52 protein-coding genes and 2 pseudogenes (1 of these 54 cut by a window edge) are annotated in these 57,142 nt (G+C 64.9%); 43 read left to right on the top strand and 11 right to left on the bottom strand.

Annotation, left to right across the window (positions count from 1 at the left end; genetic code table 11):
- Window positions 1-411, top strand: a pseudogene (locus CN673_RS16465) (hypothetical protein); the annotation flags it as partial.
- The gene (locus CN673_RS16470; protein ID WP_099867498.1) at window positions 411-1,535 is read left to right on the top strand and encodes a sensor histidine kinase; all 1,125 of its coding nucleotides are present in this window, start codon (window positions 411-413) and stop codon (window positions 1,533-1,535) included. The pseudogene CN673_RS16465 and the gene CN673_RS16470, both read left to right, overlap by 1 nt.
- Window positions 1,536-1,547: 12 nt before the next feature.
- Here CN673_RS16470 and CN673_RS16475 read toward each other — a convergent pair whose 3' ends face one another.
- Window positions 1,548-2,360 (bottom strand): DUF2189 domain-containing protein, encoded by an 813-nt coding sequence (locus CN673_RS16475; protein ID WP_099867499.1) that lies wholly within the window; start codon window positions 2,358-2,360, stop codon window positions 1,548-1,550.
- A 621-nt stretch (window positions 2,361-2,981) separates the two neighbouring features.
- Here CN673_RS16475 and repA point away from each other — a divergent pair.
- From repA to CN673_RS16525, 9 genes are all read left to right on the top strand, one after another.
- A complete protein-coding gene (gene repA, locus CN673_RS16485; RefSeq protein WP_099867501.1) occupies window positions 2,982-4,235 on the top strand; it encodes a plasmid partitioning protein RepA in 1,254 nt (417 codons plus the stop codon).
- Complete coding sequence (repB, locus tag CN673_RS16490; protein ID WP_099867502.1) at window positions 4,232-5,323, top strand: plasmid partitioning protein RepB; 1,092 nt, start codon at window positions 4,232-4,234, stop codon at window positions 5,321-5,323. Before repA ends, repB begins: the two co-directional genes overlap by 4 nt.
- Before the next feature lie 194 nt (window positions 5,324-5,517).
- Window positions 5,518-6,852 carry a plasmid replication protein RepC gene (gene repC / locus CN673_RS16495; RefSeq protein WP_099867503.1) on the top strand — a complete coding sequence of 445 codons (1,335 nt, stop codon included), beginning with the start codon at window positions 5,518-5,520 and terminating at the stop codon, window positions 6,850-6,852.
- A 188-nt stretch (window positions 6,853-7,040) separates the two neighbouring features.
- Window positions 7,041-7,283, top strand: coding sequence for a WGR domain-containing protein (locus tag CN673_RS16500; protein ID WP_099867663.1), 243 nt, complete (start codon window positions 7,041-7,043; stop codon window positions 7,281-7,283).
- Between the two features lie 109 nt (window positions 7,284-7,392).
- Window positions 7,393-8,226, top strand: coding sequence for an endonuclease/exonuclease/phosphatase family protein (locus CN673_RS16505; protein ID WP_245409963.1), 834 nt, complete (start codon window positions 7,393-7,395; stop codon window positions 8,224-8,226).
- Window positions 8,211-9,761, top strand: a complete 1,551-nt coding sequence (locus CN673_RS16510) for a phospholipase D family protein (protein WP_099867504.1) — start codon at window positions 8,211-8,213, stop codon at window positions 9,759-9,761. Before CN673_RS16505 ends, CN673_RS16510 begins: the two co-directional genes overlap by 16 nt.
- A 66-nt stretch (window positions 9,762-9,827) precedes the next feature.
- Complete coding sequence (locus CN673_RS16515) at window positions 9,828-10,928, top strand: RHE_PE00001 family protein (RefSeq protein WP_099867505.1); 1,101 nt, start codon at window positions 9,828-9,830, stop codon at window positions 10,926-10,928.
- Between the two features lie 106 nt (window positions 10,929-11,034).
- Entirely contained in the window at window positions 11,035-11,502 is a 468-nt protein-coding gene (locus tag CN673_RS16520; protein ID WP_157928927.1) for a hypothetical protein, read from the top strand.
- A gap of 103 nt (window positions 11,503-11,605) precedes the next feature.
- On the top strand, window positions 11,606-12,556 hold the full coding sequence (locus CN673_RS16525) for a sugar-binding transcriptional regulator (protein ID WP_099867507.1): 951 nt from the start codon (window positions 11,606-11,608) through the stop codon (window positions 12,554-12,556).
- Between the two features lie 11 nt (window positions 12,557-12,567).
- Here the strand turns inward: CN673_RS16525 and CN673_RS21585 are convergent.
- A pseudogene (locus tag CN673_RS21585) lies at window positions 12,568-12,723 on the bottom strand (DUF4214 domain-containing protein); the annotation flags it as partial.
- A 273-nt stretch (window positions 12,724-12,996) separates the two neighbouring features.
- Here CN673_RS21585 and CN673_RS16530 point away from each other — a divergent pair.
- The 8 genes from CN673_RS16530 (at window position 12,997) to CN673_RS16565 (ending at window position 21,880) form a co-directional block, all read left to right on the top strand.
- Window positions 12,997-14,319 carry an ABC transporter substrate-binding protein gene (locus CN673_RS16530; protein ID WP_099867508.1) on the top strand — a complete coding sequence of 441 codons (1,323 nt, stop codon included), beginning with the start codon at window positions 12,997-12,999 and terminating at the stop codon, window positions 14,317-14,319.
- 207 nt (window positions 14,320-14,526) lie between these two features.
- A complete protein-coding gene (locus CN673_RS16535; RefSeq protein WP_099867509.1) occupies window positions 14,527-15,399 on the top strand; it encodes a carbohydrate ABC transporter permease in 873 nt (290 codons plus the stop codon).
- 13 nt (window positions 15,400-15,412) lie between these two features.
- Window positions 15,413-16,243: a carbohydrate ABC transporter permease gene (locus CN673_RS16540; protein ID WP_099867510.1), complete on the top strand. Its 831-nt coding sequence runs from the start codon at window positions 15,413-15,415 to the stop codon at window positions 16,241-16,243.
- A gap of 10 nt (window positions 16,244-16,253) precedes the next feature.
- Window positions 16,254-17,255 carry an ABC transporter ATP-binding protein gene (locus tag CN673_RS16545; RefSeq protein WP_099867511.1) on the top strand — a complete coding sequence of 334 codons (1,002 nt, stop codon included), beginning with the start codon at window positions 16,254-16,256 and terminating at the stop codon, window positions 17,253-17,255.
- Window positions 17,252-18,025, top strand: coding sequence for an L-iditol 2-dehydrogenase (locus CN673_RS16550; RefSeq protein WP_099867512.1), 774 nt, complete (start codon window positions 17,252-17,254; stop codon window positions 18,023-18,025). The genes CN673_RS16545 and CN673_RS16550 overlap by 4 nt, the downstream gene beginning before the upstream one ends.
- A gap of 38 nt (window positions 18,026-18,063) precedes the next feature.
- The gene (locus CN673_RS16555) at window positions 18,064-19,548 is read left to right on the top strand and encodes a mannitol dehydrogenase family protein (RefSeq protein ID WP_099867513.1); all 1,485 of its coding nucleotides are present in this window, start codon (window positions 18,064-18,066) and stop codon (window positions 19,546-19,548) included.
- Between the two features lie 26 nt (window positions 19,549-19,574).
- Window positions 19,575-20,258, top strand: a complete 684-nt coding sequence (locus CN673_RS16560; RefSeq protein WP_099867514.1) for an HAD family hydrolase — start codon at window positions 19,575-19,577, stop codon at window positions 20,256-20,258.
- Window positions 20,255-21,880 (top strand): FGGY-family carbohydrate kinase, encoded by a 1,626-nt coding sequence (locus tag CN673_RS16565; protein WP_198586028.1) that lies wholly within the window; start codon window positions 20,255-20,257, stop codon window positions 21,878-21,880. The genes CN673_RS16560 and CN673_RS16565 overlap by 4 nt, the downstream gene beginning before the upstream one ends.
- Before the next feature lie 21 nt (window positions 21,881-21,901).
- Here the strand turns inward: CN673_RS16565 and CN673_RS16570 are convergent, their stop codons facing one another.
- From CN673_RS16570 to CN673_RS16585, 4 genes are all read right to left on the bottom strand, one after another.
- A complete protein-coding gene (locus CN673_RS16570) occupies window positions 21,902-22,642 on the bottom strand; it encodes an ABC transporter ATP-binding protein (RefSeq protein WP_099867667.1) in 741 nt (246 codons plus the stop codon).
- Window positions 22,611-23,360 carry an ABC transporter permease gene (locus CN673_RS16575; RefSeq protein WP_370853064.1) on the bottom strand — a complete coding sequence of 250 codons (750 nt, stop codon included), beginning with the start codon at window positions 23,358-23,360 and terminating at the stop codon, window positions 22,611-22,613. The genes CN673_RS16570 and CN673_RS16575 overlap by 32 nt, the downstream gene beginning before the upstream one ends.
- Window positions 23,361-23,364: 4 nt before the next feature.
- The gene (locus tag CN673_RS16580) at window positions 23,365-24,348 is read right to left on the bottom strand and encodes an ABC transporter substrate-binding protein (protein ID WP_099867515.1); all 984 of its coding nucleotides are present in this window, start codon (window positions 24,346-24,348) and stop codon (window positions 23,365-23,367) included.
- A 127-nt stretch (window positions 24,349-24,475) separates the two neighbouring features.
- Entirely contained in the window at window positions 24,476-25,033 is a 558-nt protein-coding gene (locus CN673_RS16585) for a GFA family protein (RefSeq protein WP_157928928.1), read from the bottom strand.
- 413 nt (window positions 25,034-25,446) lie between these two features.
- On the opposite strand from CN673_RS16585, the gene CN673_RS16590 reads away from it, so the two are divergent.
- The 6 genes from CN673_RS16590 to CN673_RS16615 all read left to right on the top strand — a co-directional run bounded on the left by CN673_RS16590 (window position 25,447) and on the right by CN673_RS16615 (window position 31,823).
- Window positions 25,447-27,315: a methanol/ethanol family PQQ-dependent dehydrogenase gene (locus CN673_RS16590; protein WP_099867668.1), complete on the top strand. Its 1,869-nt coding sequence runs from the start codon at window positions 25,447-25,449 to the stop codon at window positions 27,313-27,315.
- Between the two features lie 139 nt (window positions 27,316-27,454).
- Window positions 27,455-27,937, top strand: a complete 483-nt coding sequence (locus CN673_RS16595) for a c-type cytochrome (protein WP_114149045.1) — start codon at window positions 27,455-27,457, stop codon at window positions 27,935-27,937.
- 19 nt (window positions 27,938-27,956) lie between these two features.
- Window positions 27,957-29,444, top strand: a complete 1,488-nt coding sequence (locus tag CN673_RS16600) for a quinoprotein dehydrogenase-associated putative ABC transporter substrate-binding protein (RefSeq protein ID WP_099867517.1) — start codon at window positions 27,957-27,959, stop codon at window positions 29,442-29,444.
- Window positions 29,408-30,472, top strand: coding sequence for a quinoprotein relay system zinc metallohydrolase 2 (locus tag CN673_RS16605; protein WP_099867518.1), 1,065 nt, complete (start codon window positions 29,408-29,410; stop codon window positions 30,470-30,472). The genes CN673_RS16600 and CN673_RS16605 overlap by 37 nt, the downstream gene beginning before the upstream one ends.
- On the top strand, window positions 30,469-31,299 hold the full coding sequence (locus tag CN673_RS16610; RefSeq protein WP_099867519.1) for a quinoprotein dehydrogenase-associated SoxYZ-like carrier: 831 nt from the start codon (window positions 30,469-30,471) through the stop codon (window positions 31,297-31,299). The genes CN673_RS16605 and CN673_RS16610 overlap by 4 nt, the downstream gene beginning before the upstream one ends.
- A complete protein-coding gene (locus CN673_RS16615) occupies window positions 31,296-31,823 on the top strand; it encodes a DUF3280 domain-containing protein (RefSeq protein ID WP_245409965.1) in 528 nt (175 codons plus the stop codon). The genes CN673_RS16610 and CN673_RS16615 overlap by 4 nt, the downstream gene beginning before the upstream one ends.
- Here the strand turns inward: CN673_RS16615 and fghA are convergent, their stop codons facing one another.
- Window positions 31,824-32,792, bottom strand: coding sequence for an S-formylglutathione hydrolase (gene fghA, locus CN673_RS16620; protein WP_099867520.1), 969 nt, complete (start codon window positions 32,790-32,792; stop codon window positions 31,824-31,826).
- A gap of 323 nt (window positions 32,793-33,115) precedes the next feature.
- Between fghA and CN673_RS16625 the strand changes: the two genes are divergently transcribed.
- The 8 genes from CN673_RS16625 to CN673_RS16655 are packed head-to-tail and all read left to right on the top strand — an operon-like array spanning window position 33,116 to window position 40,738.
- Window positions 33,116-34,297 carry a lanthanide ABC transporter ABC transporter substrate-binding protein PedA1 gene (locus CN673_RS16625; protein WP_157928929.1) on the top strand — a complete coding sequence of 394 codons (1,182 nt, stop codon included), beginning with the start codon at window positions 33,116-33,118 and terminating at the stop codon, window positions 34,295-34,297.
- A gap of 51 nt (window positions 34,298-34,348) precedes the next feature.
- Window positions 34,349-35,329, top strand: a complete 981-nt coding sequence (locus CN673_RS16630) for a PQQ-dependent catabolism-associated beta-propeller protein (protein WP_370853065.1) — start codon at window positions 34,349-34,351, stop codon at window positions 35,327-35,329.
- A 49-nt stretch (window positions 35,330-35,378) separates the two neighbouring features.
- Window positions 35,379-36,077 (top strand): hypothetical protein, encoded by a 699-nt coding sequence (locus CN673_RS16635; RefSeq protein WP_099867522.1) that lies wholly within the window; start codon window positions 35,379-35,381, stop codon window positions 36,075-36,077.
- Window positions 36,074-36,787, top strand: coding sequence for a hypothetical protein (locus CN673_RS16640; RefSeq protein WP_099867523.1), 714 nt, complete (start codon window positions 36,074-36,076; stop codon window positions 36,785-36,787). The genes CN673_RS16635 and CN673_RS16640 overlap by 4 nt, the downstream gene beginning before the upstream one ends.
- A complete protein-coding gene (locus CN673_RS16645) occupies window positions 36,784-37,137 on the top strand; it encodes a hypothetical protein (RefSeq protein WP_099867524.1) in 354 nt (117 codons plus the stop codon). Before CN673_RS16640 ends, CN673_RS16645 begins: the two co-directional genes overlap by 4 nt.
- A 9-nt stretch (window positions 37,138-37,146) precedes the next feature.
- Window positions 37,147-37,287, top strand: a complete 141-nt coding sequence (locus tag CN673_RS20940; RefSeq protein ID WP_157928930.1) for a hypothetical protein — start codon at window positions 37,147-37,149, stop codon at window positions 37,285-37,287.
- Window positions 37,278-38,447: an FIST N-terminal domain-containing protein gene (locus CN673_RS16650; protein WP_099867525.1), complete on the top strand. Its 1,170-nt coding sequence runs from the start codon at window positions 37,278-37,280 to the stop codon at window positions 38,445-38,447. The genes CN673_RS20940 and CN673_RS16650 overlap by 10 nt, the downstream gene beginning before the upstream one ends.
- Window positions 38,444-40,738, top strand: a complete 2,295-nt coding sequence (locus tag CN673_RS16655) for a hybrid sensor histidine kinase/response regulator (protein WP_099867526.1) — start codon at window positions 38,444-38,446, stop codon at window positions 40,736-40,738. The genes CN673_RS16650 and CN673_RS16655 overlap by 4 nt, the downstream gene beginning before the upstream one ends.
- Here CN673_RS16655 and CN673_RS16660 read toward each other — a convergent pair.
- On the bottom strand, window positions 40,728-41,378 hold the full coding sequence (locus CN673_RS16660; protein ID WP_157928931.1) for a response regulator transcription factor: 651 nt from the start codon (window positions 41,376-41,378) through the stop codon (window positions 40,728-40,730). The genes CN673_RS16655 and CN673_RS16660 overlap by 11 nt on opposite strands.
- A gap of 482 nt (window positions 41,379-41,860) precedes the next feature.
- On the opposite strand from CN673_RS16660, the gene CN673_RS16665 reads away from it, so the two are divergent.
- The 3 genes from CN673_RS16665 (at window position 41,861) to CN673_RS16675 (ending at window position 46,327) form a co-directional block, all read left to right on the top strand.
- A complete protein-coding gene (locus tag CN673_RS16665) occupies window positions 41,861-44,071 on the top strand; it encodes a TRAP transporter permease (RefSeq protein WP_099867528.1) in 2,211 nt (736 codons plus the stop codon).
- A gap of 63 nt (window positions 44,072-44,134) precedes the next feature.
- Complete coding sequence (locus CN673_RS16670; RefSeq protein WP_099867529.1) at window positions 44,135-45,211, top strand: tartrate dehydrogenase; 1,077 nt, start codon at window positions 44,135-44,137, stop codon at window positions 45,209-45,211.
- 36 nt (window positions 45,212-45,247) lie between these two features.
- Entirely contained in the window at window positions 45,248-46,327 is a 1,080-nt protein-coding gene (locus tag CN673_RS16675) for a tartrate dehydrogenase (protein ID WP_099867530.1), read from the top strand.
- A 134-nt stretch (window positions 46,328-46,461) separates the two neighbouring features.
- Here the strand turns inward: CN673_RS16675 and CN673_RS16680 are convergent, their stop codons facing one another.
- Window positions 46,462-47,442: a TAXI family TRAP transporter solute-binding subunit gene (locus tag CN673_RS16680; RefSeq protein ID WP_099867531.1), complete on the bottom strand. Its 981-nt coding sequence runs from the start codon at window positions 47,440-47,442 to the stop codon at window positions 46,462-46,464.
- Window positions 47,443-47,731: 289 nt separating this feature from the next.
- Between CN673_RS16680 and CN673_RS16685 the strand changes: the two genes are divergently transcribed.
- Complete coding sequence (locus tag CN673_RS16685) at window positions 47,732-48,661, top strand: LysR family transcriptional regulator (protein WP_099867532.1); 930 nt, start codon at window positions 47,732-47,734, stop codon at window positions 48,659-48,661.
- A 134-nt stretch (window positions 48,662-48,795) separates the two neighbouring features.
- On the top strand, window positions 48,796-49,719 hold the full coding sequence (locus CN673_RS16690) for an AEC family transporter (protein ID WP_099867533.1): 924 nt from the start codon (window positions 48,796-48,798) through the stop codon (window positions 49,717-49,719).
- Window positions 49,720-49,723: 4 nt separating this feature from the next.
- Here the strand turns inward: CN673_RS16690 and aptA are convergent, their stop codons facing one another.
- Entirely contained in the window at window positions 49,724-51,061 is a 1,338-nt protein-coding gene (aptA, locus tag CN673_RS16695; protein ID WP_198586039.1) for an omega-aminotransferase AptA, read from the bottom strand.
- A gap of 160 nt (window positions 51,062-51,221) precedes the next feature.
- On the opposite strand from aptA, the gene pdxR reads away from it, so the two are divergent.
- The 4 genes from pdxR (at window position 51,222) to CN673_RS16715 (ending at window position 55,662) form a co-directional block, all read left to right on the top strand.
- Window positions 51,222-52,691: a MocR-like pyridoxine biosynthesis transcription factor PdxR gene (pdxR, locus tag CN673_RS16700; protein WP_099867534.1), complete on the top strand. Its 1,470-nt coding sequence runs from the start codon at window positions 51,222-51,224 to the stop codon at window positions 52,689-52,691.
- Between the two features lie 243 nt (window positions 52,692-52,934).
- Window positions 52,935-53,909: a taurine ABC transporter substrate-binding protein gene (locus tag CN673_RS16705; RefSeq protein ID WP_099867535.1), complete on the top strand. Its 975-nt coding sequence runs from the start codon at window positions 52,935-52,937 to the stop codon at window positions 53,907-53,909.
- 74 nt (window positions 53,910-53,983) lie between these two features.
- Window positions 53,984-54,799, top strand: coding sequence for a taurine ABC transporter ATP-binding protein (locus CN673_RS16710; RefSeq protein WP_099867673.1), 816 nt, complete (start codon window positions 53,984-53,986; stop codon window positions 54,797-54,799).
- Window positions 54,796-55,662, top strand: a complete 867-nt coding sequence (locus CN673_RS16715; RefSeq protein WP_099867536.1) for an ABC transporter permease — start codon at window positions 54,796-54,798, stop codon at window positions 55,660-55,662. The genes CN673_RS16710 and CN673_RS16715 overlap by 4 nt, the downstream gene beginning before the upstream one ends.
- Before the next feature lie 43 nt (window positions 55,663-55,705).
- Here CN673_RS16715 and CN673_RS16720 read toward each other — a convergent pair whose 3' ends face one another.
- Window positions 55,706-56,584 (bottom strand): LysR family transcriptional regulator, encoded by an 879-nt coding sequence (locus CN673_RS16720; RefSeq protein WP_099867537.1) that lies wholly within the window; start codon window positions 56,582-56,584, stop codon window positions 55,706-55,708.
- 129 nt (window positions 56,585-56,713) lie between these two features.
- On the opposite strand from CN673_RS16720, the gene CN673_RS16725 reads away from it, so the two are divergent.
- Window positions 56,714-57,142, top strand: partial view of a Bug family tripartite tricarboxylate transporter substrate binding protein gene (locus CN673_RS16725; RefSeq protein ID WP_099867538.1) — the beginning only. 573 nt of this gene lie beyond the right edge of the window; the window shows 429 of its 1,002 coding nt (coding positions 1-429); it begins with the start codon at window positions 56,714-56,716; its stop codon lies beyond the right edge, outside the window.

Genomic DNA, 57,142 nt, shown 5'->3' on the forward strand with positions numbered 1-57,142 from the left:
CTGAAGCCGGAAAGCGACACGCTCGAGGCTGCCGAACTGGCGGTCTCCGACGCATTGGCCGGCGAGCGCGGCGCGGCTGTCCTGATCGTCGATGTCGGCCCGGCAGGCACGCCGTTGCGGGCCCTTGGCCTCGGCAACATCAAGGGCGAGATCGTCACGGCGAGCGAGCGGCGCGGCATTCCCTCGGCGCCTGGCATTTCGGGCTCCTCGACACGGCGCCCTCAGCCGACTGTCCACGACTGGCCGACGGGCGCGACGCTGGTGCTGTCGACGGACGGGCTGAAAAGCACCGTTCGCCAGCCCGAGCCCCCTGCCCTTTACCACCGCAGCGCGCTGACGATCGCCGCCGCCATCTATGAACGACGCCGCCGGGACACGGACGACTGTGGCATACTGGTGGTGAAGGCGTGATGGCCGGCGCGATCGTCACCTCGATCCGCATCGAGAACGACACCGACGTCGCCTATGTGCGCCGCACCGCACGCATCGTATCGAAAAGCGCCGGCACCAAACCACGCGACCAGGCACGATTCGCGACCGCCGTGTCGGAAATCGCCCGAAACGCGCTGCAATACGCGAAGAACGGCGTCGCCGAGTTCTCCTTCGCTTTCGATGAGCGCACGATCGACCTCGTCGCAAAGGTGTCCGACGACGGGCCTGGCATCGAGCGCATCCCCGACGAGGAAGACGACATCGTCCGCCACAGGCCGGGCCTCGGCATTGCCGGCTCGCGCAAGCTCGTCGACGCCTTCGACATCAAGAGCGGGCGGGGCGGAACCGTGGCAACGCTCAAGGTGCATCTGGGCGCCGGCGCCAGGGAGCAACTCGACGTTTACCTGGAGCGCGCCAAGGAGGCGCTCGGCCTGTCGGCGCAGTTCAGCCCTATGGAGGAACTTGCCGAGCAGAACCGCGCGCTGCGCGAGGCCTTCGCGCAGCAGGAATTCCTGATGCGTGAATTGCACCACCGGACCAAGAACAACCTGGCGCTGATCGGCTCGCTGGCGACGATCCAGGCACGCAAGGTGCAAAGCCAGGAAGCGCGCGACGAGCTCGAAAAACTCGCCCATCGCATTCGCGCATTCTCCTCGGCACATACCTATCTGCACCGTGCCGAGGACGTGACCAAGATCGAGCTCAAGGATCACCTCGACCAGCTGATCGGCATGCTGTCCGATGCCTTCAACAAGGAGAATGTCGCGATTGTCAGCGATGTCGAGGGCGCATTGGTCGAATCGGAGACGGCGCTCGATCTCGGCCTGATCGTCAACGAACTCATCACCAACGCGGCCAAGCATGCCCATCGCGGTGCGGGCCAGCACTCGACCGTCACCGTGCGCACGCGCACGCAGGGACGCAAGCTCCTGCTGTCCGTCTTTGACGACGGCCCCGGCCTGCCAAATGCAGAAGAAGTGCTGCGCAACTCCAATTCGCTGGGCTGGCGCGTCATCGAATCGAGTGCACGCAAACAGAAGGCCTCGGTCCTGATCGACGGCAGCAACGGGCTGCGCGTCGATTTCGAACTCGATATCGCCTGAAGTCAGACCGTTCTATCGGTAGCGCGCCTCGATCGGATCGGCAACGACGCGGCGATAAAGATGCCAGGTCGCGTGCCCGAGAATCGGCATGACGACGGCAAGACCCGCGAAGAACAGCGAAGCGCCAAGCGCCAGACCGCCCGCCACGATAAGACCCCAAAGGAGCATCGGGCCGGGATTGGCCATGACCGCGCGCGCCGACGTCGCCACGGCGGCATAGGCGCCGACATCGCGGTCGATCATCAGCGGAAAGGCGATGACCGTCGTGGAAAGCGCGACGAGCGCGAAGGCCAGGCCGACGAGATTGCCGGCGACGATCAGCGTCCAGCCCGCCTGTGTGGTGAACACCGCGCCGAGGAACGCGCCGATCGTTTCCGGCGTGAAACCGCCGAACGTCCAGCGATAGATCGCTTCCGCGCTATAGATCCACGCGATGAACAGGAAGACCAGCATGGCGCCGACGGTCAGGATCGATGGGATTGCGGGTGAGCGCAGCACTGCGAGTGCATCGCGCAGCGAGGCATCCTCCCCCGCCTCGCGCCGGCGGCTGATTTCATAAAGGCCGATGGCCGCAAAGGGGCCGATGAGCGCAAAACCCGCCATCAGCGGGAAGACCAGTTGAAATGCGTTCTCCCCCGACGTCGCCGCCATCAGGACGACGCCAACGACGGGGTAGATCATGCAAAGAAAGATGTAGTGGGACGGTTTGTGGCGGAAATCGTCGAGGCCGCGCCTGAGCGCCGCCAGAACGTCGGATGTGTCGATGTGTCGGATCACGGGGACGATGGGCGTCTCGCGAGAGCCGGCGAAAACATGAAAGGCCATGGTCGGATCCTCCCAGAATGATTCGCGATCAAGCGGGACCTTGGGCGGCCGAGTGGTGAAATAAGGACACCGCGGCCCTGACCCTGCCTGAAATCAGATCATAGCCGATCGACTCGGTCTTGTCGCGAGGCGACTCGCGCGGCAGTCTGGATGCCATCTGGCAGATGGCGCACCGCTGCCTGGCGGCGGGCCAGCATGCAAGGCGGGGACGGAAAGTGGATCATGTCCAGCTGGGTATCCGGCGAGCACCGGAGATTGCGGCGGCCAAATCACTGATTCAGATGGAAAAATATCCGCGAAGTGTCGTTTTCTTGGTTTTCGTGGCGTGTTTCTTCCGGCCCGAATATTCCCGTTAGGGTTTCGTTAACTAAAAATAGCTTGACCCAAGGCGGTTGTTCACCGACCGTATTTACGCGCCAAGCCCGGTATTGGGCGCTTGCGGCGTAACAGACGGGGAAACGTGTAGAGGTGGGGTTTGTCGATTTCCACGGCAAGCGTGTGTAGCCGGATTGGCGTCAGCGCCGAATCGGCGCAGATTATGGCACGGATCGGCGGGCGGCCCCTGTTCAGGGCGCTCGGCCAGAGGGAGCATTTGGGGTGACAGCTGCACTCGGCACATCGATGGGATCGCACGAGGCGACGGTGGCGGCGGACGAGACGATCGCAGCGGATGCCGCGCTGCTGTCGGAGCAGTTGCGCGCGCTGCGTGACCGGCTGTTTCCGCCAACCGCGCAGAAGACGCTGCGCACCTTTTCGTCGGGCGAAGCGGCTCGGCTGATCGGCGTGTCGGATGGGTATCTGCGTCAGCTCTCCATAGCCGGCGAAGGACCGCAGCCCGAAACGGGCGCTGGTGGCCGGCGCTTCTATTCGCTCGGCGATATCAACGAACTGCGCCGCCATCTGGCCAGCCAGGCGCGTGCCAAGGGCAACACGGCCAAGGCGCGGTCTTACGTGAAATGGCGCGAGCCTGACGACGAGCATCTGCAGGTCATCGCCGTGACCAATTTCAAGGGCGGCTCGGGCAAGACGACTACAAGCACCCACCTTGCCCAGCATCTGGCGCTGTCGGGCTACCGGGTGCTGGCCGTCGATCTCGACCCGCAGGCTTCCATGTCGGCGCTGTTCGGCTACCAGCCGGAAGTCGACCTCACGGGCAACGATACGCTCTACGGCGCCATCCGCTACGATGACGATCGCCGCGCGCTGACTGACATCATCCGCCCGACCTATTTCGACGGGCTCGATCTCGTGCCCGGCAATCTCGAACTGCACGAATTCGAGCATACCACGCCGCGCATGCTGGCATCGGGCGCCGGACGCGGCGCGGGCGGGCTCGACGATTATTTCTTTGCCCGCGTCCAGGCCGCGCTCGCGACCGTTGCGGACCGATACGATGTCGTTGTCATCGATTGCCCGCCGCAACTGGGCTTTCTCACGCTGTCGGCACTCTGCGCCGCGACGTCGGTCATCGTCACCGTGCATCCGCAGATGCTGGACGTCGCCTCGATGAGCCAGTTTCTCTATATGACGTCCGACCTGCTGTCGGTCGTCCGCGAGGCGGGCGGCACGCTGAATTTCGATTTCCTGCGCTATCTGATCACCCGCTACGAGCCCAATGACGGGCCGCAAACGCAGATCGCCGGCTTCCTTCGCGCCCAGTTCGGAGAACGGGTTCTGACGGCGCCCATGGTCAAATCGACCGCCGTGTCCGACGCAGGGCTGACCAAGCAGACGCTTTATGAGGTTGGTCGGGACAATTTCACGCGGGCCACCTACGACCGTGCCATGGAATCGCTCGGTGCGGTGAATGCCGAGATCGAAGGCCTCATTCTCGATGCCTGGGGCCGGCGCAGCGCCGCGGGGGGCCAGCCATGAGCTCCAAGCGCAAGGATCATCTGAAAGCAATCTTCGGCGGCGAGAGGGCTGCCCCGAAATCTCCTTTGCCGGCAAAGGAAAGCGAGACGTCCGCACCGCAGCGCGCGCCCGAAACCAAGTCGGCCGAGCCGCCGCGAGCCGCCTCCGGTGCGGTCAAGGCAATGGGGTTGCAGCTCTCATCGGTATCGCGCGAGCTCGATGCTGCGCGTGCGCTGAAGGAGAGCCTGTCGAGCGGCGACCGGGTGGTCGACGTCGATCCCGCCATCATCGATCCATCGATCGTGCGTGATCGACTGAGCCAGGACGAGGATGGCGACGAGACTTTCGCGGACCTTGTCGAGAGCATGCGGGAAAACGGCCAGCAGGTGCCCGTTCTCCTGCGCCCGCATCCCGACAAGGCCGGCCGCTACCAGGTGGCCTATGGGCATCGCAGGGTCAGTGCGGCCAGGCGGCTGGAGCGACCCGTCCGCGCCGTCGTGCGTGATCTGGAAGATCATGAACTGGTCATGGCTCAGGGCAAGGAGAACACCGAGCGGCGCAACCTGTCCTTCATCGAGCGCGCCTTTTTTGCCCAGACGCTTATCCATCGCGGTTTCGATCGCGGCGTGGTCCAACAGGCGCTGTCGCTGCACAAGACGGAGATGACACGCTTCCTGCAGGTTGCTGCTTTGGTGCCGCCCATGGTCATTCGCGCCATTGGCCCGGCGCCGAAGGCCGGCCGGCCGCGCTGGCTTGAACTGGCAGAGATCTTTCAGAAGCGTCCGGCGGCGATGGAGATCGCCATCGACGAGATCAATGCGGAGGCCTTCAAGGCAGCCTCATCGGATGAGCGCTTCAAGCGGCTGCACACCCGGCTCGGTAAACGGCAGTTGCAGAGGGCGAAGGCCGAGCGCGATGCTGCAACGCAGCATTTCAGACGCGGCGACGGCCAGGTCGTTGCCAGCGTGCCGCCTGGCAAGCGCAAGCGAATCGAATTCGACGAGACGCGCCTTCCCGGTCTGGCCGATTATGTCGCGTCCGCGCTACCGGATCTCATCGCGCGCTACGAGGCGCGTTCGCAAGAGGAAAGCGATGACGACGCGGTCTGACCGTAGGTCGACGCGCTGCATCTGAACAGGACGAGAAGAGGAAGACCGCAAGAAAAAAGGCCCCCAGAACGTTGCCATTCCGGAAGCCCCTTTCGATGTAGCAATCTGAAAGAATCACTTCCGCACATTAAAGTCAAGCGTCGGCACCGTTCCGGTGAACCCTTTTTCTTGCCTTCAAGAGAGGGTGGACACACATGACCGACCGTTTTGCGACCTCGCCATTCGGCGGGCGGGCGATGACGCGCGCGCAATTCATAATCAACGAACAGGTGCGCAAGGCCCGTCAGGCGCTAATGGCCCGGCGCGGCGAAGACGAGACCTCCGCGCCGGACGATTCCGCCGAAGGTGTCGACAAATGGCGGCTCATTCGCGCGCTGAGCGAAGGGCGGGCCCATTTCGCCCTCTCCGACCGCACGATTGCGGTCCTGGATGCGCTGACGAGTTTCCATCCGGAACGCATGCTCGATCCGGCCGGCCCTTTGGTCGTCTTCCCCTCCAATGCGGAATTGTCGATACGCGCTCGTGGCATGGCGCCGGCGACGCTCAGGCGTCACCTCGCCGCGCTCGTCAGCGCCGGGCTCGTGCTGCGGCGTGACAGCGCCAACGGCAAGCGCTATGCGCGGCGCGACGACACGGGCTCGATCGAGCAGGCCTTCGGCTTCGATCTCGCGCCGCTGGCGCTGAGAGCCGCGGAAATCGAAGAAGCCGCCGCGGCCCAGCGCCAACTGTCGGCGGCGATCCGCACCGTGCGAGGCGAAATCACGATTCATCTGCGCGACATTGCCAAGACGCTGGAAGCTGCTGAGGCAGAGAGACGGCCGATCGACTGGACCGGTCTGCGGGACCGTCTGGAGGCGCTCTCTGGGCGCCTGGCGCGCAATCTCGATCTTCCAACGCTGTCACGTCGCCTCGACGGTCTTGCGAAGCTGAGGGACGAGGTGGAGAGCGCCTATCTTTCGTCTCTTGGAGACCGGGAACTCGACCACAAAGAACAAGAAATGAGCGCCAATGACTCACGGAATGAGCGCCATATTCAGAATTCAAACACAGACTCCCATTCTGAATCCTTCCAGGAAAAAGAAAGAAGCGGTTGGCCGACTGCCCTGGAGACAAAATCGGCGGTGCAGACCGGGCGGCCATCGGCCGAAAGAGCGAAGGCGCGGCATGAGGCGGTTGGCGTCACATCGTCTGGTCCGCGGCAAGGGCCGGCGGTGCCGCTCGAAACGGTGCTGCAACGCTGTCCGCAGATGCGCGACTACGCGCCGGGCGGTCTGGCGGGCTGGCCGGACATGATGCGGGCGGCCGATACGGTGCGTTCCATGCTTGGCATCTCGCCAGACGCTTGGCGCAAGGCGCGGGACGAGATGGGCGAAGCCAATGCCGCGATCGCAATCGCCGCGATGCTGGAGCGTGCCGAGGCGATCCGCTCTCCGGGCGGCTATCTCAGGACGCTGACAGAACGGGCCAGCGCCGGGAAGTTCTCCGTGAAGCCGATGCTGGCGGCACTGGCAAGTGCGAAACATGCGTAATCATGGCCGCCCTGCCTGCTTTGCTCAGGCTTCGGCCTCCTGGTTGACAGCTGTCAACTGCAATGAAAACTGCGCCGAGTTGACAGCTGTCAACGCATCGCATGCATCAGCGCCAGGAATCCTTCGGCTGGGATCGATTCACGATCGTCGTTGGACGCGGCGATCCGGCCAGGTCAATGGTGGCGGTCATGACGAACCGCCCTCCCCTCGCCCACCTGCACCGCTGCGATGGCGCCCGCAACATGGCGCGCTTCTACCGGCTGCACCTCGAAAGGACGCTGTTCGGAGAATGGGCGCTCGTGCGAACCTTCGGGCGGATCGGCACGCGCGGCCGGTCATTGGCCCTCGTCTTTCCGACCCGTGCTGCTGCGCTCCTCGCATTCGAACGCCAAAGAGCCGCCAAATTGAAGCGAGGCTACGGTCCGGCCTGAATACGCGCATTGCACCAGGGATCAAAACCGGCCGACATGTGTTAACGAACCAACGCACCCTCGCCTGTCCGTGTTCGCATATGCTGGCGGTCGGTGTATAGAATGACGCATGCCATCGCTCGGATTCATGCTGCACAAAAGCCCGACCCTGCCAGCCTCCATCATCTCCGCCCTCCAGAAGGAACCGCGGCGCTATGCCCATGAGCGCGGCCATGACGGGCACGCGACGGTGGCCTCCTACAATGTCCACAAATGCGTCGGCGTCGACGGCCTGTTCGATCCGGATCGGGTCGCCGCGGTGATTGCTGAGATCGATGCGGACATTCTTGCCTTGCAGGAGGCCGATGCCCGGTTCGGCCGCCGCGCCGGTTTGCTCGATCTTGGCAGCCTCGAAGCGGCAAGCGATCTCGTGCCCGTGCATCAACCCGAGAGCCAGAGCCACGGCTGGCACGGCAATGTTCTTCTCGTCCGCGAAGGCCTCATCCAGGATGTGCGGCGGATCGCCCTGCCCGGCGTCGAGCCCCGTGGCGCGCTGCTCGCCGATCTTGAGATCAAGGGTGTGCGCCTGCGCGTCATTGCGGCCCATCTCGGGCTGCTGCGACGCTCGCGGTCGAGGCAGACAGAATTGCTGCTCGACCTGGCGCGTTCGAAGGATCATCCCACCTTGCTGATGGGCGACCTCAATGAATGGCGCGTGCGCCGTCGCTCTTCGCTCGTTCCGCTGCTGCCGCATTTTGGCCCGCTGCATGCGCCGCTGCCGAGTTTCCCCTCGCGCATGCCGATCCTCGCGCTCGACCGGATCCTGGCCAGTCCGCAGCAACTGATCGCCAGCATCGAGGTGCACAATACGCCGCTGGCGCGTCTTGCCTCCGATCACCTGCCGATCAAGGCGCGGCTCGACCTGACGGATTGCGACGGCTTCGACGCATGCGGCTCGTCCTGATCCTCGCGCTGGCGAGCGTCGGTCTCGCCTTTCTCAGCGTGCTGGCCGTCTATGTCTACGGCATGGTGGCACGGCGTTCGCCCGGCGAACCCTCCCATGCGCTGCCGACCGACGGCGGCAAGGATACGCCGCTGGACGAACTGGTCGACGGGCTGGAGACGCCGGATCCGGACGATACGGGCATGCTGCTGATTGCGGACAATCTGGATGCCTTCGCGGCCCGGGTCCTTTCGGCGCGCAATGCCGGGCGCAGCCTCGATCTGATCTACTATCTCTGGCACGACGATCTGACCGGCGGTCTGCTGGCGCAGGAGGTGATCGCCGCCGCCGATCGCGGCGTGCGCGTACGCCTGCTGCTGGACGATATAAACACCCGCGGCGCCGATCCGCTCTACTTCGCCCTCGACGTGCACGAGAACATCGAGGTGCGCCTTTTCAATCCGATGCGCGAGCGGGGAGGGGGCCTACGCCGGGGCATCGAGATGCTGCTTCGCCTGATGTCGATCAATCGCCGGATGCACAACAAGGCGTGGATCGCGGACGGCCGGCTGGCGATCGTCGGTGGACGCAATGTCGGCGACGAATATTTCGACGCGGCAACCACCAACTTCCGCGATCTCGATCTGTTGCTGCTCGGTGCCGCCGTGCCCGAGGCCGAACAGATATTCGATGCCTTCTGGAATTGCGGCGGCAGCGTGCCCGCCGATGCGCTGATCCGCCGTCCGAAGAATTTGGATCGTGTGAGAAATCGTTTGAGGCGGCTCGGTTCCGGCGAGAAGGCAACACCCTATCTGGGGCGCGTGCGCCGCCGGGTCTCGGTATCGCGGCTTCTTGACGATGCGGGACGGCTGCATTGGTCGCATGACGTCAGGGTGGTCACCGATCCGCCGCAGAAGGCCAATGGAGAGCTGGACGGGCGCTGGCTGACCAGCGATCTCGTTCCGGCCCTCGATGGAGGGACGAAAACGCTGCGCATCATCTCTCCCTATTTCATTCCCGGCGCCGAAGGCCTTTCCTGGCTTGCCGGCATGGCGCAGCGGGGCATCGACATTCAGGTGCTGACGAATTCCCTTGCCGCGACCGACGTTGCAGCGGTGCACGGCGCCTACGCGCCCTATCGACCGGACCTCCTGAAGGCCGGGATCAGGCTATTCGAACTCCAGCCCTTTGCCGCGCGCAAGGGCATATCGGCGTTCGGCTCCAGAGGCGCCAGCCTGCACACCAAAGCTTTCATGGTCGACGGCAGGAAGGGGTTCATCGGCTCCTTCAATTTCGATCCCCGTTCCGTCTCTCTCAACACCGAGATGGGCGTTCTGTTCGAAAGCCCCGGCCTTGTGACCGAACTCGATGAAATTTTCGAGACGGAGACCGCGGCCGATGCAAGCTTTACGGTTAAGATCGCCGGGGACGGCCTTGCCTGGGAGGGCGAGGTGCGAGGCGTGGCGCGCAGCTATCGTCAGGAGCCGGAGGCGGGCACGGCACGCCGGCTGCTGGCCTTCATCGTCGGATGGTTGCCGATCGAGTCGCAATTATAGACATTCGAGTGACCCAAGCGAACGGCGCTCTAGCTTGAGTATGCGCTGCATGCTATCGATTAATCAATGGTTTACCATATCCTCGATTTTGACCTGCAACGCCTCGTATTGCCGCTCGCGCAGGCGACGGCCGAGCTGGCTCGCCTGGATGAGCGGGTGGCGCGCTCGCCTGTGCGGGAAGGATGGCTGGCGCGCAACGACTTCGCCGATGCTGTCGCGGCGCTCTGGGTCATGGGCGATCTGGTTCACCTGGAAGATCTCGTCCTGCACGACCAGCGCATGGACAATCGCGCGCCGAGCCAGGAGCTGACGCGCGCCGCCGGCGTGCTGAGGGCGCGGCGCCGCATTGCCGGCCAGCCGCCCGACTGGGCCCTGAGCGCCGCCGGCCTAGCACATCTTCGAAACCGCTCTCCTGTCGTCCCGGTGCGCAGCGCGGATGGCGAAATCCCGCCTGCGGAAGGGGAGGGGAGCGGCAAGTCTCCTCGCCTTGACGGTGCAGACGGCGCCCTTTCGGCAGCGATCGCCGCGATGGATGCCACGCTGGCCCGTTCGGCCGCAACGCTCGTCGCGTCGTCACCAGACCGGCGCGGGCGCGATACGCTGGTCTACGATCTCGACTGGAACGAGGACGCCCGGCTTAAGGACTGGTGCCAGATCGTCGCCGCGACGACTGCCTTGCCGCCGGTGCTGCGCGCTGCGCTGCTCATTGATGTATGGCGCGAGATCGAGGTTCTCCAGCATGGCGGATGGCTGGGTCCGCTGCTGGTGGCGGCGTTGTTGCGCCAGGCCGGAGCGGTCACAGCGCATCTTCCCGCCTTGCATTGCGGCTTGCGGGCCGTCGAGCGCGAGAAGCGCACGGCGAAGGTGCGCACGGAAAGACTGGGCGCGCTGCTTGCTGCCATCGCCGAAATGGCTCGTCTCGGGATGAAGGAACACGATCGTCTCGTTCTGGCAGACACCACCATGCGGCGACGGCTCAAGGGGCGGCGGGCATCCTCGCGCCTGCCGCAGTTGATTGCGCTCGTCCTCGCCCATCCCGTGGTTTCTGCGCCGATGGTGGAAAAGGCGCTCGGCGTCACCCAGCAGGGTGCCCACACGCTGATCGCCGCACTCGGCCTGCGCGAAGTGACGGGGAGGGGCCGGTTCCGCGCCTGGGGCATTCTTTAGGGCGGCGGGCTGCTTGAGGGTCTTTGGTCCGGCCGCGGCCGATCGTTGCAACCCATGATGTCCATGCCCGTTAAGTGAGTGGGGCGAGATGGAAGGGAGACTGACGATGCGACATCGCACCATGCTTGCAGCGCTCATCCTGACCGGCGGGCTGGCCGTGCCGGCGCTCGCGCAGGATGAGGGCGCTGACGCTGGAGCCGAAACCGAAACGGACTGCGGACCACAGGGAACGCCTGACGCCATCTCGGCGCAATCATGGTCGATCGACCTCTTCGATGCCGACAGCACCGAAGGCGCCGGCTTCGACCTGACGATCGAACTTCAGAACGAGCTGGACGCGGGCTTGAGCGAGATCGAAGCGCGCTATTTCATTCGCGATGCCGATGGCGGCCTCGTCACCAGCTTCCAGGTGGAGCCCGAAGCGATGCCGGGTGCCGGCGAGACGTTCGAGACGTTCAACAGTTTCCGCGACACCGCCGCCAGCGAGATCAACGATCCGGAAAGCGACATCGCCACCATTCTCGTTTGCACCAGTCAGGTCGTCTACGAGGATGGAAGCGAGGAGACGTTCTGAGCGGCCGCGTTTGGCCGTTGCCCTTGCCATTGGGCGCGTCTACGATAATCGCTTGGGTGGGCGGACGGCGTGTCCGTGCCGAAAGGTGATTGCGCAGGACTGAATGACGACCAATTCGAGCCGCCTGGATGACGCGGCGCGTGCCGGCTGGCTCTACTACGTCGCCGGCAACACGCAGGATCAGATCGCGCGCAAGCTCAACGTCTCGCGTCAGTCGGCGCAAAGGCTGGTCTCGCTGGCGGTATCAGAGGGTCTCGTCAAGGTTCGCATCGACCATCCGATCGCCCATTGCCTGGAATTGGCAAGCCGGCTGAAGAGCCGCTATGGACTGGACCTTGTCGAAGTCGTTCCGAGCGATCCAGGGTCCTCGTCAACGACCGTCGGCGTTGCCGAAGCCGCCGCCGCGCAGATCGAGCAGCGGCTGAGCGGCCAGGACCCGATCATCATGGCCATCGGGACCGGGCGAACGCTGAAGGCGGCCATCGAGAAGCTGCCCTCGATGGAATGCCCGCAGCACAAGGTTGTCTCGCTCACCGGCAACATCGCCCCGGACGGCTCCGCCGCCTTCTACAACGTCGTCTTCACCATGGCCGACAAGGTCAAGTCACGCTCCTTCCCGATGCCGCTTCCGGTCATCGCCTCCTCGCAGGAGGAGCGCGCGTTGCTGCACCAGCAGCCGATGATCCAGGCGACGCTGGCGCTTTCCGCCAAGGCCGACGTCACCTTCGTCGGGATCGGCGATCTCGGGCCCAACGCGCCATTGTTCGTCGATGGCTTCATCAGCCGTGACGAACTGGCGGCATTGAACGAGGCGGGGGCGGTCGCCGAGATCGTCGGCTGGGCGATCGACGCCGGAGGCAAGACGCTCGAAGGCATCACCAACGATCGCGTCGCCTCCTCGCCCATCCCCTCGCGCAAGAGCGGGCTGGTGGTCGGCATCGCGAAGGGGCCGGCCAAACTGCCCGGCATCGCCGCGGCGCTCGCCGGCGGGCTGATCAACGGTCTGATCACCGACGAGGAGACCGCCTCTGCGCTGATCGGCCAGGGTCAGTAGCTCGGGCGCGCTCAGGCAATGATCCATTCCGACCCGTGGATCGTCCTGGCCATGTCGTCGACATAGCTGGTGGCCGCCACATTCTCCTGGCTCGTCGCAAACGCGATCAAAAGATTGGGGCGCGAAGTCTGGCCGCTGGAAACGGCGCCGACCCAATAGTCGATTCGCGCTTTTCCTCCTGATCGCCGCGACGCGTGGCGTTACGGGCTTGCCACGCACAAGTCCTCCGAAAGCGGTAGGTCACCTGCGAATAGGGGCGTTGGCGGGCGTCAGTGCCTGGTCTCGACAGTCCCACGCATCATGGTCTCTGTCCCGTACTTGCTGCACTGCAGCGACGAATGGGCGTTGACAAATTCCACAGGCTGATGAGTAATTGCCCATGAGATAGGCATTTGCTCAATCTGCAGGGCCGTCACTCACGCTCATCAGGGAGGAATTTCATGAGGTATCGCTCACTGCTTCTCGGCGCCTGCGCGTCGCTTGTCGCTGCATCCGGCGCCAGCGCCCAGGATGCGACGACGCTGACCATTGCGACGGTCAACAACGGCGACATGATTCGCATGCAGGGTCTGACCGAGGATTTCACCGAACAGCATCCCGACATCCAGCTGGAATGGGTCACGCTGGAAGAGAACGTCTTGCGCCAGCGCGTGACGACCGACATCGCGACCGGCGGCGGTCAGTACGACGTCATGACGATCGGCACGTATGAAGTTCCGATCTGGGCCGAGAACGAATGGCTGCTGCCGCTCGACGGCCTTGGCGAGGACTATGACGAAGAGGATCTGATCCCGGCGATCCGCGAGGCGCTGTCGATGGACGGCACGCTCTACGCCGCTCCGTTTTATGCCGAAAGCGCAATGACGCTCTACCGCACCGACCTTTTCGAAGAGGCGGGGCTGGAGATGCCGGAAGCCCCGACATGGGACTTCATCGCCGAGGCCGCGCAGACGATCTCGGAAGCCAATGAGGACGTCTATGGCATCTGCCTGCGCGGCAAGCCGGGCTGGGGCGAGAACATGGCGTTTCTCGGCGCGATGGCGCGGTCCTACGGTGCCAACTACTTCAATGCCGACTGGCAGCCGCAATTCGACAGCGAAGGCTGGACGACGGCGGTCAACCAGTATGTCGAACTGATGACCAATTACGGCCCTCCCGGCGCAGCCTCGAACGGCTTCAACGAGAACCTGTCGCTGTTCAACCAGGGCCGCTGCGCCATGTGGATGGACGCGACGGTCGCGGCCTCCTTCGTCTCCAACCCCGACGAGAGCCAGGTCGCCGACAGCGTCGGCTACGCGCCGTTCCCCTGCGGTATCGAGGACTGCCCGAACAGCGGCGCCAACTGGCTGTGGGCGTGGTCGCTCGCCGTACCGGCAAGCTCGCAGAAGGCGGAAGCCGCGCAGACCTTCATTTCCTGGGCGACATCGAAGGGCTATCTCGATCTCGTCGCGGAAAAGGAAGGCTGGGCCAACGTGCCGCCCGGAACGCGCACCTCGCTCTACGAAAACGAGGAATATCTGGCCGAGGCTCCGTTCGCAGAGCAGACCCTGCAGGCTATCCAGAACGCCGATCCGTCATCGGGCGAAGACAAGCCCTATGTCGGCCTGCAATTCGCCGCGATACCGGAGTTCCAGGGTCTTGGCACATCCGTCGGCCAGCAGATGGCAGCCGCCGTCTCCGGCAACATGACGGCCGAACAGGCCCTCCAGGCCGCGCAGCAGACCGCGGTGCGCGAAATGACGAGGGCAGGCTACATCCAGTAGGGAGGTAGCCGAACCAGCCTCCGCCCGGCCCCCAATCCTCCGGCCGGGCGGAGGTCTTCAGCCCGGCGCGACTGGCGCCGGCAGGGCAGGGACCAGGCATCCGGCAGGATCGATGTCCTTTCCTTCAGACCACCAGCGCGCTTCATCCATCTCCGGCAAGGTTTCCCTTTGAGGTGAAGCCTCGGCAGCAACGAGGAGGGCATCGCCATGGCGACGATGCAGACAAAATCGGCAGCCCGGCTGATGATGGCGCCCGCCGTGATCGCGCTGCTTTTGTGGATGGTCGTGCCGCTGTCGATGACGCTCTATTTCTCGACGCTGAACTACAACCTCTTCAATCCGGCACAGACGCCATTCATCGGCTTCACCAATTACAGCTTCTTTCTTTCCGATCCGGCCTTCTTCACCGCCATCCGCAATACGCTGACGCTGGTTGCCGGCGTTCTCGTCATCACGGTGGGCGGCGGGATCCTGCTGGCGCTGCTGCTCGACCAGGACTTCTACGGCGTCAACATCGTGCGCCTTCTCGCCATCGCGCCCTTCTTCGTCATGCCGACCGTGGCGGCGCTGGTCTGGAAGAACATGATGATGAACCCGGTCTATGGGGTCATCGGCCAGTTCCTCAATTTCATCGGCGTCGGCGCGATCGACTGGTTCTCGAATGCGCCCCTGACGGCGATCATCATCATCGTGGCCTGGCAGTGGCTGCCCTTCTCGACGCTGATCCTGCTCACCGCGCTGCAGTCGCTGTCGGAGGAGCAGAAGGAGGCCGCCGAGATGGACGGCGCCGGCGCGCTGTCGATCTTCTGGTACATCACGCTGCCGCACATGGCGCGCGCCATCACGGTGGTGATCCTGATCCAGACCATCTTCCTCCTGTCGATCTTCGCCGAGATATATGTGACGACGAGCGGCGGGCCCGGCCTGCAGACGACGAACCTGCCTTATCTCGTCTATGCCCAGGCGCTCCTGCAGTTCGACGTGGGGGGCGCGTCGGCCGGCGGCATCGTGGCGGTCATCCTCGCCAACATCGTCGCCTTCTTCCTCATCCGCATCATCGGCAAGAACCTGGACGCTTGAGGGGAGACCGACCATGGCACGCGCAATCTCCACCCGCCGCAAGCTGACCTTCACCGCCATCGGCTGGGCGGTCGGCCTGCTCATCTTCTTCCCGGTGCTCTGGACGATCCTCACCTCGTTCAAGACCGAGCTCGATGCGATCTCGATCCCGCCGAAATTCCTGTTCTTCGACTGGACGCTCGAGAACTACGTGACGGTGCAGGAGCGCTCGAACTATTTCCGTTTCATGATGAATTCGATTTACCTGTCGCTCGGATCGACATTCGTCGGGCTCCTCTTCGCGATCCCCGCAGCCTGGGCGATGGCGTTCTCGCCGACGCCGCGCACCAAGGACGTGCTCTTGTGGATGCTGTCGACCAAGATGCTGCCGGCCGTCGGCGTCCTGATCCCGATCTACCTCGTCTTTCGGGATTTCGGGCTGCTCGACAGCCGCGTCGGGCTGATCGGGGTGCTGTTCCTGATCAACCTGCCGATCATGGTCTGGATGCTCTACACCTACTTCAAGGAAATCCCCGGTGAGATCCTCGAAGCGGCGCGCATGGACGGTGCGTCGCTGAGCAAGGAGATCACCCATGTCCTGGCGCCGATGTCGGTACCGGGCATCGCCTCCACGGTCCTGCTCTCGGTGATCCTTGCCTGGAACGAAGCGTTCTGGACGCTCAACCTGACGACGTCCGACGCGGCGCCGCTCACCACCTTCATCGCGTCCTATTCCAGTCCGCAGGGCAACTTCTACGCCAAGCTTTCGGCGGCTTCGACGCTCGCCATCGCACCCATCCTCATTCTCGGCTGGTTCTCCCAGAAGCAGCTCGTGCGCGGCCTCACCTTCGGCGCGGTCAAATAGGAGACCAGACATGGGCAACATCAAGCTGCGAGAGGTCTCGAAATCCTTCGGCTCGACGAAGGTGATCCCGAGCATCGACCTCGATATCGAGGACGGCGAATTCGTCGTCTTCGTCGGCCCTTCCGGTTGCGGCAAGTCCACGCTGTTGCGGCTGATCGCGGGGCTGGAGGACGTGACCGGCGGGCAGATCCTGATCGACGGAAAGGACGCCACCGGCCTTGCTCCGGCAAAACGCGGCCTTTCAATGGTGTTCCAGTCCTACGCGCTCTATCCGCATATGAGCGTTCGCGGCAACATCGCCTTCCCGCTGAAGATGGCGGGCGAGGACAAGGCGACGATCGACCGGAAGGTGGGTGAGGCAGCCCGCGTCCTCAACCTCACGGACTATCTCGATCGCAAGCCGCGCCAGCTCTCCGGCGGCCAGCGCCAGCGCGTGGCCATCGGCCGGGCAATCGTGCGCGAGCCCGAGGCTTTCCTTTTCGACGAGCCGCTGTCGAACCTCGATGCGGCGCTGCGCGTCAACATGCGGCTGGAAATCTCCGAGCTGCACCAGCAGCTCAAGACGACGATGATCTACGTCACGCACGACCAGGTCGAGGCGATGACGATGGCCGACAAGATCGTCGTGCTGCAGGCCGGCAACATCGAGCAGGTCGGCTCGCCGCTGGAACTCTACAAGGCGCCGCGCAACCGCTTCGTCGCCGGGTTCATCGGCTCGCCGAAGATGAATTTCGTCGAGGGTGCCGAGGCTCAGAAGCATGGTGCGCAGACGATCGGCATCCGGCCGGAGCACATCGCCATCTCCAAGGGCGAAGGAACCTGGCAGGGCACGGTCGGCGTGTCGGAACATCTCGGCTCCGACACGTTCCTGCACGTCAATGTCGACGGGCTCGGCACCATCACCGCGCGCGCCGACGGCGAGATGGATGTGCGGCACGGCGACCGCGTCTCGCTGACGCCCGACAGCAGCAAGATCCACAAATTCGACCAGAACGGACTGGCGATCCGATGAAGCGGCTTGCCGGCAAATCCGCTCTCGTGACGGGATCGGCGCGCGGCATCGGCCGGGCGTTCGCCGAGGCGTATGTCGCCGAAGGCGCAACGGTGGCGATCGCCGACATCGACCTTGAGCGTGCGACCTCGACGGCCGAGGACCTCGGGGCGAACGCCTATGCGGTCGCACTCGACGTGACCGACCAGGCGTCGATCGACGCGGCCGTCGCGGCGGTCAGGAAGAGGGCAGGGGGGATCGACATCCTCGTCAACAACGCCGCGATCTTTGACCTTTCGCCATTCGTCGATATTTCACGCGAAAGCTATGCGCGCGTCTTTCAGATCAATGTCGAAGGCACGCTCTTCATGATGCAGGCCGTCGCCCGCTCGATGATTGCGCGCGGCAAGGGCGGCAGGATCATCAACATGGCCAGCCAGGCGGGCCGGCGCGGCGAGCCGCTCGTTGCCGTCTACTGCGCGTCCAAGGCGGCGGTGATCAGCCTGACGCAGTCAGCAGGGCTCGACCTCATCCGCCACGGCATCAACGTCAACGCCATCGCTCCAGGCGTCGTGGACGGCGAGCACTGGGATGGCGTCGACGCGCTCTTCGCGCGCCATGAGAATCGCCCGCTGGGCGAGAAGAAACGTCTGGTCGGCGAGGCGGTGCCGTTCGGCCGCATGGGCACGGCGGCCGACCTGACCGGCATGGCGATCTTTCTCGCCGGCCCCGAAAGCGAATACGTCGTTGCCCAGACCTACAATGTCGACGGCGGCAACTGGATGAGCTGAGCGCGTGGCCCGCGTGCCGGCGAAAGGACCGATAGGAAATGCTGACAAGGCTGTCACTCGCCAATCTGAAGACGATCGAAAAGACGGCCGCCGTGCCGCGCTATGACCGCGCCGCGCTGAGGGCCGGCATCGTGCATTTCGGCGTGGGCAACTTCCACCGCGCCCATCAGGCCGTCTATCTCGACGATCTCTTCAACCTCGGCCGCGACCACGATTTTGCCCTTGTGGGCGCCGGTGTCCTTGCGAGCGACCGGCCACTTCGCGACAAGCTTCGCGATCAGGACTACCTGACGACGGTCGTCGAGCAGGAAGCGGACCGGTCTAAGGCGCGCGTCACCGGCGCCATGATCGACTATGTCGAGCCGGCCGACGCGACGTCGATGATCGCTCAACTGGCCGACCCCGCCATCCGCATCGTCTCGCTGACCATCACGGAAGGCGGCTATTTCATCGATCCGGCGACGGGCGAGTTCAACCCAGGCCATCCCGACATCCAGCACGATGCGGCATCGCCCGGCGCGCCGAAGACCGTTTTCGGCGTCATCCTGGCCGGACTGAAGGCGCGCTGGGAGGCGGGCCTTCAGCCATTCACCGTGATGTCATGCGACAACATTCCCGGCAATGGTCATGTCACCGAGAACGCCGTCGCCGGCCTTGCCGATCTCGTCGACCCGGCGCTCGGCAACCGGGTGCGCGGCGAGGTCGCCTTTCCGAACGGCATGGTCGACCGCATCACCCCTGCGACGGGGACGCGCGAGATCGGCATGCTGGCCGACACATTCGGGATCGAGGACAGTTGGCCCGTCTTCTGCGAGGGCTTTCGTCAATGGGTGCTGGAAGACCGTTTTCCACTCGGACGCCCGGCGCTGGAAGAGGTTGGCGTCACCTTCGTCGACGACGTTGCGCCTTATGAGCTGATGAAGATCCGCATTCTCAACGGCGGACACGCGGCGATCGCCTATCCGGCGGCGCTGATGGACATCCATTTCGTCCACGAGGCGATGGAGAACGACCTCATCCGGCGGTTTCTGGAAAAGCTCGAGCGCGAGGAGATCATCCCGGAAGTGCCGCCTGTTCCCGATACCGATCTGACGGACTATTTCCGCCTCATCGAGCGGCGCTTCGCCAATCCCAAGATCGGCGACACGATCGCCCGGCTGTGCCTCGACGGATCGAACAGGCAACCGAAATTCATCCTGCCGTCGACGGCGGCGCGGCTGAAGGGCGGGCGTCCCGTCACGGGGCTGGCGCTGGTCTCGGCGCTGTGGTGCCGCTATTGCGCGGGCACGAGCGACAGCGGCCGCGAGATCGCACCGAACGATGCCAGCCACGCCCGCCTTAAGGAAGCGGCCCTCAAGGCCAGGGACGAGCCCGATGCGTTTCTTGCGCTGTCCGACATTTTCGGCGGTGTCGGCCGAAACGAGCGGTTTGCCGGAGCGTTCGCCGCTGCGCTGGGCTGCGTGTGGACGCATGGCACGAAGGAAACGCTGGAGCGCTACCTCAACGGCGCTCTTCAACGATAGGGGAAGCGACGGTGCGATCGCGGGGCATGCGCAGTCGTGATGCAGGCACCGGCACTGGTCTGGTGATCTTCGATTGCGACGGTGTGCTGGTCGACAGCGAGCCGATCTCGATCTCCGTCCTCGTCGATCTCGTGGCCGAGGCGGGGCACGACCTTTCCAGCGACGACGCCTATGACCGGTTTCTCGGCAAGAGCATGGCGAGCATCTGCGCGATGCTTGGCGACGATCCGGGGATCGCGGTGACGCCGGCCCATCTCGACGCGATGCGGCTTGTCCTCTATCGCCGGTTCCGCGACGAGTTGCGGCCGATCCCCGGCGTCGCGGAGGCACTGGACGCCATCGACGTGCCGCACTGCGTCGCCTCTTCCAGCCAGCCCGAGCGCATCGCGCTGTCGCTGGACGTGACGGGACTGTTGCACAGGCTGGAGCCGCACATCTTCAGCGCCACGATGGTGGAGAATGGCAAGCCGGCACCCGACCTCTTTCTCTATGCGGCGGATAAAATGGGAATCTCGCCCGAGCGTTGTCTGGTGATCGAGGACTCCGTGCCGGGCATCGAGGCGGCGAAAAGCGCGGGAATGCGGGTGTTCGCCTTTACAGGTGGTTCGCACGCCGCGCCCGTCGGATTGCAATCGAAGGTGGCGGCGCTTGAGCCGGACTTGATATTCGATAACATGCGCGAACTCCCGGCACTGCTCGGGAAAGAATGATCGACGGGAAAGACGACGGTTTGAAGCGCGCATATGTGGTGGCGGTCGATGTCGGGACGGGAAGCGCCCGCGCGGGCGTACTCGATCGCTCGGGCGTGCTCCTGTCGCGTGCCGAGGAGCCGATCGCAATGAACATGCCGCGGCCCGGCCATGCCGAGCATGATTCCGGCGACATCTGGCACGCCGTCTGCCGCGCCGTGAAGGCGGCGAGGGAGGCGGCCGGCGTGCCGGCAAGCGCGGTGGCGGGGATCGGCTTCGACGCGACCTGTTCGACCGTGGTGCTGACGGCGGACGGCGCGCCGGTCAGCGTGTCGACGAGTGGTGAGGCGCGCTGGGACACGATCGTGTGGCTCGATCATCGGGCGCTCGCGGAGGCGGACGAGTGCACCGCGACGGGCCACCGGGTGCTCGACTATATCGGTGGCGTCATGTCGCCGGAGATGGCGACCCCGAAGCTTGCCTGGCTGAAGCGCAACCTGCCGGACAGCTGGGCGCGCGCCGGACTGCTCTTCGACCTTGCCGATTTTCTCACCTTCAAGGCCTCGGGCTCGACGGCGCGATCGCAATGCACGCTGACCTGCAAATGGACGTTTCTGGCTCATGAAGCGCCGGGCTGGCAGATGGACTATCTTGCCGCGATCGGCCTTGATGACCTGATCGAGCGGGGCGGATTGCCCGATGTCGCGACCCCCGTGGGCGCGGACCTTGGACCTTTGACGCGGCAAGCCGCCGACGAGCTCGGGCTGACGACCGACTGCCGCGTTGCCAGCGGCCTGATCGACGCGCATGCCGGTGCGCTCGGCGTGCTCGGCGGGTTCCTCGAGGCGCCCGCGACGATCGACCGGCATCTGGCGCTCGTTGCCGGCACCTCAAGCTGCGTCGCGGCCTTTTCCCTGAAGGCCAAGGCGGTGCGCGGCGTGTGGGGCCCCTATTTCGGCGCCGGGGTGCCGGATCTCTGGCTGAGCGAGGGCGGGCAGTCTGCGACCGGGGCGCTGCTCGACCACGTGATCCGTATCCATGGCGCGGGCCTTGCGCCCGACCGCACGGCTCACCGCAAGATCGCCGCCCGGATCGGCGAACTGCGCGCGTCGGAAGGCGAGACATTTGCCGACCGGCTGCACGTGCTGCCCGATTTTCATGGCAACCGCTCGCCGCTCGGCGATCCGCACGCGCTCGGCGTCGTCAGCGGATTGTCACTCGACGCCTCCTTCGATGCGCTGTGCCGGCTCTATTACCGCACGGCGGTGTCGATTGCGCTCGGCGTTCGTCATATCCTGGAGCAGCTGAACGCCAACGGCTATACGATCGACACGCTGCACGTCACCGGCGGGCATACCAAGAACCCGCTCCTGATGGCGCTTTATGCCGATGCCACGGGCTGTGCCGTCGTGGAGACGGAAAGCGAGGATGCCGTGCTCCTCGGCACCGGCATGCTGGCCGCTTCCGCCGCGGGCTGGTTCGGCTCGCTGGCGGCGACGGGCGTTGCGATGCATCGCCAGGGACGGGCGCGCCAGCCGGATGTCGCGGCCGCCGCGCGGCTTGAGCGCGACTATGCCGTCTTCCTCGCCATGCATCGTCATCGGCGCGAACTCGACCGCCTTGCCGTTGGCGATACGGCCTGAGCGCGCCGCCGCAGCCTGCCCTCATATGCGCACCGTGCCGGGATGCTGGCGCATCAACTGTTCCAGAAAGAGCCCGAAATCCGTGCCGTGCCGGGCGCTGCGGGGCATCGGCACCATCACGTCGCCGACGATCCTGGCCGGCCTCCCGTTGATCAGCAGCAACCGGTCGGCCATGCGCGCCGCCTCGCGCACATTGTGGGTGACCATCAGAACGGTGACCGCATGCATGACGGCAAGGTCGACGAGCAGATCGCGCAGCCGGTCGGCCGTGTGTTCGTCGAGCGAAACGAAGGGCTCGTCCAGCAGCAGGACGTCCGGCATGACGGCGAAAGCGCGCGCCAGGGCCACGCGGCGCTCCAGGCCGAGAGACAGCTCGGCGGGATAGCGTGTGCGCATCTCCGCAAGGCCAAGCACGCGGTAGAGCGTATCGAGATCGGGCGAGGCGCCGTCGGGCAAAGCGAGGCGGACATTCTGGTCGACCGTGCGCCAGGGCAGGAGACGCGGCTCCTGGAAGACGGCGGCGATGCGCATGTCAGGCTTCGGCCAGCGCACCGTGCCGTCATAATCGCGGTCGAGCCCGAGCAGGATCCGGAGCGTCGTCGTCTTGCCGCAGCCGGACGGGCCGATCAGACAATTGAATGTCGCCGGCGCCAGGGAAAAGGCCAAGTCGCGCAGAACTTCCGTCTCGCTGCGGTCGGCCGAGGCGAAGGACTTGCGACGGATCCTGACCTCAAGCGGGCTTGCTCCGCCAACGGGTGAGATGCTGTTCAACGGGCTGGACCACCATGAATTCGATTGCGAGCATGACGACGACGAAGGCGAGCGCATAGGCGAGCACCGATGCCACGTCGAAGAGCTGGAAATAAAGATGGATCTGGAAGCCGACGCCGTTCGAGCGGCCGAGGAACTCCACGACAAGCACGATCTTCCAGATCAGCGACAGCCCGGAGCGGCCGGCCGCGGCGATGAAGGGCTGCATCTGCGGCAGCACCACATGGCGGATCGTCTTCCAGCGCGAGAAACGGAAGACCGCCGCCATCTCGGACAGTTTGGGATCGAGCGCGCGGGCACCCTCGCGCACCGTGATGATGACGTTCGGCACCTTGTTCAGCGAGACGGCGAGGATGGCGGCGGTCTCGGTGAGTCCGATCCAGATGTAGCAAAGCACGATGATGACCAGCGCCGGCAGGTTGATCATCAGGATCACCCAGGGATCGAGCAGCCGATCGGTGACGCGGCTCTGGCCCATGGCGATGCCGATCGCCGATCCGGCGGCCATGGCGAGCGTGAATGCGGCGACGACGCGCGCCAGCGTCGCGCCGAGGTGAAAGAAGAGGTCGCCCGACTGGGCTTCACGGATGAGGATGGAGAGCACCGTCGATGGCGCCGGCACGTCATGGCGGCCGGCAAGCGCGGCGAGAGCGGCCCACAGCGCCAGGAAGGCGACGATCGACAGTGATCTGAGCGGCAGGTTCGTCACCGCCTCACGATCCGTCGGTGAGCGCCGACCAGAAAGTGCCGTCGGCCATCGTGGTGGCGGGACCGACGAGTTCCTCGCCGCCGATCCTCGCCAGAAGCGCGTAGATCGTCTCGGTGTCCTCCCGCTCCTCGCTGAGCGGACGGGCGGGGATGCCCTCGCGGAAGCGGTCGCGCAGCGCGTGAAGCGTCGCGTGGTCCGCGGCACCGGTCAGCGGGCGCAGCGTCTCCCACTCTTCGTCGGACGTCGCCAGGATGCGTTTGGCGGCATTGGAGGCTTCGAAGAAACGCTTGACGAGCGCGCTGTTGTCGTTCGCCCATTCCTCGCTGAAGGTCCAGCCGATCGCCGAGATGGGGCCTTTCGCGCCGAGCGCCATGGCCGCGTCGTTGGCGCCGATCAGCCGGCGAAAGCCCTCCGCCTCCAGGCGCGCGCCGTAGTGCCAGTAGTTCAGCACCGCGTCGACCTCGCCGTTGCGGGCCATCTCGGTGAGAAGGGGCGGGGCGCCGAAGACCGGCTCGGCGTCGCGCGTCAGGTCGACGCCGTGATCGCGCTCGGCAAGCGCGCGCAACAGGAGCCAACCCTTGTCGAGCGGCCCGCCGGCTACCGCGATGGTCTTGCCGGCCAGATCGCCGAGATCCGAGATGTCGGAGTCCGGGGGCACCATGATCGCGCCGACGGAGGAGGAAAACGGAGCGAACGTATAGGGTTCGCCGCGCCCCCGCTGGCGCGAGACCCAGAGCCAGTCCGAGACGATCATGTCGACCTCGCCGGCCTGCAGCGCCACCGTCGTCGCCTGGTTGCTGGCAAGGTCGAGCGTCTGCAGGTCGAAGCCGTTAGCCTCGTCCAGCCCGTGCCGTTCGATGACGTCGAGTTCCCAGTTGACGGTGCCGTATTGCAGGACGCCGATGCGGATCGTCGCGGCGTCCTGCGCGCTCGCTGGTGCGCAAAGGACGGCACCCATCATGACGATCGCGGCCAGCAGATGGCGCATGGTCTCCTCCCTCAATCGGATTCAGACTAGGCGCCGCCTGCCAGCCTGCCTATAGGCCGAAAGTGCCAGCACAGACGCAAAGAAGGCCGCCCCGAAGAGCGGCCCTGGATGCTGGTTGCCTGACGGTTCAGGCCGCCTGGACAGGGTCTCCGCTGCCCGCCCAGCCGGGATGGCGCGGCAGCCCGTCATCGGGGATGGTGACCATCGGGTGCTTGGAATTGACGAAAACCCAGCGATCGGGCTTCGCGCCGACATCGGCGTCGCGGTCGAGCGTCGGCACATGGATCAGGATATGATCCGGGAAGGCGTCGACATAAAGGAACATGTGGCATCCGCAATCCTTGCAGAAGCGGCGATGGCAGGTCGGCTTGGTGTCGTAGTTGTGGATCTTGTCCTCACCCTGCGTCACCTTGAACGCGCTGCGCTCGACGACGGCGATCAGCGCCAGCGCGCCGCCGCATGTGTCGGTGCAATCGGTGCACAGACAGTAATGAACCTCCGCCGGTTCGGCGTTATATTCATAGCGCACAGGATTGGTGTCGCAGCGGCATCCACCCTTGGCGAGAATGGCCATTGTCTTTCCTCCTCCGAACAATCGATGAAACAAGCCGCGCCAGCCTTCGGCGGCTGGGCGCTCGCCGGGCTTTGATGCGGTCCGGTGCCGGGTCGTGACGTCTGTCTGCATGAAAATGCACTCCCAGCCCTGCGCTCTATCCTCGGCTGGTCGCCGGACGATGCTTGCGGCGACGCCGTTCAGACACGAAAAGCTATGCGCGGGCTGGTATCGGCGACAATAGTACTTAGGGCCGGCGGCGCCGGAACGAAGGTTTCGATGATTATCGACAATGCAACGCTGCATCCGCGAAATGAGATTGTTGCGTTGCAACAAAATGGAGCGGAGACGACAAATAAAAGAGGGTCGTCAGGCAAGACGAAGCGCGGTTCCGGTCCGGCAGTACTAACGTTCTATCGACAACCTCAGGGCCCCATTCCAAACTTCCCGGGCTGCGCTGCACCACGGGCGGAGTGACTTGTTTTGTCTTTGGAAGTTCGGTCCCGGTGCACAAGAACGCCAACGCGACTAAGGGGATGGAGGAAATGGACAAAATCACACTCAGGGCTGCGTGCTCAGTATTTGCGCTCGCGGTTGCGGCGCCGACCGCCGCCTACGCCAACGACGAACTCATCGAGATGCAGAGCGACCCGAAGAACTGGGTCATGCAGCTCGGCAACTATTCGGCGACGCGCTACAGCGAGCTGGAGGAAATCAACGCGGACAATGTCGGCGACCTGCAGGTGGCCTGGACATTCTCGACGGGTGTGCTGCGCGGCCATGAAGGCGGACCGCTGGTGATCGATGGCGTCATGTATGTGCACACGCCGTTCCCGAACAAGGTCTTCGCCCTCGATCTCAACGACAGCGGGCGGATCATCTGGAGCTACGAGCCGCAGCAGGATCCGAACGTCATTCCGGTGATGTGCTGCGATACCGTCAACCGCGGTGTGGCCTATGGCGACGGTAAGATCATCCTGCATCAGGCGGACACCAACGTGGTGGCGCTGGATGCCGAGACCGGCGAGGAACTCTGGAAGGTTGCCAATGGCGATCCCTCCAAGGGCGAAACCGGCACGATGTCGCCGCTGATCGCCGGCGACAAGGTGCTCGTCGGCAATTCCGGCGGCGAGTTCGGCGTGCAGGGCCACATGACGGCCTACAACCTGGAAACGGGCGAACAGGAATGGCGCGCCTATTCCGTCGGGCCGGACGACCAGATCCTGCTCGACCCGCAAGAGACCACGCATCTCGGCGAGCCGGTGGGCGAGAACTCGAGTGTCGACACCTGGGAAGGCGACCAGTGGCAGCTGGGCGGCGGAACGGTGTGGGGCTGGGTGTCCTACGATCCGGAACTCAACCTCGTCTATTACGGCTCGGGCAACCCGGGGACCTGGAACCCCTCGCAGCGGCCGGGCGACAACAAGTGGTCGATGACGATCTTCGCCCGCGATCTCGACACCGGCATGGCGAAGTGGGTCTATCAGATGACGCCCCACGACGAGTGGGACTATGACGGCGTCAACGAGAACATGCTGGTCGACATCGAGATCGATGGCGAGGAGCGCAAGGTGCTCGTCCACCCCGACCGCAACGGCTTTGCCTATACGCTCGACCGCGAGACGGGCGAACTGCTGGTAGCCGAGAAATACGATCCGGCCGTCAACTGGGCGACCGAAGTCGTGATGGATCCCGAAAGCGAGGAATACGGCCGGCCCCAGGTGGTCGCCGAATACTCCACGGAGCAGAACGGCGTCGACGTCAACTCGGAGGGCATCTGCCCGGCCGCGCTTGGCACGAAGGACCAGCAGCCCTCGTCCTTCTCGCCGGAAACCGGCCTCTTCTACATCCCGACGAACCATGTGTGCATGGATTACGAGCCCTTCCAGGTCTCCTATACGGCAGGTCAGCCCTATGTCGGCGCGACGCTGTCGATGTATCCGGCACCGGATAGCCACGGCGGCATGGGCAACTTCATTGCCTGGGATGCTGCTGCCGGCGAGATCGTCTGGTCCAAGGAAGAGCCGTTCTCGGTCTGGTCGGGCGCTCTGGCGACGGCTGGCGACATCGTGTTCTACGGCACGCTGGAAGGCTATCTGAAGGCCGTCGACATGGAGTCGGGCGAGGAGCTCTACCGCTTCAAGACACCGTCGGGAATCATCGGCAACGTCACCACCTACGAGCATGAAGGCAAGCAGTACATCGCTGTGCTTTCGGGCATCGGCGGTTGGGCCGGCATCGGTCTTGCTGCTGGCCTGACCGAAGGAACCGATGGTCTGGGTGCGGTCGGGGCGTATGCTTCTCTCTCCGACTATACGCAGCTCGGCGGTCAGCTCACCGTATTTGCCCTCCCAGGCGAAGCCGGCGGCGCCAGCGACATGGATGCGGGTGCCGAGGAAGACAGTGACGAATGAGCGGCTTCACGCCGGTCGGACATAGCTGAACGAGACGCGGTCCGGTGACGACCTCACCGGACCGCAAATCACCTTCGGAGCCGCCGCAGATCACGTCGACGGGCCCGATGAGAAAAGACCATCGCGAGGAGTTCATTGAATGCGTTTGATGTCCAAAGCCGCCGTGCTGATCGGTGGAGCCGTCATGCTGTCGCTTGGAGCGGCGGGCGCCCAGGAAGAGGCGGAAGGCGACAATTGGGAGGACAAGCCCTATATCATCGAGGACGGCAAGGTCGACTACGGCGTCTATAATGGCTTTCGGCGCTACCACAACACATGCCACACCTGCCACGGGCCGGACGCGATGGGCAGCACCTTCGCCCCCGCCCTCGTCGAATCCCTCAAGGACATGAGCTACGCCGACTTCACCGAGACCGTGGTAAACGGGCGCCAGTCATCCGGCGCCGGCGGCAGCACGTCCGTCATGCCGTCCTTTGGCGAAAACCCGGACGTGATGCTCTATATCGATCACATCTACGCCTATCTGAAGGCGCGCGCCGACGGCGAGGTCGCTCGCGGGCGTCCGGAACGGCTCGACCCGGAGAACGATCCGGTGTTCCAGGAGTATCAGGAAAGCCAGTAACCTGCGAAAGGCGCTGCCGATGAGACGCACAATCCGCATGCTCGCCGCCGCGATCCTCGTCACGTGGCCGGCTCTTGCATCCGCGCAGACAGACGCACCGCCCCCGCAGAGTGGCGGCGCCCCGGCAACACCCGGCGGCATGGGCGCCGTGGGTGCGATGCAAGGGGGAGGGGCCGGCGCAATGCAGGGCGGCGGTCAGGTCATCTCGCCCCTTGGCGAGATCGTCGACCGCTCGCGCCTCAGGGTCTGCGCCGATCCGGGCAATCTTCCCTATTCGAACGATCGGGGAGAAGGTTTCGAGAACAAGATCGCCGAGCTGGTCGCCGACGAGCTCGGCGTTCCTGTCGAATACACCTGGTTTCCGCAGACCATCGGCTTCGTGCGCATGACGCTTGGGGCTGCGCGGTGCGATGTCGTGATCGGGGTCGCGACGACCAACGAGCTGATGCAGAACACCAATCCCTATTACCGCGCTTCCTACATGATCGTGCACAAGCCCGAGCTCGAGCTTCCATCCGGCGATCTTGCGGACCCCGCCTATCAGTCGCTGAGGATCGGCATCCAGCCGGGAACGCCGGGCGCAACGACAGCGGCGCGCCACGGCCTTCTCGACCAGTCCAAGCACTACCAGCTCGTCGTCGATACGCGGATCGACAAGCCGGCGCGCGACATGGTGCAGGACGTCTCCGACGGCGTGACCGATGCGGCGCTGGTTTGGGGGCCCCTTGCCGGCTACTGGATTCGCGAGATCGATCCCGGTCTTGCCATGGAACCCTTGATGGCGGCGTCGGGCACCGAACGCATCGACTACCGGGTGTCGATGGGCATCCGCTATGGCGAGGACGAGTGGAAGGAGGAACTGAACCAGATCATCCTGCGCAAGAAGCCCGAGATCGACGCGATCCTGCAAAGTTACAATGTGCCCCTGATCAATAATTCCGGCCAGCTCATCATCCCGATGACGCTGCCTGACCGTGCCGATGCGCGCCCGCTTGATGACGCTGTGCCCGAACCGGACGGCTACCGCACCGAAGCCTACGAGGCGCCGGTGCCGCATGGCGTCAAGGGAGCCGACACGGTCGATCTTGCCGGCATGAAGGATCTCTATGATTCCGGCGAGGCGGTGCTGATCGACGTCATGCCGGCGCAGCGAAAGCCGGCAGACCGCCCGGCGGATCAGATCTGGCGCGAGCCGGAGCGCGAGACCATCCGCGGTGCGCACTGGCTCGCCAATTTCGGCTTCGGCGTCCTGGAGAAACGCGAGGAGGCCGCCTTTCGCAGCGAAATCAACCGGCTCGCCCATGACGGCGACGAGGCGCGGACCCTTGCCTTTTTCTGCGAGCCCGACTGCTGGATGTCGTGGAACGCGGCCAAGCGCGCCGTCTCCTATGGCGTCGAGCATGTGGCGTGGTTCCCCGGCGGCGTTGCAGAATGGACGAAGGCCGGCCTGCCGCGTGAGAAGGTGAAGCCATGGCGGCCGGACCCGTCCGTCGCGCTGCGTCACTGATCGGCGCAGCCGGCCACGATCCGCGCATGGCAAAGGCTGCGCCGGGCAACGCCCATGCGACGGGCCAGTGGTCCTCGCGAGCGCCGCGACAGCTGACGCGGCGCCGATTTCTGTGCGTGGCGGGTGCCACCAGCCTTTCCATGTGCCTGTGCGATGGCGCGAGCCTTGCCGCCGAGGCGGATCTTCCGTTTCGTGAGGTGGAGGACGGCGTCTTCGTGCGCTACGGCCTTCAGGAGGCGATGAGCGCGGACAATGGCGGTGCGATCGCCAACATAGGATTCGTCGTCGGCGAAACTGGCGTTGCCGTGATCGATACCGGCACGACGCGCCAGCAGGGCACGGCCTTGCGTGCGGCCGTGGCGCGCGTCACCGATCGGCCGGTCACGCATCTGATCGCCACGCATGTTCACCTCGACCACTGCTTCGGCCATGCCGCTTTCGACGATCTGGAACCGATGAATATCGGCCATCGCCGGCTGGCCGGCGCGCTCGCCGAACGCGGCCCATTCTACCGTGACCAGATCCGAGCGCTGTCGCCCGATTTCGCCGACACCGACTTTCGCCCGCCCGAGGTTGCGGTCGATGACGAAATGGCGATCGACCTCGGCGGCCGGAGGCTGCAACTCAAGGCCTGGCCCGCCGCCCATACCGACACGGACCTGACGGTTTTCGACGAGGCAAGCGGGCTCCTGTGGGCATCCGATCTGCTGTTCGTCGGGCGTCTGCCGACGATCGACGGCAGCCTCAATGGCTGGATAGACGCGATGACGCAGCTGGTTGGCCCGCAGGCTCGCCGGGTCATGCCCGGCCATGGGCCGCTGGTCGATGGGGGCGACCCGGCGATCGAGGCGCAGCGCGCTTATCTCACGACGTTGCGCGATCAGGTTCGCGCCGCGATCGAGGAGGGCCTCGATATCAGCGAGACGGTCGATTTGCTTTCGCGCGACACCCACTCGAATTGGCTATTGTATGGCGAGGGTCATGGGCGCAACGTAACGACGGCCTATGCGGAACTGGAGTGGGAATGATGCGCATCCTTCTGACCGATACGATCCTGCGGCAGCCTCTTCTTGCGCTGGCCGCGCTCTGCCTTCTCGCCGTGCCGGCGGCCGCCGAGGACAGCAAGGCCTGGGACGACATCCGCGCCAGCCTCTTCGGGAGCGACCGCGCGATCCATGACGGGCGGGACGTGATTTCCATGGAAGCGCCCGATCGCGCGCTCGATGCCGCGCTGGTGCCGATCTCCGTCACGGCCGAAATCGATCAGAGCAAGGATCGCTATATCAAGGCGATAACGCTCGTCATCGACGAGAACCCGGCGCCGGTCGTCGGCACGTTCCATCTGTCGCCCGACAACGGCATCGCGGATATCTCCACCCGCGTCAGGGTCAATGCCTACACCAGTGTACGCGCGATCGCGGAGATGAACGATGGTCAGCTCTACATGGCCGAACGGTTCGTCAAGGCCTCCGGCGGCTGCGCCGCGCCGGCCACCAAGGACGCCGAACTGGCGATGCAGCGTCTCGGCCAGATGCGGATGAAGCAGATCGGGACGTGGCGCGAGGGCGAGCCGTCCGAAGTGCAGCTGATGGTCAGCCACCCCAATTACAGCGGGCTGCAGACCGATCAGGTGACGCAGCTGTGGATCCCCGCCCATTATGTGCGCACGCTGGACGTGACGCTGGGCGATCGCCCGGTGCTGCGCTTCGAAGGCGACATCTCGATGAGCGAAAACCCCACGATCCGCTTCTTCGTCGAGCCTGAAGGCGAAGGCGCGTTGACCGCACGCGCCGTCGACACGAAGGACAATGTCTTCGAGGAAAGCTGGCCGATCCGGCTCGAGCCGTCGACGTGAGGGGTCTGTGGCGCAAAGGCGCGGTGCTCGCTCTGGTCCTTGCGGGATTGTCGCCGGCCGCTGCCGACGAGGCGCCGGCCGTCGCCGTCTTCGACTTCGAGCTCTACGACACGAGCCTTGAGGGCGAGATGCGCGGGCCCGACCCCGCGGAAGACGATCGCCTCTTGATGATCACCGATCTCGTTCGCGAGGCTTATCGTGCGCGCGATGCCGTGCTCGTGGACACGGCGGCGCTGCGCGAAAAGCTGTCGACCAGTCCGCGCCTCTATACGTGCCGCGGCTGCGAGACGGCCTACGCCGAGGATCTTGGCGCCGATCTCGCCGTCACTGGCTTCGTGCAGAAGATCTCCACCCTCATCCTGTCGCTCAACATCACGGTGCGCGATGTCGACAGCGGCGAGATCGTCGAGCGGCTGAGTGCGAGCCTGCGCGGCAACACCGACGACAGCTGGGCGCACGGCGCCAACTATCTCATCCGCAACGAACTCTTTGCCGACGGCACGGCGGACGCCTCGGGCGGCTGATCAGGCCTGCAGCAGGCGCGCGTGATGGCGCAGGTGGTCCTCGATGAAGCTCGCCACGAAGAAATAGGAATGATCGTAGCCCGGATGCATGCGCACCTTGGCAGACTGGCCGTTTTCCTTGAGCGCATCGATGAACCGGCTGGTCTGCAATTGCGCGTCCAGGAACGGGTCTGCGCCGCCCTGGTCGATGAGGATCTGGGTGGGAAAGCCGCGGCGGCGCACGAGATGGGTGGCATCGTGCTCCTGCCAAGCGCGTTCGTCCTGCCCCAGATAGGCGGCAAAGGCCTTCCGGCCCCAGGGAACCGCGCTAGGCGCGACGATCGGCGCGAAGGCGGACACCGAGCGGAAGCGGTCGGGGTTGCGCATGGCGATGGTGAGCGCGCCATGCCCGCCCATGGAATGGCCGCAGATGCCCGCCGGTCCCTCACGCACCGCAAATACCGCCTCGATCAGGTCTGGCAGTTCGTGCGCGACATAGGAATACATCCTGAAATTCGTCGCCCAGGGCGCCTGCGTCGCGTCGACGTAAAACCCGGCGCCCTGACCGAGATCGTTGTCGGCGCTGTCCGGCACATCGCCGCCGCGCGGGCTGGTATCGGGGGCCACAACGATGAGGCCCAGTTCGGCGGCCATGCGCTGGGCGCCGGCCTTGACGGTGAAGTTTTCTTCGGTGCAGGTCAGGCCCGACAGATAATAGAGCACAGGAACGTGCCCGCTGCGCGCGCCCGGCGGGACGAAAACGGACAGCTGCATGCGGGTGCCGGTGGTTTCGCTGTGGTGGGCCAGCGTCAACTGTTCGCCGCCGAAACAGGTGGCGCGCGACACGAGCTGGAAGGGGGCGAGGGACGCCCGGCCGGCCGCATCCTGCGACGCGTCGGCAGCGTCGAGGCCGACTGCGCCGGCTCCGGCGACCCATCCTTCGGCGTGTCCGTCCGCCCGCTTGCTGCTTGTGTCCTGAGACTGTCCCATTGCCACACCCCCGGCGCGGGCATCGGCCCGGCCGCATTGCGTCCGACAGCTTGCCCCGAAGCCCTGCGGCAGGCGGGGTCCAGCCCGGCAAGACCATTCTAGGCAGCGTGATTCTCCGGCTAAATAGTCCTTAAGTACTTCGGGACATTCAGCATTGCCGGCACCGGCCGAGCACTGGATCTGCCGCGGCAACCCACACTTTTGACCTATATCGGCCCTTGGCTTCATCGGCCAATATCGGGTTGAGGAGCAAGGCGGGCCGCAATCGACGGTACCGTTCAGTGAGGAGACGGCTTATCCGGCAACGTCCGGTGGGAGGAAAAGTGAAACGTGTCTGGATTGCCGCGGTCTGGATCATGCTGTCCAGCATCGCCGGGGCGCGCGCCATGGATGTGCCAATCGTTTTCATGACCCGCGAGGAAGACGAGCGCCTGCCGCTCTCCTTTGTCGATCCGATCGTCGAGGATCCCGGCGTTTGGGGCGCGCGACTGGCGATCGACGACAACAAGACGACGGGCAGTTTTCTCGGACACAATTACGAGCTGATCGAGGTGGTGCTCGGGCCGGAGGATGACGCCGCCGCGGCGTTCGAGGATGCCTTTTCGGACGGCAGCCGCATCTTCATCTCGGACATGCCGCGCGCCGATCTCATGACGCTTGCCGAGCATCCCGACGCTGGCGAGGCGCTGATCTTCAACGGCCGGGTCGGCGATGATGACCTGCGCACGCAGACCTGCTTCCCGCATGTCTTCCACACCGCGCTCAGCCGATCCATGCGCACCGACGCGCTGATGCAGTTCCTGGTGTGGAAGCGCTGGCCGCGGCTCTACCTCGTTTCCGGCACGCATGAGGACGACGTCGCCTATGCGGACGCGCTGCGCCGTTCGGCGGAGAAGTTCGGCGCGCAGATCGTCGCCGAGGACGATTACGAATACTCCCCCATTTCGCGCCGCACCGACAGCGGCCACGCGCAGATCCAGGATCAGATCCCGCTCGCGACGGAGGGCGGCGGCGAATACGACGTTCTGGTCGTTGCCGACGAGAACGAGATCTTCGGCGAATATCTCCCCTACAACACCTATGCCGCACGGCCCGTCGCCGGCACGCACGGCCTGACGGCGATGTCCTGGCATCGCGTGCAGGAACAGTGGGGCTCGACCCAGATCCAGCGTCGTTTCGAGGAGATCGCCGGGCGGTTCATGGAAGAGCGCGACTATGGCGCCTGGCTCGGCGTGCGCTCGATCGGTGAGGCGGTGACCCGTCTCAACTCGGTCGAGATCGCCGGCATTCGCGAATACCTGCGCGGCGAGGATTTCCAGCTTGGCGGCTTCAAGGGCGTCGGCCTGTCGTTCCGCACCTGGAACCAGCAGATGCGCCAGCCCGTGCTTCTGGTCAACAAGCGCGTGCTGGTCTCGGCCTCGCCGCAGGAGGGCTTCCTGCATGAGCGCACGCCACTCGACAGCCTCGGCTACGACCTGCCGGAAACGGAGTGCCAGCTGGACTAGGACAGATCGTTAGGGAACCGGATTATCAACGACAGGGTGGAGGACAAGGGCATGACGGACAGGATGAAGACGCTTCTCGGCAGTGCCGCGCTCATCGCGGGGACTGTGGCGATGACGCCGGCAAACGCCTTGACGGTGTATGTCTCCAACGAGCAGGGCAACACGCTGAGCGTGATCGACGGGGAGACCCGCGAGGTCATAGAGGAGATACCCGTCGGCAACCGGCCGCGCGGCATCGCGCTCGGCCATGACCACAAGTTTCTCTATATCTGCGCCAGCGACGACGACACCATCCAGGTCATGGACACCGAGACGCTGGAGATCGTCGACACGCTGCCATCGGGACCCGATCCGGAGCTTCTGGTGATCGCACCGGCCGGCGACCGGCTCTATGTCGCCAACGAGGACGACAACCTCGTCACCGTGGTCGATCTCGAAACCCGCGAGATGATCACCGAAGTGCCCGTCGGCGTGGAGCCGGAAGGCATGGGCGTCAGCCCCGACGGCAAGATGGTGGTCAACACGTCCGAAACGACGAACATGGCCCACTTCATCAACACCGACACCTATGAGGTGAGCGGCAACGTGTTGGTCGGCCAGCGCCCGCGCATCGCCGAATTCACCTCCGATGGGTCCGAGGTCTGGGTCAGCGCCGAGATCGGCGGCACGGTCAGCGTCATCGATCCGCAGGCCCAGGAGGTCATTCACGAGATCTCCTTCGAGGTGGCAGGCGTCGAGCCCGAGGCGCTGCAGCCCGTCGGCGTCAAGATTCTCGACGATCGCAGCAAGGCCTATGTCGCGCTCGGACCGTCGAACCGCGTCGCGGTGATTGACGCGCAGAGCTACGAGGTGTTGGACTACATTCTGGTCGGCCAGCGCGTCTGGCAGCTTGAACTGACGCCCGACGAGACGACGCTCTATACGTCGAACGGTGTCAGCAACGATGTGACGCTGATCGACACCGAAAGCGACACGGCGATCGAATCCATCCCCGTCGGCAGTTTCCCCTGGGGCATTGCGATCAAGCCGTGATGCCGCCCGCAGGGAAGCGTTTCGATCGTTCGATCGGAGGAGACCCGTCATGACACTGAAACGCGCCGGATCGACACCATCGCGCTGCGCCCGAAAGGGCGTGGCGCCGCGTGAAATAGCCTCGCGATGGGCGGTCATGTTCGGGGCCGCCTCACTCGTCGCCATGGCCGGCGTCTTCGGCCCGGCAGCGTCGGGCCCGGCACATGCCGCCAGCAGCGAGAATCCCGACTGGCCGTGCATCCAGCGCCTCGTGCCGCGCATCTCGTCCGCCCAGGTATGGGCTGGACCGGAGCTGAAACCGGAGGATTGGCTGCGCGATCAGGACGTTCGCGAGGTCGCCACACAGATCGCCGCGCGGCGCCTGTCCGTCGAAGAGGCATCCGACCTCATCGCCGAATTCGCAGAGGCGCAGCCCGAGGCGGAGCGCAACGCCAAGCTGACGGCGCTTTTCGGCCGCACGCTCGAGATCATCAACGGCGATCGTGGCTCGCTCATCGCCGGCATCGGCCGGTTCGCCGAAAGCCAGCGCCAGCGGGCCGAACGCATTCGCTCCGCGCGCGTCGCCGCCCAGTCGGAGGCAGGCGCGCAGAGCGACACGCAAAGCCTGCCGCAGAACCTGGCGATGGACATCCGCATCTATCAGGAACGCCGCCAGGCGCTGACCTATCTGTGCGAGCAACCGGTCCTGCTCGACCAGCGCGCTTTCGCGCTTGGCCGTGCGATCAACAGTCATATGGTGCGAGAATGATGCCGCTCTTCAACCGTGTCGCCGCGCTGACGCTTCTGGCGCTGTCGTTGCTTGCCGTGCCGGCGCTCGCCATGGACGACACCAGCCGCGAGGATCTCGTAGAGGGTTCGGCCGGCGAAGCGCTCTATGGTGAGCGTCAGCTCGAAACGCTGCCGGACGCGGGCGAGCTTGTCTTCGACTACGAGATGGACGGCTCGATCCTCGATGCGCCCTATCGGGACGAGGTGCGGCTGGCGTTCCGCCGGGTTGCGGACGAGGAGGGCGAGGGGACGCATTTCACGTTCGACATCTCGCTCTTTCCGAAGACGCGGGTGCTCAATCTGCCGACGGTGACCGCCGAGAGCATCAACCCGATCTTTCTCGTCTTCTTCCAGCGCGACGCCAACATGATGAGCCGAAACACCGGCGGCAGCGTCCACTATTTCCGCAACGCCGTGCGCACGACGCTGAACCAGCCGGGCGAGGTGCGCGATGTCGAAGTGGCGGCCGGTGACAAGGACGCGGTAGACGCCACACAGGTGCGTTTCACGCCGTTCGGCGACGCGGTCGAGGATCGGCGGATGGCCGCCTTTGCGCAGAAGGCGTATACCATCACGGTGAGCGACGACGTTCCCGGCGGCGTCGTGGAACTGACCAATGTCGTTCCGGAGGACGACGGGTCCGGCGTCAAGCTGCGCGAGACCTACCGCTTCAGGGAGTTGATCGAATGAGACGGGGTATCGCCATCGCACTGATCGCGGCCGCGGCCTTTGCGGGTCCGGGCGCGGCGCGCGCGGCCAACGGTTATCCAACGGAGGTGATTGCCGATTATGTTCTCGGCTGCATGGCCGCCAACGGCCAGAATGCGGAATCGCTGCGGCGCTGTTCCTGCAGCATCGATGTGGTATCGTCGCTTCTGACCTATGACGACTATGCGGAAGCCGAAACGGTGCTGCGGATGCGTCAGGTCCATGGCGGCGGCGAGAAGATGATGGTCTTCCGCGAGACCCCCGCGGCGCAGACGAAAGTGGATCGCCTGCGCCAGAGCCAGGTCGAGGCCGAGGTGCGCTGTTTCTATTGAGCGGCGCGCATGGTCCGCGGCAAGGCCGCCATGCTTGGCGCGGAGGAGACTTTGAACGGCAAGGCGGGATTGTTGACGGCGGCGCCAGGCGGGACGATGGTTTCCCGTCGCTTCGCCTATGCGGCCTTCAGGGAGCGCGCATGGCCGTGAGCGAAAACCGTGCGTCCGGCGCCATCGGCATTAAGGCACTGCGCAAGGCATGGTCCGGTGCGCGAAACCCTGCGCATGTGCTGAAGGATCTCATCGCCGGCATATCGGTGGGCGATCCGGCGATGATCGCACTGTTCGTTTCGTCGTCGCTGCCTTACGAGGAAATCGTCGGGCCGCTCTCGGCCGCCTTTCCCGGCGTCCCGCTGGTCGGCTGCACCACCGCCGGCAGCCTGACGGAAGACTGCTACGAGGCCGGCGGCGCCATAGCCATCGCCTTCGATCGGTCGGCCTTCTCGTTCGAAGTCGCGCTTTTGACGAACCTTCGGCAGTATTCCGTCGCGCGCGGCGTCGAGCAGATCGAAACGGCCTATTTCCGGCTGCTGCGCGAGCTCGACCAGGATCGCTCCAGTCTTTTCGCCATGCTGCTCGTCGATGGGCTTTCGCGACGCGAGGAGGAGATCGCCGCGAGCGCCTATGCCGCGCTCGACGAAGTGCCCGTCTTCGGCGCATCGGCCGGCGACAACCTGCATTTCGATACGACGCAGATCTTCCACAACGGCTCGATCCTGGAGGACACGGCGCTCGTCGTCATCGGCGCCTCCAACCGCATGCTCGAAGTTTTCAAGTTCGAGCATTTCCGGCCGATGGAGGAGAAGCTGGTGATCACCTCCGCCGATCCGGAGCGGCGCGTCGTGCATACGATCAACGCCGAACCCGCTGCGGAGGAGTATGCGCGCCTCATCGGCGTTGCGCCAGACCAGCTGACGCCGGAACTCTTCGCCGCCAACCCGCTTCTGGCCCGCATCCGCGGCGACTACCATGTGCGCGCGATTCAGAAATCGGACGCCAGCGGGGCACTGCATTTCTTCTGTGCCGTCGATGAAGGCATCGTGCTCACACGCGCGGCGCCGGAGGACATGCGCGACAATCTCGTCGACAACATGGAGCAGATTGCCGACCGTCTCGGGGACCTTGAGCTGGTGCTCTGCTTCGACTGCATCCTGCGGCGCCTGGAGGCCGAGCGCCTCGGGATCACGAGCGATCTCCTGCCGATCTTCGACCGCTACCGGATGATCGGCTTCAACACCTATGGCGAGCAGTTCCGCTTTCTGCATCTGAGCCAGACGCTGACGGGGCTCGCGATCGGGGCGGCGCCATGACCGTGCCGCCGAGCGGGACCGAGACGCGCGAGGCGCTGGAGGCGGAGGTGCTGCGCCTGCGCCGGGAAAACGAGAAGCTGACGACGATCCGCGATGCCCTGATTGCCCAGGTCGACCGCAACAACGATCTGTCCGGCCGCGCCTTCAACATCGTCCGGCCGATCCTGGAGGTGGAAGGCAACGTCGAAAAGCGCATCCAGCGCCTGGCGCGGGCGATGAGCGAGGCCAAGATCGCCCGCCGCCAGTTGCAGCAGGCGATCGATTCCATCGGCGAGGGCTTCATCCTCTACGATCAGGACGACCGGATCGTCTTGTGCAACCGCACCTATCGCCAGATCTTCCCCGAACTTGAGAAGCAGTTGCGGCCGGGCACGCATTTCAAGGAGATCATCGAACGAGCCGCCAAGATCGGCGTCATCGTCGAAGCGGTGACCGATCCGGAAGCCTGGATCGCATCGCGCGAGACCAGCCACAGCCAGCAGCGCTGTCAGTTCCAGCAGCTCTTGAGCGACGGTCGCTGGATACAGATCAGCGAGCAGGCGACGGAGGAAGGCGGCAAGGTCACGATCGTCAGCGACATCACGCCGTTCAAGCGTCTGGAGGAAACGCGGCGGCTGACCCAGCTTGCCTCGCAGTCCGACGTCTTGGCAACGACGATCGCCAGCATCGCGCAGGGCGTCATCGTCTTCGATCGCGACTTCGGTTTCGTCGCCTGGAATTCGCAGGCGGCGATGCTGACGAACCTTCCCTATGTCGACATGCACGCCGGCACGAATGTGCGCGACCTTTTCCGCCTCATGCTGCGCCATGGCGCCCGGATCGCCCGCGAGAGACGCCGCGACGCGCTGGAGTGGATCGCCCATGTGCGGCGCCGGCCACCGCTGCGGCTCGAAATCTCCTATCCCGGCGGGCGCACGGTCTCGGCCAATTTCCGCACCATGCCGGACGACGGTTTCGTCGTGACGCTGACCGACGTCTCGACCCAGTTCGAGGCGGCGCGGATGCTGGAGCGCAGCAAGGAGGAACTGGAAAAGCGCGTCGGTGAACGCACGCGCGAACTGGTGCGGCTCAACGAGGTGCTGCACGACGAGGTGCGCCGCCACGAGTTGACCGCCGCGGATCTGGAACTGACGCGGCGAGCGGCCGAAGCGGCGAACCTGTCGAAGACGCAGTTCCTGGCGGCGGCAAGCCACGACCTGCTGCAGCCGCTGAACGCCGCAAGGCTCTATCTCTTCGCACTGGAAAGCGCCGGCTCGGCAAGCGCACAATCGGGTGAACTGATCGAGGGCATCGCGCAGGCGCTGCAGTCGACCGAAGGAATCCTATCGACGCTGCTCGACATATCGAAGATGGACACGGGCGGCTATCAGCCGAAATGCACCGAAATCGTGCTCGCCGACCTGTTCGACACGCTCAAGATCGAGTTCGACGCGCTGGCGGCCGACCGCGGCATCGCGTTGCGCATCGTGCCGACATCGGCGATCGTCCATACCGATGCGCATCTGCTGCGCCGTATCGTGCAGAACTTTCTTTCCAACGCCATCAAGTACACGGAGACCGGCTCGATCCTGCTCGGCGTGCGGCGAAGGGGCCCGGCGCTTTCGATCGAGGTGCATGACACCGGTCCGGGCATCGCGCTGGCCGATCGCCAGGCGATCTTCCAGGAATTCAAGCGCGCCGCGCCGGCCGCCTCGCGCGCCTCCGGCGTCGGGCTCGGCCTTGCGATCGCCCAGCGCGCCGCCGACCTGCTTCATCATACGATCACGCTGCAATCGGAGGTCGGACGGGGCTCGTGCTTCGCACTGCAGCTGCCGGCCAGCGGGCGCGTTGCCGGTCGCGCGGCGGGGTCGCGCCGAAAGGCCGCGCACCAGCCGCCGGAGCCGCGCGCCGCCGACACGGGAGGACGGCAGATCATCGTTCTGGAGAACGATGAGACGGTCGCCCACGCCATGACGACACTGCTCGATCACTGGCAGTTCGAAAGCGTGCTCGCCGCGTCCTTCCCCGCTCTGGAAGCGCTTCTGGCAGAACGGGAGCTTTCGCCGCGCGCCATCATCGCCGATCTCCATCTCAATGGTGCGGTGGACGGCATTGAAGCGATCATCGCGCTGCGCAGAATGCTCGACCGCGACGTGCCGGGCATTCTCATCACGGCGGACCAGTCGCGCGCGGTGCGCGAGCGGGCGCGCCAGGCGGCCATCGAATATTTCTCCAAGCCGGTCAAGCCGGCGCAGCTTCGGGCGTATCTCGCGCATCTGTCGCTCGGCGCGACAGACCCCGTCAGGCGTTGAGCGCCTGATCGAAGACCCCGCGCTGTGCCATCAGCACGGCCTGCATGCGCGAGGGCACCTCGAATTTGCGCAGGATTGCCGAGACGTGCCCCTTGACGGTGGATTCGGAAATCGAGAGCTCATAGGCGATCTGCTTGTTGAGCAGACCCTCGCCCAGCATGCGCAGCACGGTGCGCTGCTGCGGTGTAAGGCTCTCCAGCGCATGGGCGATATGGTCGGCGTCCTCGCCATCCTCGCCGGCCGGACCGTCGCATTCCTCGATATCGAAGGCCGATCCGCCTTCCAGTACGCCGCGCACGGCGCTGATGATGTCCGGGGCACTGGCCTTCTTGCTGAGAAAGCCGAGCGCGCCGCGGGCGCGCACCATGTCCACCAGGCGGGCGTCGTCGAGCCCCGATAATACGATCACCGGCAGGCGGGGCGCTGCCCGGCGCAGCCGCATCAAGCCGTCGAGCCCGTTGACATCCGGCAGCTTCAGATCGAGCAGCACGAGATCGATATCCGGTTCGCGGCCGATTGCATTGACCGCCTCGCCGGCCGAATGGGCCTGGCGCAGCGTGCAGTCCGGGATCGCGCTTTTCAATGTCGCCTCAAGCGCCGAACACACCAATGGATGGTCATCGACAATCAAGATCAGCATCGCGTCATCCTCCTCCGACAACGTGGTCCTGAAACGCCGCCCGACCGGTCCATCGCTCCGCTCGCCCGCACGAAAGTGCCAAGCCTTCTCCCCGAAGCGCCGATCGGCAACGCCAACGACAGATTAGTCGCGCCCCGCCGTGATGCAATGACTTTATGCGTCAGTGGCGGCCGCCGGACTTGGACCAAGATCCATGCCGGCTCTGAGATCGGGTCGCGCATCGTCATTATGAACCTTGGCGACATAATGTAGTGACATTTGAGAAATTCCATTCATCACCGAGACGGTCTATGGTTGCCGGGCCTTGTCGGTCGTGGCGTTGGGGGACACGCGACCGGCGAGGCATGTCCGGCTGAACGAATCTCGGCACTTGAGTTTCCGGCAGCAATGGTGGAGGTAGGCCGTCCTTCTCAGAGGCACGAGGAAAGTGCCCGCAGGGACCAACAACGACGCCAGGACAATCCACAATTGGGAGGCAGGGCATGAGCGAACAAGCACGGCTGGAAGGCAGCGGCGAGGGAAAGATCGTCGTCGACACCGATCTCGACGAACCCGTCGGTACGAATGAACGCCGCTTTCTCGGGTGGCAGGCCACGGCGATCGCGATCGCCTGTGCCCTTTATACCTCGTGGCACCTGGTCGTGCTCAACTATTGGCCGGTGGAAACCTGGACCTACCGCATCATGCATATTGCGGGCGGCCTGATCATCGGCTTCTTCCTCGTCTCGGCGCGGATGTTCGAGGAAGGTGCCGAAGGCGCCGATCCGCTGCGCCCCCTGCGCATCGCGGTGATGTCGGCGGCAACGGCGCTCGTCGGATATGCCGCGTTCTGCGTGCTTTACGCCTTCTACCTGCGCTCCTTCGCGGGCGAAGCGAACCCGCCCGAATGGGTCTTCGCGCATTTCGGCTGGACGCTGGCGGCCGGCTCGCTTCTCGCCATTGTCGGCGGCTGGTTCTTCCGCGGCAAGATGCATCGGGTGCAGTGGGGTGACGTCATCCTCGCGGTCGCGGCCATCGTCGTCGCGTCCTATCTGATCTTCGTGCTGATGGCCTTCCGCATGCGCGCGGGCACAGGGCTTGCCCAACCCGCCGATTTCTGGGCGGCGATGGTCGGCGCCTTCCTGATCATGGAACTGACGCGCCGCGTGGCGGGCCTGCCGCTCGTCGTCATCTCGGGCGTCTTCCTGGTCTACACCTTTGCCGGCCCCTATCTGCCGGGCATTCTGGGCCACCGGGGCTACGGCGCCGAGCGGTTCTTCACCTATGTCTATACCGACCGCGGCATTCTCGGTCCGGTGACGGCGGTGTCCTCGACCTATATCATCCTGTTCATCACCTTTGCGGCGTTCCTGCAGGCATCCAAGGTGGGCGACTATTTCGTCAACTTCGCCTTCGCCTGCGCCGGAACGGCGCGCGGCGGTCCGGCCAAGGTCGCCGTCTTCGCCTCGGGCCTGATGGGCATGATCAACGGCACGTCGGCCGGCAACGTGGTCGCGACCGGCTCGCTGACGATCCCACTGATGAAGCGCGTCGGCTATTCGCCGCGCTCGGCCGGAGCGATCGAGGCCGCGGCCTCGTCGGGCGGGCAGATCATGCCGCCGATCATGGGCGCGGGCGCGTTCATCATGGCCGAGGTCACCGGCATCCCCTATACCGAGATCGTCATCGCCGCGACGATTCCGGCCATCCTCTATTTCATCTCGATCTATTTCATGGTCGACCTCGAAGCGGCCAAGCTCGGCATGCGCGGCCTGCCGCGCAAGGACCTGCCGGACTTCAAGTACCTCGCCAAGCAGGTCTATCTGTTCATCCCGGTCATCATCCTCGTCTACACCCTGTTCAACGGTTATTCGGTCATCAGGGCGGGTACGCTGGCGATGGCGGCGGCGGCGGTGGTCAGCTGGGTCTCGCCGGTCAGCCGGATGGGGCCGGTGCAGATCTTCAGGGCCCTCGAACTTGCCGCACGCATGTCGATCCAGCTGATCGCGGTCTGCGCCTGCGCCGGCATCATCGTCGGCGTCATCGCGATGACCGGCGTCGGCGTCCGCTTCTCCTCCATGCTTCTGGCGATCGCGGATCAGAGCCAGTTCCTGGCGCTGTTCTTCGCCATGTGCATCTCGATCGTCCTCGGCATGGGCATGCCGACGACGGCGGCCTATGCCGTGGCGGCTTCGGTCGTTGCGCCGGGCCTGGTGCAGCTCGGCATTCCGCTTCTGGTGGCACACTTCTTCGTGTTCTACTTCGCGGTCATGTCGGCGATCACGCCGCCCGTCGCGCTCGCCGCCTTCGCGGCCGCGTCGATTTCGGGCGACAACGCGATGCGCACATCGGTCGCCTCGTTCAAGATCGGCCTTGCCGCCTTCATCATCCCGTTCATGGCGTTCTACAACACCGCTCTCCTGATGGATGGCACGTGGTTGCAGATCATCCGTGCGGTGCTGACGGCTTCGGGCGGCGTCTTCCTGCTGTCGGCTGCCGTACAGGGCTGGTTCTTCGGCCGCGCACCGTGGTTCCTGCGCATCGGCCTTCTGGCCGCGGCACTGATGCTCATCGAGGGCGGCTGGAAGACCGACCTCATCGGCCTGGCCATCGTTGCCGGCATCCTGGTCCTGCAGCGAGTGATCGGCCGCGACGAACGTCCCATCGGTGCGCCGAGCGGCGCTACCGGCCCAACGGCGACAGGGGCGGAATAGTTTGATCCGGCGCCGCCGGCCAAGGGTTCGGCGGCGCCACTTTCGCAAGGGGAAATAACCGACATGAAGGATTATCGCATTGCTGCCATACCGGGTGACGGTATCGGCAAAGAGGTCATTGCGGCCGGAACCGAGGTTCTCGACGTGCTGGCGGAGCGCGATGGCGGCTTCCGCTTCTCGTTCGAAACCTATGACTGGGGCTCGGACTACTACAAGAAGCACGGGCGGATGATGCCCGAAGATGGCCGCGAGCAGATCCGCGATGCCGATGCGATCTATTTCGGTGCCGTCGGCGCGCCCGACGTTCCCGATCACATCACGCTGTGGGGCCTGCGCCTTGCCATCTGCCAGCCCTTCGACCAATACGCCAATGTGCGCCCGACCCGAATCCTGCCGGGTATCAAGAGTCCGTTGAGGAACGTCGGGCCGGACGATCTCGACTGGGTTATCGTGCGCGAGAACTCCGAAGGCGAATATGCCGGGCAGGGCGGGCGCTCGCATGTCGGCCTGCCGGAGGAAGTGGCGACGGAAGTCTCCATCTTCACCCGTGCCGGCGTGACGCGCATCATGCGCTTCGCATTCGACCTGGCGCGCTCGCGGCCGCGCAAGAAGCTGACGGTCGTCACCAAGTCCAACGCCCAGCGCAACGGCATGGTGATGTGGGACGAGATCGCCGCCGAGGTGGCGAAGGACTATCCCGACGTCGAGTGGGACAAGATGCTGGTCGATGCGATGACCATGCGCATGACGCTGAAGCCGGAGACGCTGGACACCATCGTCGCGACCAATCTTCACGCCGACATCCTGTCCGACCTGGCCGCCGCGCTTGCCGGCTCGCTCGGCATCGCGCCGACGGCCAACCTCAACCCGGAGGGCAATTTTCCCTCCATGTTCGAGCCGATCCACGGTTCGGCGTTCGACATCACCGGCAAAGGCATCGCCAATCCCGTCGCCACCTTCTGGAGCGCGACCATGATGCTGGAGCATCTTGGCGAGAGCGATGCGGCGGGCCGGCTGATGCGGGCCATCGAGCGCGTTACCGCCGACGAGTCGCTGCATACGCCGGACCTCGGCGGCAAGGCGACGACCCGCCAGGTGACGGACGCCATGCTGGAAGCCCTGCGCGGCGACAATCTTTAGGGGACGTCACGTCCTTTTCGCATAAGGAGACATGCCATGAGCGGACGTTCGCACCGCATCGCCGTGATTGCCGGGGACGGCATCGGCAAGGAAGTCATGCCCGAGGGCCTGCGCGCGCTGGAAGCAGCGGCAAAGCGCTTCGACATCGATCTGCAGTTCGATCATTTCGACTTCGCGTCCTGCGATTACTACGCCAAGCACGGCGAGATGATGCCGAAGGATTGGAAGGCGAAGATCGTCGGCCACGACGCCATCTTCTTCGGTGCCGTCGGCTGGCCGGACACGGTGCCGGACCACATCTCGCTCTGGGGTTCGCTGCTGCTGTTCCGGCGCGAGTTCGATCAGTATGTGAACCTGCGCCCGGTTCGGCTGATGCCGGGCGTTCCCTCGCCGCTTGCCGGCCGCAAGCCCGGCGACATCGACTTCTTCGTCGTGCGCGAGAACACCGAGGGAGAATATTCCTCGATCGGCGGCAAGATGTTCCCCGACACCGACCGCGAAGTCGTGGTCCAGGAAACGGTGATGACGCGCATCGGCGTCGACCGGATCCTGCGCTATGCCTTCGATCTCGCCAAGCGGCGCGATCGCCGGAAGCTCACCTCGGCGACCAAGTCGAACGGTATCGCGATCACGATGCCCTATTGGGACGAGCGCGTCGCGGCGATGGCGAAGGATTATCCCGATGTCGAGGTCGACAAGTACCACATCGACATCCTGACCGCCCATTTCGTGCTCAATCCCGACAAGTTCGACGTGGTCGTGGCATCGAACCTCTTCGGCGACATCCTGTCCGATCTCGGCCCGGCCTGCACGGGCACGATCGGCATCGCGCCGTCCGGCAACATCAATCCGGACAGCCGTTTCCCCTCGCTGTTCGAGCCGGTGCATGGCTCCGCACCCGACATCGCCGGCAAGGGGATCGCCAACCCCGTCGGCCAGATCTGGGCCGGCGCCATGATGCTGGATCATCTCGGACACGTCGACGCCGGGGCGGCAATGCTGGCGGCGATCGAGGCGGTGCTGGCGGATGAGCAAAAGCGTACCGGCGACCTCGGCGGCAAGGCCAACACCGAAGCCTGCGGCAAGGCCATCGCCGAAGCCATTGCGGCCGGCTGACGCGCCGCTTCGAAACCGCCTGAAGATGTTTGGCCGGGTCCTGGTGCCCGGCCTTTTTCGTGCCGTAGGGCAAAAAGAAACCGCCGCATCCCGGGATGCGGCGGTCTTTGTCGTTCAGCGTGTTGCCGGCGGGCTTATTCGCCGACGAGTTCGTCGGGAATGTCGTAGCCGTTTTCTTCGAACCAGCGCACGGCACCGGGGTGCCACGGCAGGAAGGTGTTGTATTCGAAGTTTTCCGGCAGCGTCTCGGCAGCGGCCGAGTGAACGCTGACCATGCGCTCGTTGTTCTCCATCACGATCTTGGTGACCTGATAGACGAGTTCTTCCGGCACGTCCTTGTGGGCGATCGCCATGTTCCACATCGCGATGGTGTTGCGGTCTTCGTCGAAGCCGTCATAGGTGCCGCCCGCGATGGTGTAGGGCGAGAACGATGCGTTGGAATCGACCAGCGTCTGCACTTCCTCGTCGGTGAAGGCGAAGATGTTGACGTCGGTCTGCGCGTTGAGCTCGGCGAAGGCCGCGATCGGCAGGCCGGCTGCGAAGGCGAAGGCGTCGATCAGGCCGTCCTGGACCTGGCCGGCCTGGTCGGATGCGCCGCCGAAGGAGATTTCGGCGTTGATGCCGAGCGTCTCGAGGATTTCCGGCACATAGGTGCCGGGAGTGCCGCCTGCCGGGCCGGCGCCAACGCGCTTGCCTTCCAGGTCGGATACGCCCTCGATGCCCGAGCCGGCGAGCGCGATGACTTCGAACGGCGTCTGGTACATCGGGAAGACTGCGCGCATGTCGGTGTGCTCTTCGCCCGGTGCGAGCGGGCTTTCACCTTCCCAGGCGGCAAGGGCCGGTCCCATGGTGACCATGCCGAAGTCGACGTCGCCGGTGTGGACGAGCGTTGCGTTCTGGACCGGGCCGTCGGTCGATTCCGTGCTGGCCTGGATGCCGAGTTCCTCGGCGACGAGGTTGGCCCAGCCGGCGCCGTAGATGAAGTAGGTGCCGCCCTGGCTCGCCGTCGCGACGGTGAAGGTGTCGGGCAGGTCGCCTTCCTGCGCGAAGGCCGCGCCGCTGATGAGGACGGCGCCTGCCGTCGCCATGGAAAGTGTCCGGGTGATATGCTTCATGGGGTTCCTCCCTGTTGACCGGTCCATTGTTTGGCGACCGGGTTTGTTGACCTCTTCATGTTGGCCGCCACGCAAGCGACCATAAACACAGTGCGCTGCCAGCGCCACCGGGCGAACGGATTTTGGTCCGTTTCGACCGGAACGATCGTGAGATGGCACGATCGCAGGCAATTTCAATGGCTTCCCCCTCGACCGCAGGTCGATAGCGGATCGCGTGGTGGACTGTAAATTAATTCGTCTGCGATTATAATGTCGCGCAACTCATATCTTTGTGTCGTCTGGTTTCATAATGTCCACGCATGGCGATCTCGCCTTCTTCGTCCTCCTGGCGCGCCAGGGCAATTTCTCAACAACGGCGCTGGAACTCGGGCTGTCGCCCCCGGCGGTCAGCAAGCGCCTCGCCAAGCTGGAGGACCGGCTTGGCGTGCGCCTGGTCAACCGCACGACCCGGCGTGTCAGCCTGACGAGCGAGGGCGAGGCATACTTTCAAAGTGCCGTTCGGATCATTCGCGACATCGAGGAGATGGAGCACCGCGTTTCGTCCGCGCGCGACACGCCGAAGGGGCTGCTGAGGGTCAATGCGACCTTCGGGTTCGGCCGCGAACACATCGCCAGCGTGATCTCGGATTTCCTGCGCGTCTATCCGGAGGTCGATTGCAAACTGGTTCTCAGCGACACGCCGCTCAACCTCGTCGAGGACGGGTTCGATCTCGGCATCCGCTTCGGCAACCTGCCGAACTCGCGGCTGACGGCGCGCAAAATCCAGAACAACCGCCGCTTCCTGTGCGCAGCGCCGGACTATCTGGAGCGCCACGGTGTCCCGCGGCGACTTTCGGAGCTCGCCCACCACAATTGCGTCATCCTGCGCCAGGACAACGAGAACTACGATGTCTGGCGCCTGGAGCACGGCAAGCAGACCGAGTCCGTCAAGGTACGCGGCAATCTCAGCAGCAATGACGGCGAGATCGCGCTGAAATGGGTGATCGACGGCCATGGCATCATGCTGCGCTCGGAGTGGGACATCACCCGCCATGTCGCAGCCGGACGGCTGAAGGTGATCCTGCCGGCCTATGCCCACACCGACGCCGATATCTATGCGGTCTTTCCCGAACGCAACAACCTGTCGGCGAAGGTTCGCATCTTTCTGGATTTTCTTTCGGTCAAGCTGCGCGAGCGCATGCCGCAGGCCTTTGCCGCCCGGATCGACGATTTCGCTTGAGGTGCGGGAGATGCGATGTCACATAGGCTCGCCCGCCGACCTTCGGCTTCGCAATCATTTCCTATCCGGCGCCGCAATTTTATGCCGTTTCATCACCTTGCCCGCATCGTCCGAGACGTGAAAGAGTCCCGACCATGAGCGCCGCGATCGTGATCGCGCTCTTGCCGGTGATCTTCCTGATCGGATTCGGTCATCTCATCCGGCGGACCGGCTTCCTGTCCGAGGCCTTCTGGCCGCAGGCCGAGCGGCTGAGCTATTTCGTGCTGCTGCCGGCGCTCTTCATGCACGGTCTGGCGACGGCCGATCTGGACGGGCTGCCGGTCGGCAAGCTCGCCGGCACGCTCGTCGTCACGCTCTGCATCGTCGGCGCGCTGCTGGCCGTTGCCAACCGCTTTCTCAAGATCGACGGACCGGCCTTCACGTCCGTCTTCCAGGGTGGCATCCGCTTCAACAACTATGTCGGGGTGACGGCGGCGGTCGGCCTGTTCGGGCCGGGTGCCATCGCGCTTGCCGCCGTTGCCAACGCTTCGATCGTGCCGACGGTCAACGTGCTGTGCCTGCTCGTCTTCGCGCGCTACGGGTCGGCCCGTCCGGGATTTTTCGGCGTGGTGCGGACCATCGTCACCAATCCGCTGGTCGTCTCCTGCGTCATCGGCATCGCGCTGCAGGCCAGCGGTCTCGGCTTGCCGGCAGGGATTGCCGGCTTCTTCAAGGCGCTCGGCCAGGCCTCGCTGCCGCTCGGGCTCCTGTGCGTCGGGGCGGCGCTCGACTGGGGCGCGCTTGGACGCGGCATGAAGGAGACGCTGACCGCGACGGTAACGAAATTCGCGATCATGCCGCCGGCGACGGCGTTGATTGCGCTGGCATTCGGCCTGCGCGGCGACGCGGCGCTGCTGGCGGTGATGTTCCAGGCGCTTCCGACGGCGTCCTCGTCCTATGTGCTCGCCCGCCAGCTCGGCGGCGATGCGCCGCTGATGGCAAGCATCATCGCCTTCCAGACAGTCCTCGCCGCGATCACCGTGCCCGCGACGCTGATCCTTTATGCCGCGCTGATCTGACCTGTCAGATCGCCGCCAATGTCCGTCGCAGCGCGTCGACGATCTCGTCGATATGGGCGTGTTCGCTGATGAAGGGCGGAGCGACGATGACTGTGTCTCCGGTGAACTTGGCGTGGCAGCCGTTCCAGAACAGCTTCTTCTGCAACTCGTTGCCGCGCAGGCCCGGCTTGCCGTCCTCCGGCCACACCTCGACGCCGGCCATCAGGCCGATGCCGCGAATGTCGCGGACAACGTCGAGGTCCGACAGCGACCAGATCGCGTCGAGGAAATAGTCCGAGAGCTTGGCCGCGCGCTCGAAGAGGCCTTCGTCCTCGTAGATCTTCAATGTCGCCAGGCCGGCGGCGCAGGCGGCGGGGTGGCCGGAATAGGTGTAGCCGTGGAAGAACTCGATGGCGTTTTCGGCGGCCGCGCCGGTGACGGTTTCGTAGACGGTGTCGGATGCGGCCACCGCGCCCATCGGGATCGCGCCGTTGGTCAGCGCCTTGGCCATCGTCATGATGTCCGGCGTGACGCCGAAATGCTGGACCGCGAAGGGCGAACCGAGGCGCCCGAAGCCGGTGATGACCTCGTCGAAGACGAGCAGGATACCGTGCTTGTCGCAGATCGCGCGCAGGCGCTCCAGATAGCCCTTCGGCGGCACGAGCGTGCCTGTGGAGCCGGCCACCGGCTCGACGAAGACGGCGGCGATGGTCGATCCGCCATAGGTCGCGCAATGACGCTCCAGATCGTCGGCAAGCTCGGCGCCATGCTCGGGCTGGCCGCGCGTGAAGCAGCGGTCGGGGTCCCAGGTGTGGCGCAGCATCACGACGTTTGGCATGACGACGGGGAAGGTTTCGCGGTTGCGCACCATGCCGGAGAGCGAGACGCCGCCCATGTTGACGCCGTGATAGGCGCGCTCGCGTGAGACGAAGCGCAGGCGCTGGCTCTCGCCGCGGGCGCGGTGATAGGCCATCACCATCTTCAGCGCCGTGTCGATCGCCTCGGAACCGGAATTGACGAAGAAGACATGGTTGAACGGATCGGGCAGAAGGTCGGCGAGCTTGTCGGCGAAGGCGAAGGCTTTCGGCTGGCCGAGCTGGAACGGTGCGGAATAGTCGTTCTCGAGCATCTGCGCGTGAACCGCGTCGGCGATCTCGCGCCGTCCGTGGCCGCAGGCGACGTTGAAGAGGCCGGACGAGCCGTCGATCAGCCGGTCGCCGTTCTGGTTCCACAGATAGACACCTTCGCTTTTCGTCACGAGACGCGGCGCGGCCTTGAAGTCCCGGTTGCTGGAGAAGGGCATCCAGTGCGCTTCGAGCGCATCGTTGCGCAACTGATCGGCCTGGCCGGGTCTGGCTTGCATGTTCATCGGTGTCTCCTCGCGACGGGGGCACGCCGGCATTTGCGCGGGCGGGCCCGATGGCAAGTTGATCCTAGTGGAATTTTCTGGCCTGATCGTAGTGCCAGTTGGGCCGCTTCGTGGTGTCCACGGCGTCATGCGGCCGCGAGCCCGGAGAGTGCCATTGCGCGATGCGATCTTTCATGTGGACCGGCTGGATCCGCTGACCCTGCAGGCCCAGATCCGCGAGACGCTGGTCTCGGCGATCCTGTCCGGCCAATTGCCGGCCGGCTCGCCGGTGCCGTCCACCCGCCAGCTGTCGCGCCAGCTCAAGGTGTCGCGCAACACGGTCTCGATCGCCTATCAGGCACTGGCGATGGACGGCTATCTGGAATCGCGCGAGCGCTCGGGCTTCTTCGTGGCGCGCGAGCCGGTGGAATTCGCGCGCGCGGCGCCGTCCGACAAGGCGGCCGAGCCGACCAACACGCCGGACTGGAACAAATGGCTGACCATGCGCCCGGCGGCCCAGCCCAACATCGTCAAGCCGGCCGACTGGCACGGCTATCCCTATCCGTTCCTCTACGGGCAGTCGGACCCGGCGCTCTTTCCCGTGCATGAATGGCAGGACTGCACGCGCCAGGCGGCCGGACGGCGGCTGCTCGACGCCTGGACCGACGACAGCATCAATGCCGATGACGCCACCTTCGTCCAGCAGATCCGCCAGCGTCTCCTGCCGCGGCGCGGCATCCGGGCGGAGCCGGACGAGATCCTCGTCACGCTCGGCGCGCAGAACGCGCTCTATCTGATCGCCAGCCTCCTGGTGCGGCCCTCCACCGTGGTCGGCCTGGAAGACCCCGGCTATCCCGACGCGCGCAACATCTTCGCGCTGATGCGCGGGCACCTGCGCATGCTGCCGGTGGATGGCGAGGGGCTGGTGACGGGCAAGGCGCTTGCGGACTGCGACCTCGTCTATACCACGCCAAGCCACCAGTTCCCGACAAATGCGACGATGAGCCTTTCGCGCCGCCAGGCCCTGCTCGACTGGGCGGGGCGGGGCAACCGGCTGATCGTCGAGGACGATTACGAGTTCGAGACGAACTATCTCGGCCAGGCCACGCCGGCGCTGAAGTCGCTCGATCGGAACGACCGCGTGCTCTATGTCGGCAGCCTTTCCAAATCGCTCGTTCCCGGTCTCAGGATCGGCTATCTGGTCGGCCCGCGCGCGCTGATCCGCGAGGCGCGGGCGCTGAGGCGGCTGATCCTGCGCCATCCGCCCGGCAACAACCAGCGCGTCGTCGCGCTCTTCCTGGCGCTCGGCCACCACGATACACTGATCGGGCGGCTGCACAGGGCCTATAGAGCCAGATGGGAAGCGATGGACGCGGCGCTCGAGAAGCATCTGCCCGATTGGGGGCGCAGCCGCAGCTTCGGCGGCACATCCTTCTGGATGAGCGGGCCGCCCGGTCTGCGCAGCGTGGAACTGGCCCGCAAGGCGGCCGAATACGGTGTCCTGCTGGAGCCCGGCGGCATCTGCTTTGCCGACCCCACCGCGCACGAGAACAGCTTTCGTCTGGGGTTCTCGGCGATTTCGACCGAGCGCATCGAACCTGGCATCGCCCTTCTGGCGCGGGCGGCGCGCGAGGTCGCTTCCTAAGAGGCTCATCCTGGGCGACCGTTGCAACTGGTCCCATGCGCCGCCGAATTCTGGCGCTACCGCGATCGTCCGTTTGATTGTGAGTTGTCATATGACGCTGGACACTGCCGCGCGATAACGAGCCTTTGAAGCGTCCTTTCCTCGAAAGGGGGCGCCGAGGCGACACCGACCCGAACGCGGCCATGTTCCCGCTCGCCCGACGTCGGGATGAACCGGGCGCCCATAAAGACAAGGGGAACTGTCATGAACATATCGAGATTCGCAGGCGCCTCCATGCTGGCGATCGGTCTGCTGACCGGCGCCGCCGCGGCGCAGGAGAAGGTGACCGTCGCTTACTTCCTGGAGTGGCCGACGGCCAACCAAGTGGCACAGGTCGAAAAGGCCTATGACGAGGCCATGGGCGTCGAAGTCGAGTGGCGCGCCTTCGGCAACGGCAACGAGATGACCCAGGCGATGGTCTCGGGCGACGTACAGATCGCCTACAGCCAGGGCTTCGTGCCGTTTGTCGTGGGCGTCTCGAACGGTGCACCACTCAAGATGGTCGGCGTCGCCGTGACCTATTCGGAAAACGATCTTTGCATCGTGCGCGAGGATTCCGGGATCACGCAGGAAAACGCGCAGGAACTGGAAGGCAAGCGCGTCGCAACGCCGGTCGGCAACGTCACGCACTACAAGCTCCTGCGCACGCTGGAGCATCTCGGCGTCGATGCATCCGCCGTCGACATCGTGCAGATGAACCCGGCCGATGCCGCCGTGGCGCTGGTGCGCGGCGACGTCGTGATGGGCTGCGCCTTCGGCGGGCCGATCGACCGCATGCGCGAAGTCGGCGCGCCGCTGATGACCGGCGCCGAGCAGGAGGCCGTCGGCATCAACACCTTCGACATCATTTCCGTGACGGAAAGCTTTGCCGAAGAGCATCCCGATCTCGTCACCAAGTTCCTGGAAGTGACAGAAGAAGCCAACGCCGCTTTCAAGGAAGATCCGGGCGCGGCCTATGAAACGGTTGCGCAGGCCGCCGGCATGGATGTCGCGGCAACCGAGGCCATGATGTCGAAATTCGGTTTCCCGACTGCGGAGGAACAGAAGGGCGAGAACTGGCTCGGCGGCGGCGTACAGGAGGCGACCAAGGGCGTTGCCGACGTCATGGCCGAGGCCGGCGGGCTGGAGACGGCGCTCGACGATTATTCCGAGTTCGTCGATCCGAGCTTCCTGCCATGACCATGGCGGCAGCGGCGCGGGCGGCAACCCCGCCGCCCGCCGAACGGGACGAGCCGATCAGCGGAGAGCAGCCGATGTCGGGTATCGAGATCGATTCCATCTCAATGGAGTTCACCCTGCCGGACGGCGGGGTGGTGCGGGCGCTGAGCGACGTGTCGCTCGGCATCGCCACCGGCGAGATGGTCTCCGTGCTCGGCCCGTCCGGCTGCGGCAAGACGACCTTGCTCAACATCGTCGGCGGCTTCCTGTCGCCGACGCGTGGCGCGGTTCGCCTCAATGGCCATACCGTCAAGGGGCCGGCGGCCGAGCGCGGCGTCGTCTTCCAGCAGGGTGCCTTGTTCGAATGGCTGACGGTCGAACAGAACATCGGCTTCGGCCCGCGCATGGCGGGCCGACCGAAGGCGGAAATCCGCGACAAGGTGCATGATCTGCTCGGCACCGTTGGGCTGCAGGGCTTTGCCGAAAAGCCGGTCTACCAGCTTTCCGGCGGCATGCAGCAGCGCGTCGCGCTGGCAAGGTGCCTTGCCAACGATCCCGATGTCATCTTGATGGACGAACCGCTCGGCGCGCTCGACGCGCTGACGCGCGAGAAGATGCAGGGCCTCGTGCTGAGGCTGTGGAAGGAGACGGGCAAGACCATTCTCCTCATCACCCACTCGGTGGAAGAGGCGCTCTATCTCGGCCAGCGCCTTATCGTCATGGCGCCGCGGCCGGGACGCATCATGAAAGAGTTCCGCCTGCCGTTTCCCGAAAGGGGCCTGACCATGCCGCCCCGCGAGGTGAAGGCCTCCTCCGATTTCGTCGCAACACGCGAGGAAGTGCTGTCGATGATCTGGAGCATGGAAGAGGAAATCATGGGCGAGAACGGTTCCAGCGAGGTGTCGTCATGAGCGCTCAGGTGAAATCGCCCCGGCTGGCCATCTGGCTCGGCCTTGCGGACAATGCCTTCACCCGGCAGAAGACGGTGAAGTTCGGCGATGCGGCGGCGGTCAATTCCGGCCGGTTCTATTCGGTGCTCGTTGTCGTCGTTCTGCTTCTGGCCTGGGTCGTGACGTCGGCGCTCAACCTGATCGAGCCGTTCTACTGGCCGACGATCCAGGGCACATGGGATCGCTTCACGAAGCTGGTGGCGGAGGGCTATCGCAACGTACCGCTGATCGATCATATCGGCATCAGCGTCTACCGCGTTCTGTCCGGTGTCGTCTATGGCGCGCTCGTCGGCATCCCGATCGGCTTTGCCATGGGGCTTTCGTCGGTGGCGCGCGGCTTTATGGATCCGATCGTGGAGTTCATGCGGCCGATCCCGCCGCTCGCGCTGATCCCGCTGGTGATCCTGTGGTTCGGGATCGACGAGACGGCGAAGATCTTCCTGCTCTTCCTCGCCTCGCTGTTCATCATGATCCTCGCCGCGCGGGCCGGCGTTTCGAGTGTCCGGGTCTCCAAGGTGCACGCGGCCTATTCGCTGGGTGCGTCGAAGCTTCAGGTGTTGCGTCACGTCATCCTGCCGAATGCCCTGCCGGAAATCTTCACCGGCCTGCGCACCGCGATGGGCGTGTGCTGGGGAACGGTCGTCGCCGCCGAGCTCGTCGCCGCCGACCAGGGCCTTGGCTCGATGATCATGATCGCCAAGAACTTCCTGCAGACCGACACCGTCGTCATCGGCATCATCCTGATTGGCCTCATCGGCTACACGATCGAGATGGTGATGCGCTGGCTGGAACGCATCCTGATCCCGTGGAAGGGCAAGGGGTGAAATTTCCCGGCGGACCCCGGTGACCCGCGGCGAAAGCGGCGGGTCACCGTTCCGGGATCGCGATCGCCTCGAACATGTCGCAGATGACGTCGCGCGACTTTTTCTTGTGCATCGACTTGCGCGTCAGCATGCCGATACGCCGGTAGATCGCCGGCTCGCCGAACTCCACGACACGGTAGGGCTGGGGCGTCATTCCCCGCACGCGAATGTCGGGCAGAACCGATATGCCGAAGCCGAGCTCGACCATCTTGTGGATTGCTTCCAGCGACTCGATCTCGGCGTTGGTGTCGGGCGATATGCCGAGCATCGCAAGCCGCTCCTCGATCAGCGGCGCCACCCAGGCTGAGCGGTTGAAGCGGATATAGGGATAGGTGGCGAAAAGCTCCGCCGGGTCGGTCTCGGTGGAATCTGGCGGCGCCACGATGGCGATCTGCTGGCGGCAGACGTCGCGCCAATCGAAACGGTCGTCGATGCGCTTTGGCCGGTGCATCAGCGCGCCGTCGACCTCACCGATGTCGACGAGGTTCTCCAGCTCTCCGGACAGGTTCGACGTCACGTTGACGACGAGGTTCGGGTGCGCCGTCTTCAGCGCCATCAGCGTCGTCGTCACGATGCTGATCAAGACGGTCGGCACGGCGCTCAGGCGGAAATAGTCGCGATAACTGTGCACATCGGCAAGGCGCTCCACCATCGTGTCGTGCTGGTCTACGATGGTGCGCGCATAGTGCAGCACGGTTTCGCCGACCCGCGTCAGCCGTGGCGGGCGATAGCGCCGGTCGAACAGGACGACCCCGAGCGATTGCTCCAGGGAAACGATCTGCATGCTGATCGCCGAGGGCGTCATGTTGAGCGCGCGCGCGGCATTGGCGAAGGAATGATGATCGATGATCGCCTTCAGCGACCGCAAGCCTCGCACCGACATCGCCCCTTCCTCCTGTGCAGCACAAATCCAGATTCCTTGAATTTAATACCAAGATTTCGCGCTTTGGTTAAAGGGTCTTTCTGTTAGCCTTCCTCCGATCAGTTGAGGAGCTGTATCAGGGAGGACTTCATGATGATTTCGAAATGCCGATTTGCAGGCCTTGTAGCGACCGCCGCACTGGTGGCGGGCGGGGCGTTCGCGCAGGAAGCGCAGATGGAAACGCCGCAGGGGTTCGGTAAACGCCCACTTACAATGATCGTGCCATTCGGTGCCGGTGGGGGGTCCGACCAGCTCGCCCGCGCCATGGCGCAGTCGATGAACGAGGTTGCCGGCCTCAACTTCCAGATCGTCACTCGGCCGGGTGGCGGCGGTGTCGCCGCGATTCCGGACTTCATGCTCGCGCCTGCCGACGGCCATACGATCCTGCAGCATATCGACCTGATCGTCGCCGCCTATGCCAAAGGCGACATCCAGGAGAACCCGGCGGAAGACTGGGCGCCGCTTTGCACCACGCAGATCACGTTCAACCAGCTCTACATCGCCGGCGACGAAGACCGT

Source organism: Neopararhizobium haloflavum (assembly GCF_002750855.1).
Taxonomy (GTDB): domain Bacteria; phylum Pseudomonadota; class Alphaproteobacteria; order Rhizobiales; family Rhizobiaceae; genus Georhizobium; species Georhizobium haloflavum.

Bases quoted from the DNA above. Each gene is read 5' to 3' on its own strand.
- CN673_RS16470 (WP_099867498.1), top strand. From the start codon at position 411: ATGGCCGGCGCGATCGTCACCTCGATCCGCATCGAGAACGACACCGAC.
- CN673_RS16475 (WP_099867499.1), bottom strand. From the start codon at position 2,360: ATGGCCTTTCATGTTTTCGCCGGCTCTCGCGAGACGCCCATCGTCCCC.
- repA (WP_099867501.1), top strand. From the start codon at position 2,982: ATGGGATCGCACGAGGCGACGGTGGCGGCGGACGAGACGATCGCAGCG.
- repB (WP_099867502.1), top strand. From the start codon at position 4,232: ATGAGCTCCAAGCGCAAGGATCATCTGAAAGCAATCTTCGGCGGCGAG.
- repC (WP_099867503.1), top strand. From the start codon at position 5,518: ATGACCGACCGTTTTGCGACCTCGCCATTCGGCGGGCGGGCGATGACG.
- CN673_RS16500 (WP_099867663.1), top strand. From the start codon at position 7,041: ATGACGAACCGCCCTCCCCTCGCCCACCTGCACCGCTGCGATGGCGCC.
- CN673_RS16505 (WP_245409963.1), top strand. From the start codon at position 7,393: ATGCCATCGCTCGGATTCATGCTGCACAAAAGCCCGACCCTGCCAGCC.
- CN673_RS16510 (WP_099867504.1), top strand. From the start codon at position 8,211: ATGCGGCTCGTCCTGATCCTCGCGCTGGCGAGCGTCGGTCTCGCCTTT.
- CN673_RS16515 (WP_099867505.1), top strand. From the start codon at position 9,828: ATGGTTTACCATATCCTCGATTTTGACCTGCAACGCCTCGTATTGCCG.
- CN673_RS16520 (WP_157928927.1), top strand. From the start codon at position 11,035: ATGCGACATCGCACCATGCTTGCAGCGCTCATCCTGACCGGCGGGCTG.
- CN673_RS16525 (WP_099867507.1), top strand. From the start codon at position 11,606: ATGACGACCAATTCGAGCCGCCTGGATGACGCGGCGCGTGCCGGCTGG.
- CN673_RS16530 (WP_099867508.1), top strand. From the start codon at position 12,997: ATGAGGTATCGCTCACTGCTTCTCGGCGCCTGCGCGTCGCTTGTCGCT.
- CN673_RS16535 (WP_099867509.1), top strand. From the start codon at position 14,527: ATGGCGACGATGCAGACAAAATCGGCAGCCCGGCTGATGATGGCGCCC.
- CN673_RS16540 (WP_099867510.1), top strand. From the start codon at position 15,413: ATGGCACGCGCAATCTCCACCCGCCGCAAGCTGACCTTCACCGCCATC.
- CN673_RS16545 (WP_099867511.1), top strand. From the start codon at position 16,254: ATGGGCAACATCAAGCTGCGAGAGGTCTCGAAATCCTTCGGCTCGACG.
- CN673_RS16550 (WP_099867512.1), top strand. From the start codon at position 17,252: ATGAAGCGGCTTGCCGGCAAATCCGCTCTCGTGACGGGATCGGCGCGC.
- CN673_RS16555 (WP_099867513.1), top strand. From the start codon at position 18,064: ATGCTGACAAGGCTGTCACTCGCCAATCTGAAGACGATCGAAAAGACG.
- CN673_RS16560 (WP_099867514.1), top strand. From the start codon at position 19,575: ATGCGCAGTCGTGATGCAGGCACCGGCACTGGTCTGGTGATCTTCGAT.
- CN673_RS16565 (WP_198586028.1), top strand. From the start codon at position 20,255: ATGATCGACGGGAAAGACGACGGTTTGAAGCGCGCATATGTGGTGGCG.
- CN673_RS16580 (WP_099867515.1), bottom strand. From the start codon at position 24,348: ATGCGCCATCTGCTGGCCGCGATCGTCATGATGGGTGCCGTCCTTTGC.
- CN673_RS16585 (WP_157928928.1), bottom strand. From the start codon at position 25,033: ATGCAGACAGACGTCACGACCCGGCACCGGACCGCATCAAAGCCCGGC.
- CN673_RS16590 (WP_099867668.1), top strand. From the start codon at position 25,447: ATGGACAAAATCACACTCAGGGCTGCGTGCTCAGTATTTGCGCTCGCG.
- CN673_RS16595 (WP_114149045.1), top strand. From the start codon at position 27,455: ATGCGTTTGATGTCCAAAGCCGCCGTGCTGATCGGTGGAGCCGTCATG.
- CN673_RS16600 (WP_099867517.1), top strand. From the start codon at position 27,957: ATGAGACGCACAATCCGCATGCTCGCCGCCGCGATCCTCGTCACGTGG.
- CN673_RS16605 (WP_099867518.1), top strand. From the start codon at position 29,408: ATGGCGGCCGGACCCGTCCGTCGCGCTGCGTCACTGATCGGCGCAGCC.
- CN673_RS16610 (WP_099867519.1), top strand. From the start codon at position 30,469: ATGATGCGCATCCTTCTGACCGATACGATCCTGCGGCAGCCTCTTCTT.
- fghA (WP_099867520.1), bottom strand. From the start codon at position 32,792: ATGGGACAGTCTCAGGACACAAGCAGCAAGCGGGCGGACGGACACGCC.
- CN673_RS16630 (WP_370853065.1), top strand. From the start codon at position 34,349: ATGACGGACAGGATGAAGACGCTTCTCGGCAGTGCCGCGCTCATCGCG.
- CN673_RS16635 (WP_099867522.1), top strand. From the start codon at position 35,379: ATGACACTGAAACGCGCCGGATCGACACCATCGCGCTGCGCCCGAAAG.
- CN673_RS16640 (WP_099867523.1), top strand. From the start codon at position 36,074: ATGATGCCGCTCTTCAACCGTGTCGCCGCGCTGACGCTTCTGGCGCTG.
- CN673_RS16645 (WP_099867524.1), top strand. From the start codon at position 36,784: ATGAGACGGGGTATCGCCATCGCACTGATCGCGGCCGCGGCCTTTGCG.
- CN673_RS20940 (WP_157928930.1), top strand. From the start codon at position 37,147: ATGGTCCGCGGCAAGGCCGCCATGCTTGGCGCGGAGGAGACTTTGAAC.
- CN673_RS16650 (WP_099867525.1), top strand. From the start codon at position 37,278: ATGGCCGTGAGCGAAAACCGTGCGTCCGGCGCCATCGGCATTAAGGCA.
- CN673_RS16655 (WP_099867526.1), top strand. From the start codon at position 38,444: ATGACCGTGCCGCCGAGCGGGACCGAGACGCGCGAGGCGCTGGAGGCG.
- CN673_RS16660 (WP_157928931.1), bottom strand. From the start codon at position 41,378: ATGCTGATCTTGATTGTCGATGACCATCCATTGGTGTGTTCGGCGCTT.
- CN673_RS16665 (WP_099867528.1), top strand. From the start codon at position 41,861: ATGAGCGAACAAGCACGGCTGGAAGGCAGCGGCGAGGGAAAGATCGTC.
- CN673_RS16670 (WP_099867529.1), top strand. From the start codon at position 44,135: ATGAAGGATTATCGCATTGCTGCCATACCGGGTGACGGTATCGGCAAA.
- CN673_RS16675 (WP_099867530.1), top strand. From the start codon at position 45,248: ATGAGCGGACGTTCGCACCGCATCGCCGTGATTGCCGGGGACGGCATC.
- CN673_RS16680 (WP_099867531.1), bottom strand. From the start codon at position 47,442: ATGAAGCATATCACCCGGACACTTTCCATGGCGACGGCAGGCGCCGTC.
- CN673_RS16685 (WP_099867532.1), top strand. From the start codon at position 47,732: ATGTCCACGCATGGCGATCTCGCCTTCTTCGTCCTCCTGGCGCGCCAG.
- CN673_RS16690 (WP_099867533.1), top strand. From the start codon at position 48,796: ATGAGCGCCGCGATCGTGATCGCGCTCTTGCCGGTGATCTTCCTGATC.
- aptA (WP_198586039.1), bottom strand. From the start codon at position 51,061: ATGCAAGCCAGACCCGGCCAGGCCGATCAGTTGCGCAACGATGCGCTC.
- CN673_RS16705 (WP_099867535.1), top strand. From the start codon at position 52,935: ATGAACATATCGAGATTCGCAGGCGCCTCCATGCTGGCGATCGGTCTG.
- CN673_RS16710 (WP_099867673.1), top strand. From the start codon at position 53,984: ATGTCGGGTATCGAGATCGATTCCATCTCAATGGAGTTCACCCTGCCG.
- CN673_RS16715 (WP_099867536.1), top strand. From the start codon at position 54,796: ATGAGCGCTCAGGTGAAATCGCCCCGGCTGGCCATCTGGCTCGGCCTT.
- CN673_RS16720 (WP_099867537.1), bottom strand. From the start codon at position 56,584: ATGTCGGTGCGAGGCTTGCGGTCGCTGAAGGCGATCATCGATCATCAT.